The sequence below is a fragment of the Xanthomonas sp. BRIP62409 genome (assembly GCF_003992965.1).
Taxonomy (GTDB): domain Bacteria; phylum Pseudomonadota; class Gammaproteobacteria; order Xanthomonadales; family Xanthomonadaceae; genus Xanthomonas; species Xanthomonas euroxanthea.
Map to the genome: position 1 here is coordinate 57672 of NZ_QEZJ01000027.1, position 57671 is coordinate 115342.

43 protein-coding genes and 3 pseudogenes (2 of these 46 cut by a window edge) are annotated in these 57671 nt (G+C 64.8%); 23 read left to right on the top strand and 23 right to left on the bottom strand.

Annotated elements, in window-relative coordinates; translation table 11 throughout:
* Window positions 1-186: the beginning of a DASS family sodium-coupled anion symporter gene (locus tag EO170_RS16755; protein WP_104583662.1), read on the bottom strand. It extends 1320 nt beyond the left edge of the window; only the first 186 of its 1506 coding nucleotides appear in the window; its start codon is at window positions 184-186; the stop codon falls past the left edge of the window.
* A 69-nt stretch (window positions 187-255) separates the two neighbouring features.
* Window positions 256-798 carry an ATP synthase F1 subunit epsilon gene (gene atpC, locus EO170_RS16760; RefSeq protein WP_241239461.1) on the bottom strand — a complete coding sequence of 181 codons (543 nt, stop codon included), beginning with the start codon at window positions 796-798 and terminating at the stop codon, window positions 256-258.
* 435 nt (window positions 799-1233) lie between these two features.
* On the opposite strand from atpC, the pseudogene EO170_RS16765 reads away from it, so the two are divergent.
* Window positions 1234-1659 (top strand): annotated as a pseudogene (locus EO170_RS16765) (zinc-binding dehydrogenase); the annotation flags it as partial.
* A 266-nt stretch (window positions 1660-1925) separates the two neighbouring features.
* Here EO170_RS16765 and EO170_RS16770 read toward each other — a convergent pair.
* Window positions 1926-2345 carry a hypothetical protein gene (locus EO170_RS16770; protein ID WP_126946691.1) on the bottom strand — a complete coding sequence of 140 codons (420 nt, stop codon included), beginning with the start codon at window positions 2343-2345 and terminating at the stop codon, window positions 1926-1928.
* 200 nt (window positions 2346-2545) lie between these two features.
* Between EO170_RS16770 and EO170_RS16775 the strand changes: the two genes are divergently transcribed.
* Entirely contained in the window at window positions 2546-4333 is a 1788-nt protein-coding gene (locus EO170_RS16775; RefSeq protein WP_126946694.1) for a YbhB/YbcL family Raf kinase inhibitor-like protein, read from the top strand.
* A gap of 770 nt (window positions 4334-5103) precedes the next feature.
* Here the strand turns inward: EO170_RS16775 and EO170_RS16785 are convergent.
* Window positions 5104-7371, bottom strand: coding sequence for a methyl-accepting chemotaxis protein (locus EO170_RS16785; protein ID WP_126946697.1), 2268 nt, complete (start codon window positions 7369-7371; stop codon window positions 5104-5106).
* Between the two features lie 343 nt (window positions 7372-7714).
* Here EO170_RS16785 and EO170_RS16790 point away from each other — a divergent pair, with 343 nt between their 5' ends.
* Together EO170_RS16790 and EO170_RS16795 are read left to right on the top strand one after the other, a co-directional pair.
* A complete protein-coding gene (locus EO170_RS16790; protein ID WP_104648915.1) occupies window positions 7715-8110 on the top strand; it encodes a hypothetical protein in 396 nt (131 codons plus the stop codon).
* Window positions 8111-8198: 88 nt separating this feature from the next.
* Entirely contained in the window at window positions 8199-8591 is a 393-nt protein-coding gene (locus EO170_RS16795) for an H-NS family nucleoid-associated regulatory protein (RefSeq protein WP_104583655.1), read from the top strand.
* Between the two features lie 459 nt (window positions 8592-9050).
* Here EO170_RS16795 and glgX read toward each other — a convergent pair whose 3' ends face one another.
* Window positions 9051-11183, bottom strand: coding sequence for a glycogen debranching protein GlgX (glgX, locus tag EO170_RS16800; protein WP_119127578.1), 2133 nt, complete (start codon window positions 11181-11183; stop codon window positions 9051-9053).
* Between the two features lie 487 nt (window positions 11184-11670).
* Between glgX and rimK the strand changes: the two genes are divergently transcribed.
* The 4 genes from rimK (at window position 11671) to EO170_RS16820 (ending at window position 15275) form a co-directional block, all read left to right on the top strand.
* A complete protein-coding gene (rimK, locus tag EO170_RS16805; RefSeq protein ID WP_166763129.1) occupies window positions 11671-12576 on the top strand; it encodes a 30S ribosomal protein S6--L-glutamate ligase in 906 nt (301 codons plus the stop codon).
* A 226-nt stretch (window positions 12577-12802) separates the two neighbouring features.
* Window positions 12803-13180, top strand: a complete 378-nt coding sequence (locus tag EO170_RS16810; protein ID WP_232087858.1) for a hypothetical protein — start codon at window positions 12803-12805, stop codon at window positions 13178-13180.
* A 90-nt stretch (window positions 13181-13270) separates the two neighbouring features.
* The gene (locus tag EO170_RS16815; RefSeq protein WP_006448355.1) at window positions 13271-13948 is read left to right on the top strand and encodes a response regulator transcription factor; all 678 of its coding nucleotides are present in this window, start codon (window positions 13271-13273) and stop codon (window positions 13946-13948) included.
* A complete protein-coding gene (locus EO170_RS16820) occupies window positions 13941-15275 on the top strand; it encodes a HAMP domain-containing sensor histidine kinase (RefSeq protein ID WP_164739182.1) in 1335 nt (444 codons plus the stop codon). The genes EO170_RS16815 and EO170_RS16820 overlap by 8 nt, the downstream gene beginning before the upstream one ends.
* A 101-nt stretch (window positions 15276-15376) precedes the next feature.
* Here EO170_RS16820 and EO170_RS16825 read toward each other — a convergent pair.
* From EO170_RS16825 to EO170_RS16840, 4 genes and pseudogenes are all read right to left on the bottom strand, one after another.
* Window positions 15377-15705: pseudogene (locus tag EO170_RS16825) on the bottom strand (SymE family type I addiction module toxin).
* A gap of 209 nt (window positions 15706-15914) precedes the next feature.
* Window positions 15915-16538 (bottom strand): dephospho-CoA kinase, encoded by a 624-nt coding sequence (gene coaE, locus EO170_RS16830; RefSeq protein WP_126946700.1) that lies wholly within the window; start codon window positions 16536-16538, stop codon window positions 15915-15917.
* Window positions 16539-16551: 13 nt separating this feature from the next.
* The gene (locus EO170_RS16835) at window positions 16552-17415 is read right to left on the bottom strand and encodes an A24 family peptidase (protein WP_104533847.1); all 864 of its coding nucleotides are present in this window, start codon (window positions 17413-17415) and stop codon (window positions 16552-16554) included.
* Window positions 17416-17421: 6 nt separating this feature from the next.
* Complete coding sequence (locus EO170_RS16840; RefSeq protein WP_104650204.1) at window positions 17422-18681, bottom strand: type II secretion system F family protein; 1260 nt, start codon at window positions 18679-18681, stop codon at window positions 17422-17424.
* Between the two features lie 379 nt (window positions 18682-19060).
* Between EO170_RS16840 and EO170_RS16845 the strand changes: the two genes are divergently transcribed.
* Window positions 19061-19510: a pilin gene (locus EO170_RS16845; protein WP_104650205.1), complete on the top strand. Its 450-nt coding sequence runs from the start codon at window positions 19061-19063 to the stop codon at window positions 19508-19510.
* Window positions 19511-19799: 289 nt separating this feature from the next.
* Window positions 19800-21509 carry a type IV-A pilus assembly ATPase PilB gene (gene pilB, locus EO170_RS16850; RefSeq protein WP_206514028.1) on the top strand — a complete coding sequence of 570 codons (1710 nt, stop codon included), beginning with the start codon at window positions 19800-19802 and terminating at the stop codon, window positions 21507-21509.
* Window positions 21510-21797: 288 nt separating this feature from the next.
* On the opposite strand, the gene EO170_RS16855 is transcribed toward pilB, so the two are convergent.
* Together EO170_RS16855 and EO170_RS16860 are read right to left on the bottom strand one after the other, a co-directional pair.
* Window positions 21798-23192, bottom strand: coding sequence for a sigma-54 dependent transcriptional regulator (locus EO170_RS16855; RefSeq protein ID WP_164739181.1), 1395 nt, complete (start codon window positions 23190-23192; stop codon window positions 21798-21800).
* A 192-nt stretch (window positions 23193-23384) separates the two neighbouring features.
* The gene (locus EO170_RS16860; RefSeq protein ID WP_126946706.1) at window positions 23385-24998 is read right to left on the bottom strand and encodes a HAMP domain-containing sensor histidine kinase; all 1614 of its coding nucleotides are present in this window, start codon (window positions 24996-24998) and stop codon (window positions 23385-23387) included.
* A gap of 231 nt (window positions 24999-25229) precedes the next feature.
* Here EO170_RS16860 and sucC point away from each other — a divergent pair, with 231 nt between their 5' ends.
* Both sucC and sucD read left to right on the top strand, forming a co-directional pair.
* Window positions 25230-26399, top strand: a complete 1170-nt coding sequence (gene sucC / locus EO170_RS16865; RefSeq protein WP_016901264.1) for an ADP-forming succinate--CoA ligase subunit beta — start codon at window positions 25230-25232, stop codon at window positions 26397-26399.
* 24 nt (window positions 26400-26423) lie between these two features.
* Window positions 26424-27299: a succinate--CoA ligase subunit alpha gene (gene sucD / locus EO170_RS16870; protein ID WP_047124757.1), complete on the top strand. Its 876-nt coding sequence runs from the start codon at window positions 26424-26426 to the stop codon at window positions 27297-27299.
* 81 nt (window positions 27300-27380) lie between these two features.
* On the opposite strand, the gene EO170_RS21540 is transcribed toward sucD, so the two are convergent.
* Window positions 27381-27971 carry a hypothetical protein gene (locus EO170_RS21540; protein WP_164741079.1) on the bottom strand — a complete coding sequence of 197 codons (591 nt, stop codon included), beginning with the start codon at window positions 27969-27971 and terminating at the stop codon, window positions 27381-27383.
* Between EO170_RS21540 and EO170_RS21645 the strand changes: the two are divergent.
* Window positions 27940-28299, top strand: a pseudogene (locus tag EO170_RS21645) (DUF559 domain-containing protein); the annotation flags it as partial. The gene EO170_RS21540 and the pseudogene EO170_RS21645 overlap by 32 nt on opposite strands.
* A 33-nt stretch (window positions 28300-28332) precedes the next feature.
* Window positions 28333-29973, top strand: coding sequence for an NAD+ synthase (locus EO170_RS16880; RefSeq protein WP_206514029.1), 1641 nt, complete (start codon window positions 28333-28335; stop codon window positions 29971-29973).
* A 9-nt stretch (window positions 29974-29982) separates the two neighbouring features.
* On the opposite strand, the gene EO170_RS16885 is transcribed toward EO170_RS16880, so the two are convergent.
* Window positions 29983-30969 (bottom strand): hypothetical protein, encoded by a 987-nt coding sequence (locus EO170_RS16885; protein ID WP_126946713.1) that lies wholly within the window; start codon window positions 30967-30969, stop codon window positions 29983-29985.
* Window positions 30970-31305: 336 nt separating this feature from the next.
* Window positions 31306-32187 (bottom strand): outer membrane protein assembly factor BamD, encoded by an 882-nt coding sequence (locus EO170_RS16890; protein WP_104583641.1) that lies wholly within the window; start codon window positions 32185-32187, stop codon window positions 31306-31308.
* A 120-nt stretch (window positions 32188-32307) separates the two neighbouring features.
* Between EO170_RS16890 and rluD the strand changes: the two genes are divergently transcribed.
* Complete coding sequence (gene rluD, locus EO170_RS16895) at window positions 32308-33303, top strand: 23S rRNA pseudouridine(1911/1915/1917) synthase RluD (protein ID WP_126946716.1); 996 nt, start codon at window positions 32308-32310, stop codon at window positions 33301-33303.
* 1 nt (window position 33304) lies between these two features.
* On the top strand, window positions 33305-34120 hold the full coding sequence (pgeF, locus tag EO170_RS16900) for a peptidoglycan editing factor PgeF (protein WP_126946833.1): 816 nt from the start codon (window positions 33305-33307) through the stop codon (window positions 34118-34120).
* Window positions 34121-34447: 327 nt separating this feature from the next.
* Here pgeF and EO170_RS16910 read toward each other — a convergent pair whose 3' ends face one another.
* From EO170_RS16910 to EO170_RS16935, 7 genes are all read right to left on the bottom strand, one after another.
* Window positions 34448-36316, bottom strand: coding sequence for a methyl-accepting chemotaxis protein (locus EO170_RS16910; RefSeq protein WP_126946719.1), 1869 nt, complete (start codon window positions 36314-36316; stop codon window positions 34448-34450).
* 170 nt (window positions 36317-36486) lie between these two features.
* Complete coding sequence (locus EO170_RS21545) at window positions 36487-36651, bottom strand: hypothetical protein (RefSeq protein ID WP_164741081.1); 165 nt, start codon at window positions 36649-36651, stop codon at window positions 36487-36489.
* A gap of 210 nt (window positions 36652-36861) precedes the next feature.
* On the bottom strand, window positions 36862-39300 hold the full coding sequence (locus tag EO170_RS16915; protein ID WP_206514030.1) for a glucose/quinate/shikimate family membrane-bound PQQ-dependent dehydrogenase: 2439 nt from the start codon (window positions 39298-39300) through the stop codon (window positions 36862-36864).
* Between the two features lie 629 nt (window positions 39301-39929).
* A complete protein-coding gene (gene otsA, locus EO170_RS16920; RefSeq protein WP_024939412.1) occupies window positions 39930-41297 on the bottom strand; it encodes an alpha,alpha-trehalose-phosphate synthase (UDP-forming) in 1368 nt (455 codons plus the stop codon).
* Window positions 41294-43072, bottom strand: coding sequence for a glycoside hydrolase family 15 protein (locus EO170_RS16925; RefSeq protein WP_126946725.1), 1779 nt, complete (start codon window positions 43070-43072; stop codon window positions 41294-41296). Before EO170_RS16925 ends, otsA begins: the two co-directional genes overlap by 4 nt.
* Before the next feature lie 48 nt (window positions 43073-43120).
* Entirely contained in the window at window positions 43121-43879 is a 759-nt protein-coding gene (gene otsB / locus EO170_RS16930) for a trehalose-phosphatase (protein WP_126946728.1), read from the bottom strand.
* Between the two features lie 128 nt (window positions 43880-44007).
* Window positions 44008-46443 (bottom strand): TonB-dependent receptor, encoded by a 2436-nt coding sequence (locus tag EO170_RS16935; protein ID WP_104583704.1) that lies wholly within the window; start codon window positions 46441-46443, stop codon window positions 44008-44010.
* A gap of 227 nt (window positions 46444-46670) precedes the next feature.
* On the opposite strand from EO170_RS16935, the gene EO170_RS16940 reads away from it, so the two are divergent.
* From EO170_RS16940 to EO170_RS16965, 5 genes are all read left to right on the top strand, one after another.
* The gene (locus EO170_RS16940) at window positions 46671-47144 is read left to right on the top strand and encodes a DUF3574 domain-containing protein (protein WP_119131083.1); all 474 of its coding nucleotides are present in this window, start codon (window positions 46671-46673) and stop codon (window positions 47142-47144) included.
* A 154-nt stretch (window positions 47145-47298) separates the two neighbouring features.
* The gene (locus EO170_RS16945) at window positions 47299-48237 is read left to right on the top strand and encodes a hypothetical protein (RefSeq protein WP_241239462.1); all 939 of its coding nucleotides are present in this window, start codon (window positions 47299-47301) and stop codon (window positions 48235-48237) included.
* A gap of 70 nt (window positions 48238-48307) precedes the next feature.
* The gene (locus tag EO170_RS16950) at window positions 48308-49909 is read left to right on the top strand and encodes a hypothetical protein (RefSeq protein WP_126946731.1); all 1602 of its coding nucleotides are present in this window, start codon (window positions 48308-48310) and stop codon (window positions 49907-49909) included.
* Window positions 49906-51075 carry a lysozyme inhibitor LprI family protein gene (locus EO170_RS16955; protein WP_126946734.1) on the top strand — a complete coding sequence of 390 codons (1170 nt, stop codon included), beginning with the start codon at window positions 49906-49908 and terminating at the stop codon, window positions 51073-51075. Before EO170_RS16950 ends, EO170_RS16955 begins: the two co-directional genes overlap by 4 nt.
* Window positions 51076-52065: 990 nt before the next feature.
* A complete protein-coding gene (locus EO170_RS16965; protein WP_126946737.1) occupies window positions 52066-52881 on the top strand; it encodes a DUF3014 domain-containing protein in 816 nt (271 codons plus the stop codon).
* 131 nt (window positions 52882-53012) lie between these two features.
* Here EO170_RS16965 and EO170_RS16970 read toward each other — a convergent pair whose 3' ends face one another.
* On the bottom strand, window positions 53013-53720 hold the full coding sequence (locus EO170_RS16970) for a glutathione S-transferase (RefSeq protein ID WP_126946740.1): 708 nt from the start codon (window positions 53718-53720) through the stop codon (window positions 53013-53015).
* A gap of 45 nt (window positions 53721-53765) precedes the next feature.
* Window positions 53766-54074, bottom strand: coding sequence for a GIY-YIG nuclease family protein (locus EO170_RS16975; protein ID WP_104650220.1), 309 nt, complete (start codon window positions 54072-54074; stop codon window positions 53766-53768).
* 264 nt (window positions 54075-54338) lie between these two features.
* Between EO170_RS16975 and EO170_RS16980 the strand changes: the two genes are divergently transcribed.
* Window positions 54339-56594: a TonB-dependent receptor gene (locus EO170_RS16980; RefSeq protein ID WP_241239463.1), complete on the top strand. Its 2256-nt coding sequence runs from the start codon at window positions 54339-54341 to the stop codon at window positions 56592-56594.
* A gap of 64 nt (window positions 56595-56658) precedes the next feature.
* Window positions 56659-57671: the 5' portion of an LLM class flavin-dependent oxidoreductase gene (locus EO170_RS16985; protein ID WP_126946743.1), read on the top strand. Its footprint extends 316 nt past the window's final position; the window shows 1013 of its 1329 coding nt (coding positions 1-1013); its start codon is at window positions 56659-56661; its stop codon lies off the right edge, out of view.

The window sequence follows — 57671 nt, forward strand, 5'->3', positions numbered from 1 at the left end:
GAGGATGATCGCGATGATGGTGGTCAGGAAGATGGCGACCAGCCCCCAGGCCTTGGGCGTCAGGCCTTCAGGACACGGGAGCAAGAGCAATGCAATAAGCACGGCCGTTGTCACCAGAGCCTGAGGCAGTTTGAACGGCACGGCTTGATTGAAATACTTGAATGCTGCTTTGACGCGACCTGACATGCGGGGCCCTCTTTTATGACTGTTCAACAAGCGGAGAACGCTTGAGGCGATTTGCCGCGGTTCCAGTCATCAAGGCTTGGCGCGTGGGCTTTCCCCAAAGTGATGCATAAGCTCGGCGTGCGTTTGCGCATAGGCAGCGTCCGTGAGAGACGTTGCCATGGGCGAATTCGCGGCAGTTTTCGCAACTTCGGCCTTCGCCCTGTCCTGGTCTTCGCTTCGCAGCGCCAGGTCAGCCAAAACGGCGACGTGAGTTGGCTGGACCTCGACGAAGCCGCCCGACACATACAGCTGGAAAGGCGGCTCGCCCGTTTCCGGATAAATGAGGATCATGCCTTCGCGCAGCGTGCTCAGCATTGGTGTATGTCGTGCCATCACGCCAAATCGGCCGCGTTCTCCAGGAAGACTGACCTCCCGGGCGCGTCCCTCCCATTGGGCTCCCGTAAGGCTCACGACAGTCAGCCCGAAGGTCTGCTGGGCATTGGCGATGAAGTCGGGTCCGGGATGGGCAGACGTTTGTGCGTGCATGTCGTATCCGCCTGAAGCCTTGCTCGAAGAAGCCTCACTGCGTTGCGCAGCACCGGTAACGACTGCTGATTTTTCACCAGGCCTCATGTCCACACTCCTTGAAAAAATATGACGCTGTTGCCCCCCATAACAGCTTTTCTTTCTCGCCATCACCGCGCGACTTCGACACCGAAAAGCAACGCCAGCCGGTGCCACCTCGGGTCTCATGATGCATTGCACCATACACGCCTGCCTTGATTTCGATCAACTCGGATCGAACGGCCTCTGGGGCAAGCTGGGATGATGGTATGTGCCGGAGCAAACCGAAATGATTCGGGCATCGTCACGCAAAAAATGTCAGTCAAGGATGCGGAGAGCTGATGCTTATTTACCGGTCGTTTCTGGTGTTGGGTCCTGGGCATCCAGGTGCATGGCGTGCAGCCTGCTGGAAAGCGCTCGCGCCACGGAAAAATTGATTGAACTCAAAAGGGGCTTTGAGGTGAGGCGTTTGGCTTCACTCCAACGCTTGCCTTCTAAGAAGTCGTTCAGATCGCTCCCCTTCTTTGCGCAGGTGTGACGGTCTACAAGGGGCTCAAATGACCGACACCAAGCCTGGAGACTGGGTGTCATCTCCGGCATCGGCGGACTGGGTCATATGGCCGTGCAATACGCCAAGGCGATGGAACTCACTGTGGCAGCGGTCGATGTGGACGACGTCAAGCTGGATCTCGCCCGGCGACCGGGCGCCACTGTGGCAGTCAATGCGAAGAAGGAGGGCTCAACGGCGTGACCGTGCGGGGATCGATCGTCGGCAGCCGTTTGAATCTGCAAGAGTCGCTGAACTTCGCAGAGCAGGGCAAGGTGGCCGCGATGGTCCAGACCGACCGGCTCGAAAACATCAACGAGGTATTTACCCGCATGCACCAAGGCGCCATCGAAGGTCGCGTGGTGTTGAGTTTCGCGGATTGAGCAAGCTGTGGGGGCGTCGCCCTAGGATGAGGGCACGCACAGCTGGGCCGTTTTTGGGGATGCAACGCGTTGCATAGCAGCAGCGCGGTTCGTTTTACTCGCATTCGCCCCCTGCGCCAGACCGTGGTGCCCACGACGAGTTGACCGGGCGCTTCGCGGTTCGACCGCTGCCGACGCCGAACCTGCCGCTGAGCCCGCTGTGGTCAGCCGGCGCAGCGACGCAGCGGCATTGCGGTGGTCTGAGCCTTGCACGTCGGGCGGGTGCGTTAGCGCGATGGGTTGTGGGTGTCGTTGCTGCTGCCTGGAGAAATCAATGCACGCGCACGATCCGAAAGAGGGCAGCCACGCTGGTGGAGCAAGTGGATGGCCTCCCTGGTCCGTCGCAGCAGCCCTGTGTTCGCAATGAAGGTGGTCTTCGATCCGTGGAACGCAAGCACGATGTTCTCGGTTCCGTGGGTCTTCCGGTAGTCGACCAAGGCAACATCCGCGTAAGGCCGAGTACGGGTCCGCAAGACGCGGTACTCCACACGCTCTGCATGAAGAATCAACGTGGGGTTGAGGCTGTTGTGTGCCCACGCAATCCAGGGCAGGAATGTGAACCCGGCGAACGCGGCCTCCAATGTGACGACGACAGATGTCTCCACCGAAATCTCCTTGCGCAGGACCTGTCTGACCCCGACCGTCATCATTGTGACCTGTACCGACTGTGCTTGCGTCAACCGGCCCGGTGTCTAATTCACTCGGGCCATCGCCATGGGCCGTGAGCAAGGTGACGCAGGCGTTTCCTTGCTGTTCCCATCACGCATCCCGTGCAAAAAGATCGTGTCGGCTGCCGATCCATCGGGCAGTCCTTGAGAGCGATTTATCCACGCATCGGGAGAGCCATATGCGCCGTATCCTGTCCGCAGCACTGCTCGGATTGTTGGTAGGTCACGCACACGCGCAGCAAGGGGACGGCACCGACGTGCCGGCGCAGGTGCACACATTCAAGCCGGACAAGGTAGACGCCAGTCCTGGTCAGATGGCTGGGTTGAAAGTTCCGGCAGGCTTTCAGATCAAGCCGCTCGCAACCGGGCTGAAGAATGCCCGCATCATCGCCGTGGCGCCGGGCGGCAACATCTACGTGTCCCGGCGTGATCAGGGCGACGTCCTGCTGCTGAAGGACGCCAACGACGATGGCAAGCTCGACGCACCTGCCAAGGTGGTGGCCAACCGATCCGGAGCGCATGGGCTGGCGGTTCGCGATGGCCAGCTCTACCTGGTCACGGTCAAGGAGCTGTTCGTCGCCCCGATTCTGAAAGACGGAACCCTGGGACCACTCAGGTTGCTGGTGGGCGATCTACCGGACGGTGGGCAGCACCCGAACCGTACGATGGCATTCGGCCCGGACGGCATGCTGTATCTGAGCATCGGCTCCACCTGCAATGCGTGCAACGAGAGCAACCCCGAGCACGCGACGATGCTGCGCGTGTCGCCGGATGGGAAGTCACGCACCATCTTTGCCAGTGGCCTGCGCAACACCATCGGCTTCGATTGGGACCCTGCGACCGGCGAGTTCTGGGGCATGGACCAGGGCATGGATTTCTTGGGCGATGAGGTCCAGCCGGAGGAGCTCAACCACATCGTCAAGGGCAAGCAATATGGCTGGCCCCACATCTGGGGCAAGGACGGGGTCAACCCGCAGAGCACGCCGCAGGGCGAGATGACCAAGCAGCAGTGGGCCGCGATCAGCGAACCGATGGTCCTTGGCTACACGGCTCACGCCGCAGCCATGCAGTTCCACTTCTACCGGGGCGCATCCTTCCCGGCCGATTACAAGGGCGATGCCTTCATCACCTTCCGTGGGTCGTGGAATCGCAAGCCAGCGTCCGGCTACGAGGTGGTGCGGCTGAAGTTCGAAAACGGCAAGCCGGTCGCTTTCGAGCCATTCGTGACCGGCTTCCTGACCGAGGGCGGCACGAAACACTTTGCGCGGCCCGTGGGCCTGGCGGAGACGGCCAACGGCGCGCTTTTGGTCTCGGACGATGCCAATGGCGTCATCTACCGCATCTCCGCCACGGGCGCACCGGCCCGTGCTGCGGCAGCAGGGCAACCCAGCGCAGCACCAGCGGCGTCGCTCGAGAAACAGGTCAACCAGGGCAATGGGGTGCCGCTCGCCCTGGCTCGTCCCGAGACCAACAGCAAGGGAACGCTCACCGTGACTGCGCCCGCGTTTGCCAGCGGCGCTGCGATGGACAAGCGCTTCAGCGATTACGCCGATGGCGTCTCGCCGGCGCTGTCATGGAAAGCGGTTGCCAAGGCCACCTCCTACGTCGTGATCATGGAAGACCCCGATGCCAGGCCCATCACGCCGTTCGTCCATTGGGTGGCCTGGAACATTCCCGCCAAGGTCACCCAGCTGCCCGAGGGCCTGCAGGAGCAGATGCGTCTGACTGAGCCCGACGGCGTGCTGCAGGGGGCAACGAGCCGTGGTTCGGTTGGCTACTACGGACCGCACCCGCCGGTGGGCGATCCGCCGCACCACTATCACTTCCAGGTCCTGGCGCTGGACACCATGCTGGACGTCAAGCCGGGTGCGACCCGGGACGAGGTGCTTGCCGCTGCGTCGGGCCATGTTCTGGCGAAAGGCGAAACGTTGGGTACCTACGCCCAAACCGTCGCCCCACCGAAGTAATCGCGCCGGAAACCGCGACTTGATTGCATTGCCATCCCTGTCGTAGATGGTGCTTTCCATTCTTCGATTCGCGGACGTAGCGGGCGCTGAAGGCGCCCGCACGGCTGGAGATCGTGATCTTTCAACAGAGACCAGTGTTTGCCACTTGCGTTTGCTTTGCAGCGACACTGCCTGGGGTGTCGGCATTTGTTGTATCCAATACACCGACCTGGCTGCGGGATCGCCTGACCTTTGTCGCGCCAAGCCATGTCCGCCTATGGGCCCGCAGCTGGTGCTGGACGTGGCCCGTTGAGTGCGCAGGCTTCCGCATCCTCCTTGGCGGCTGGACTAGTGGCCAAGCGCTTGGGTTACCCCTGATCCGTCAGGGAGGGGTAGTGACCTTCGTGGCATGTGCGCCGAAAGCGCCAACATGCGGTGCCAAGACCAGGCTCAAGCGCCGCCGACATTCTCGAAAGGCAAGTGCGGATGCAGGCATGTCGCATGAATCAAAAATTTTTGCTTGCGCATCCCAAGCTGCCAGCAGCACTTCCAGGTCATTTATCAGTGTTTGCATTTATGCCCTTTGATGCACAGACGGTAGCCCCGCCCCTCATCTGACCTTGAGGAGCGAGCCTACCTGGCCACTATGTCGGTGCTGTTAAGCCCGCTTAGGGGCAACTTATAGCGGACTCGGAAATGCAGGACAAGCGTTTGCCGCCGCCTGCTGCTGTGCAATGCCGGGGCAAATCAGAACCCCGGTGGGCCCAGAATCCGGGCCCACCTAGATTTGCTCAGAACTCCTGCCAGCCTGCGCCGTCAGTGGAGCTGATGGCTTCCAGTTTGCGCGGTGCACGGTGCGGGACAATTTTTGCGGGTGTCTTCACAGGCGTTGGCGTCCTGTTGCTGTTTGAGCCAGCAATGGCTGACGAGGCAGGAGCCGCGCGGACCGCAACGTTGTCCTTGTCGATCTTGAACACCGCCACGGCGTCGGTCAGCTGCGTGGCTTGCTCTTCCATGGCGCGGGCTGCAGCGGTCGCCTCCTCGACCAGTGTGGCGTTCTGCTGGGTCGCTTCATCCATCTGCGTCACGGTGGTGTTGACCTGTTCGATGCCGGCCGACTGTTCCTGCGAGGCTGCGGAGATTTCGCCCATGATGTCGGTCACGCGCTGCACGCTGGCGACCACTTCGGTCATCGTGGTTCCGGCGCTGCGCACCAGGGCCGAGCCTTCCACAACGCGCTGCACCGAGTCGTCGATCAGGTCCTTGATCTCCTTGGCCGCGCCGGACGAACGCTGTGCCAGCGTACGTACTTCCGAGGCGACCACGGCAAAGCCGCGGCCTTGCTCGCCGGCCCGCGCCGCTTCCACGGCGGCATTCAATGCCAGGATGTTGGTCTGGAACGCGATACCGTCGATGACCGAGATGATGTCGGCGATCTTCTTGGACGACGCCTCGATACCGCTCATGGTTGCGACCACCTGGCCGACGACTTCGCCGCCCTGGGATGCCACGCCTGCGGCGCCAATCGCCAGCTGGTTGGCCTGGCGCGCATGTTCGGCGTTCTGGCGCACGGTGGAGGTGAGTTCTTCCATCGAGGCAGCGGTTTCTTCCAGGTTGGCCGCCTGCTGTTCGGTGCGCTGGGACAGGTCCTGGTTGCCTGCCGCAATCTCGCTGGCTGCCGAATTGATGGACACCGCCGACTGCTGGATGCGTCCGACAATCTCTGCAAGCTGTGCAGCAGTGGTATTGGCATCGTCGCGCATCTGCGCGAAGACGCCCTTGAACTCGCCGGTCATGCGGGCCGTGAGGTCGCCTGCGGCGATGGACTGCAGCAGCGAGGACAGGGATTGCAGGTTGCTGTCCGCGGTGGCCATGAGCAGGTTGAGGCTCTCGACCATGATGCGGAAGTCGTACTGGAACCGTTCCGCATCGCCGCGTGCGGTGAAGTCACCATTGGCAGCAGCTTGTGCCAACTGCTTGATTTCCAGGTTCATGGCAGACAGGTTGGTCTTGACCTCATTCATGGTCTGCGTCAGCACGGCTTTTTCGCCAGGCAACTGCTCCATGTCTTCACTCAGGTCGCCAATGGCATAGCGGCCCATGATGCGTGCGAGGTTGGACTGCACGCTGAGGTGGGAGGCAACCAGGGCGTTGGTGTCCTCGGCCATGCGGCCGTAGTCGCCGGGCAGTGCGCTGGCATCCATCAGAAAGCTGATCTGGCCTTCGTCATGGCGCCTGGCCATGTCTGACTGGGCCGCCATCAGGCTGCGGATCTGCGTTTGCATGACCTGCATTGCCTGAAGCAAACGCCCTGGTTCGTCCCGAGCCTTGGTTTGCGCGTTGCTGGTCAGATCCCCTTGCGCAATGGCATTGGCGACCTGTGTTGCACGGGCCAGGGGCGTGGTGAGGCTGCGGGTAATGATCCAGCCCAGCAAAGCGCTTGCGATCAGGACAACGGCGCCGCCGGTAATGAGCATGGCCCGTCCGCCTGCAATGGCGGCCAGTGCTTCCGCGTACGCATCCTTGGTGTTGTTGTTCTGGCGTGACACCAACTCCCGCAGTGTTTTCTGCCAAAGCAGGACGGCGGGTCTTCCCTTCTCGCTCAGCAGGGTTTGTGCTCCCATGCGGTCCCCTTCGGCGCACAGGGCCATCACCTGATCAGTGAAGCTGCGAGCGATGGTGCGGCGTTCGTCCAGGGCGACTCTGACGCGGCGGCCGCCTTCAGACAAGGAAAGGCTGTCCAGGGTTCTGAGCTTTTCGCGTAGCCCGTTGTAGCGGGCCCGTTCGTCACTGATGGTCTTGACAGCCTCTTTGTTGAGCGCATCGCTGGTGACCATTGCATAGGTCCCGAGCGCTACCAGGATCGATGAGTTGGCGTCCAGCATTTCATTGGCGACCTGGATCTTCGCCATCCGGTCTTGAACGATCGAGTCCAACTGGTGTTTGGAAACCGACATCGTCCACAGGCCTGCTGCAACAAGCATGGCAGAAAGAAGAATCAGGACGCCGAATGCGGCGCCCAGGCGCTTACCAACGCCGTGCCTTTGAAGAAATTCCATCTCGTAAACCTTCGGAGCTGTGCAAAAGCGCACACACACTTAGCGGCCTCTACCGCAAGGAATGAAGAAAAGGCATACATGTATATTCAAGCTCTATACAAATGCTGTGCTTTTTGCGGCACTTGTCACCTTATGCCGTCGGAGCTTGCCGCAATCCCCGTGGGGTCATTTCGGGGCAGATGTGGGTGAGTTACTTACACAGCGTAGGGGGGGGCGCCGAGTATGGGAACGACAGGCCGGGGTTTGGTAGCTGCTTGGCCATTTCCTTCCCCATGGTCAGGAAGCTCCTGATTGAGCGGGTGCGCGGCGATGGGCATAGTGCCGGGCACGTCGAGCGAGCACCATGACCACCACGCACCCTCAACTTATCGGCGCACTTCTCAAGGGCATCCGACGCGCCGAATCCGCGCGCGCAGCCTCTATTGCGTATTGCGCCGGATTGGCCGGGCAGATGCGCTTTGACTACGGCACGCCGGACGATGCGGGCAAGGTGCTGGAGATGTTCGCGCTGGATGCCGAGCAGATCCGCGAGCTGGGGCTGGTGGGCGTGGAAGAACTGGGCGAGGCGGTCTGCCATGCCTGGTCCATCAACGCCGGCGAGCTGGATCGGGTGGTTCAGTGGTTTTCGGCGCCCAGGGTCGAGTTCGTCGGCAAGCACTGCCGCGAGCTGATCCGGGCCGGGCGCATCGGGCCGGTGCTGACCATGGCCCGCGAGCACGCCTTGCTGCGCCATCGCTGAGCGCCGCCAGACTCGGGCGCGCCCGGCCGCTTTACGCTAGCCGGCGCAACAGCAATACTCGCTGACCCTTCCAACCTCAGTTTTGCCAATGCGCCAGGTTCCGCCCGCTTCATCCGCCGCCGCCGCCAAAGCCCAATTGCTGGAAGAGCTGCGCAAGCTCGAGCAGGAAGAAGCCCAGCTGAAGTACGCCCAGACGCTGGAAGCCTTCGACCAGGTGGTCGAGGTGCTGACCCAGTTCGGCAGCCGCTTCAATGCCAAGCAGAAGTCCCAGATCGCGTCGTTGGCAATGACCGGCAAGTCCAAGGGACCGCTGTCGTCCACGGGCGAGGTCGTCGCCAAGTACTGGATTCCGCATTCCGGCGAGACCTGGTCCGGGCGTGGCCGCACACCGCGCGCGTTCAAGGCATGGGAAGGCACCAGCTCCTACAAGGAATGGAAGGCCAACCATCCGGACAAGCGATTCCCGCTGTATCCGGGCTGAGTTCTTGAAGAGCCACGGTCTGGCTGCGCGCACGCCTGTGGCCTGGCGATTACGGCCTTCCTGCACCTTGGTTTTATCGCTGTAAGTGCCGCGCTGCATTGCAGGCGTTGCCGGATCGTACAATTCACGCTGGCAGTGATCACGCTTGCCGATGTCGTCGTGATCCAGGCCATAGGTGTCATCGATACCGCCTTAAAAAGCGCTTTCGCCAGCTAAGCAATCGGAGCTTGATCTGCGATCGCGCCGTCGTCAGGCGCGCTGCGGTTTGCCCCGCGCTTGACGCGCAGCTGGGTGTCAGCGGCAGAGTGGTAACCGCACACGAAAACAGCAGCGGTATTTACCGACCGGCAGTGCAGATCCGGTTCAAACCGGAGCATCCATTGGCTCTGTCGACGCAATAAAAAACGCGCGGCCTGCCGGAGTTCCGGCAGACCGCGCGTTTGGTTTATCGCATCAGGGTTACTGGTCGTTCTTGCACTCGAATACCGACACGCTGCGCGGCGGGGCCAGGAATTCGCTGGCGCCTGCCGGCATCATGTCCACTTCCAGGGCTTCGTCGGTCGAGAGCACCAGCTTCCAATGCACCGGTTCGTCGGTCGAGGGCAGGGTGAAGGTCACGCCTTCGTGGTAGGCATTGATGACGATCAGCAAGGTGGCGTCGTTGGCCAGCTCCTTGACGCCGGAGGTCTGTGCCTTGCCTTCCAGCAGCAGTCCCACCGAGCGCGCGCCGGCGTCGGTCCAGTGCGCGTCGTCCATCTCGGTCCCGCCCGGATTGAGCCAGGTGAGATCGCGCAGGCCCGCTTCTTCGTTGTACTGGCCGTTGAGGAAGCGGCCGCGCGACAGGATCGGATAGCGCTTGCGCAACTGCGTCAGCGCCTTGACGAAGTCGGTCAGGCGGCCATCGGTCGGGTCGTTTTCCCAGTCCAGCCAGGTGATCTCGTTGTCCTGGCAATAGGTATTGTTGTTGCCGCCCTGCGACTGCGCACGCTCGTCGCCGGCGAGCATCATCGGCGTGCCTTGCGAAAGCAGCAGCGTGGCGAGCAGGTTCTTCATCTGCCGCTCGCGGATCTGCAGCACGTCCGCATTCTCGGTGTCGCCTTCCTCGCCGTAGTTGCAGGAGCCATCGTTGGACGAGCCGTCGCGGTTGTCCTCGCCGTTGGCCATGTTGTGCTTTTCGTTGTAGCTCACCAGGTCACGCAGGGTGAATCCATCGTGCGCGGTGATGAAGTTGACCGACGCCCACGGGCGGCGACCGCGACGATCGAACAGGTCTGCCGAGCCGGTGAAGCGGGTGGCGAACTCGGCCAGCTTGCCGTCCTCGCCCTTCCAGAATTCGCGCGCATTGTCGCGGAACTTGTCGTTCCATTCCGACCAGCCCGGCGGGAAGTGACCGACCTGGTAGCCACCGGGGCCGCAATCCCAGGGCTCGGCGATCAACTTGACCTCCGACAGCAGCGGGTCCTGGTTGCATGCATCCAGGAAGCCGCCGCGCTGGTCGAAGCCGCTGGGCTCGCGTCCCAGGATCGTGGCCAGATCGAAGCGGAAGCCGTCCACGTGCATCTCGCTGGCCCAGTAGCGCAGCGAATCGTTGACGAACTGGATCACCCGCGAGTTGCTCAGATTGAGCGTATTACCGGTGCCGGTGTCGTTGATGTAGTAACGCTTGTCTTCGGCAAGGCGATAGTAGCTGGCGTTGTCGATGCCCTTGAACGACAGCGTCGGGCCAAGCTCGCTGCCTTCTGCGGTGTGGTTGTAGACCACGTCCAGGATCACTTCCAGGCCCTGCTTGTGCATGGCCTTGACCATGTCGCGAAATTCATCGCGATGCCCGCTGGACAGGTAACGCGACTTCAGCGCGAAGAAGCCGATGGTGTTGTAGCCCCAGTAATTGCGCAGGTCCTTGTCCAGCAGATGCTGGTCGTCCAGATACGCATGCACCGGCAACAGTTCGACCGCGGTGATGCCCAGGTCCTTGATGTATTGCAGGACCTGCGGCTGTGCCAGGCCGGCAAAGGTGCCACGCACGGCTTCCGGTACCTGCGGGTTGCGCATGGTGTAGCCACGCACATGGGTCTCGTAGATCACCGTCTCGTTCCACGGCGTCAGCAGGCGCGCGTCGTCTTCCCAGTCGTAGGTGTCTTCGACCACCACGCACTTGGGCATGAACGGCGCACTATCGCGCTCGTCGAAGCTCAGGTCGCCGTCCGGGTGGCCCACGGTATAACCGTAGAGTTCGTCCGCCCAGATCAGGTCGCCATCCATCTCGCGTGCGTACGGGTCCATCAACAGCTTGTTGTGGTTGAAGCGGTGGCCTTCGGTCGGTTCATACGGGCCATGCACGCGGTAGCCGTAGCGCTGTCCGGGTTTGACGTCGGGCAGGTAGCCGTGCCAGATCTCGTTGGTGTATTCCGGAAGGTCCACCCGCACTTCGGTGCCCTGTTCGTCGAACAGGCACAATTCCACGCGGGTGGCATGCGCGGAAAACAATGCAAAATTGGTGCCCTTGCCATCGAAGACGGCGCCGCGCGGAAACGGGCGTCCTTGGCGGATGCGGGAGGGGTTGGCGTAAGCCGCGCTTGCTGGACGTCGCATTGAGAGTCTCGGGTGCGCCGGCATGCCGGCATTGAGGGGACTCAAGCATTGCGTGGGCAGCTGTGCAAACTGCGTCACGACGGCAGGGGGGCGGCGTGAGGGCGGTTGTCGCGGGGCGTGGCCGCCGATTATTTTCTGACCGCAGTGACGGAAAAACAGGGCGCACGGCCGCGGGGATCTGACATGTACGCATCGCGCGGGTCGGCTGCGTTGTCTATGCGGCTGTCGCCAGATAAACCCCCTCTGTGCATCACCGGTGTCATGCGCGCGCGCTTGAGCGCCGCGCAGGCGCCCTGCTAGCATCCAGGCCGTCGGAGTCATGCAACGCATGCAGTGTGACAGCTGCCTTGCTGCGTCGCTTCCGCCTCCCATTCTCGGGGCCGTCGCACACCCGTCGAACGCAGCATGCAGGGCAGGGACGCTGCCCGCCCGTGCAATCGACCGGCAGACCTGCGGACTTGGGTCACTCCGTCATCAGACTCCGACCATGTCCAGGCCGCGCCGTACCCCTGCTGCGATGAAAATCGCCATCCTTTCCCGCAACAGCAAGCTGTACTCGACCCGGCGGCTCATCGAGGCCGGGCGCAAGCGTGGCCACACCGTGCGCATCCTCGACCCGCTGCGCTGCTACATGCGCATCGCCGCCGACGGCTTCAGCCTGCACTACAAGGGCAAGCCGATCACCGGGTTCGACGCGGTGATCCCGCGCATCGGCGCATCGGTCACCCGCTATGCCACCGCGGTGTTGCGCCAGCTCGAATTCATGGGCACCTATACGCCCAACCCTTCCGATGCCATCCTGCGCTCGCGCGACAAGCTGCGCGCGCATCAGTTGCTGGCCGCGCAGGGCATCGACATGCCGGTGACCGTGTTCGGCGACAACCCCGACGACACCCAGGACCTGCTGTCGATGCTCGGCCCGCCGCCGCATGTGGTGAAGTTGAACGAGGGCGCGCAGGGCGCCGGGGTGATCCTCACCGAGAAGGCCAGCGCCTCGCGCGGCGTGGTCGAGGCGCTGCGCGGGCTCTACGCCAATTTCATCGTGCAGGAGTTCATCGGCGAGGCCGAGGGCGCGGACCTGCGCTGCTTCGTGGTCGGTGACCGGGTCGTTGCCGCCATGCGCCGGCAGGCGGCCGAGGGCGACTTCCGTTCCAACCTGCATCTGGGCGGCAGCGCCGCGGTGGCCCAGGCCACCGAGCAGGAACAGGAAGTCGCGGTGCGCTCGGCGCGCGCGCTGGGCCTGGCCGTGGCGGGCGTGGACCTGATCCGTTCCACGCGCGGGCCGCTGGTGCTCGAGGTCAATTCGACCCCCGGACTGGAGGGCGTGGAAGGGGTCTGCGAGGTGGACGTGGCGGCGGCGATCATCCAGCACCTGGAGCAGTCGATCCGCTGATCGGGCCACCCGCGCCGTTATCGAAAATTTAACGAAAATCTAATCCTTTCCTCGCTAGCCTCACCCGACCGTAGCTCCGCTCTCGGCAGTGACGGTGATCGGGATGAACTTTTGGCCCAAGTGCGTTGTCGCACTTGGGCCTTTTTATGTGGCGGCTTGCTGCCCCCAGGCTTCGCGTCTACATTCGCTGATGTTAAATCGCTCAGGCACACAAGGAGGCGTCGGCATGGCAAGGCAACGCGGCATTGGAAGGCTGCTCATCGTGATCGGTCTGCTGACCGGCCCTGCCTGCGCAGTGGCGGCCGATATCGACATGCCGTCCAGGCCGCCGGTGCAGCAGGTGCCTAGCGATCTGCACAAGGGCCAGACGCACTCCGGGATCAGTCAGGATGAGCACGTTAAGGTGACAGCGGCACCCGAGCGCATCGCGGCCGCGTCTGAGGCACAGCCGGGTGTCATCGCGCTGCTGCCCGAGCAGCGCGCAGGCTCGCATAACGACCAGGAGCTCATCACCCAGATTTTGACCATGGCAGGCGAAGATGGTCGGCCAACCGCCGGCGCGCGCGTGCACCTGGTTCGCAGATCAGTACCGGGCAGTGTCTGACCGCCGCCGCGTGCGGCCATCAAACGACTATAAGCCAACACGAAATTTCTCGGCGCCAGCGCTAAAAACAGTTTAACGAATGAGGTTCCAGTGCGAATTCTAGTAATCGAAGACAACAGCGATATCGCCGCCAATCTGGGCGACTATCTCGAAGACCGCGGCCACACGGTGGATTTTGCTGCCGATGGCGTGACCGGGCTGCATCTGGCCGTGGTGCATGAGTTCGACGCCATCGTGCTCGATCTCAACCTGCCCGGCATGGATGGCATCGAAGTGTGCCGCAAGCTGCGCAACGAAGCGCGCAAGCAGACCCCGGTGCTGATGCTCACCGCGCGCGATTCGCTGGACAACAAGTTGGCTGGTTTCGACTCCGGTGCAGACGACTACCTGATCAAGCCGTTTGCATTGCAGGAAGTGGAAGTGCGGCTCAATGCGCTGTCGCGTCGCGGCAAGGGCGTGCACACCCGCGTGCTGGAAACCGGCGACCTGGAATACAACCTGGATACGCTGGAAGTGCGTCGCCGCGGCAAGCTGCTGCAGCTCAACCCCACCGCGTTGAAGATCCTGCAGTCGCTGATGGAGGCCTCGCCGGCCGTGGTCACCCGCCAGGAGCTGGAAACCCGCGTCTGGGGCGAGGAGCTGCCGGATTCGGATTCGCTGCGCGTGCATATCCACGGCCTGCGCGCGGTGGTCGACAAGCCGTTCGACGTACCGATGATCCAGACCCGTCACGGCATCGGCTACCGCATCGCCTCGCCCGATGCCTGAAAGCAATAACGGCGCGCGGCCGGCGCGCAAGCGCGGCCGTTACCGGCGGCGTCTGCGCAGCCGCATCATCCTGTCGTTCGTGTTGTTGGGCTTCTGCCTGACCACGCTGTTCGCTTTCGCCACCAACTGGGCACGTTCGCGCGTGGAAAACCAGTTGGTCGAAGACGTGATGAACCGCAATATCGACGCCTTCGCGCAGCGCTTCTACTCCGACCCGCTGCGCAACCCCGATCTGCCGGTGCAGCAGATGCGCGGGCGCGTGGTCAAGAGCGACAAGTTCGATGCGCTGCGGCTGGAACAGCCGGAGTGGTATCAGCTGCCCGACGGCATCCACACCATCTCCGGCGTGGACGACAGCGGCAACGCGTATTCGTACAAGCTGGCGGTGCGCAAGACGCCGAGCGAGTGGTTCTTCCTCGCCTACGACATGACCCAGACGCTCAAGGGCGAGATCCAGCTCAAGCGCACGCTGATGCTCTCGGTGCTGGTGTTCAGCGGCTTTTCGCTGCTGATCGGCTGGTGGTCTGCGTCCAAGGTGATGCGCCCGGTGTCGGACCTGGCCGCGCGCCTGCGTGCTTACCGCGGCGGCACCAGCGAGCCCAAACCGCTGGCCGCGCACTTCCCGGACGACGAAGTGGGCCAGCTGGCCGAAGCGCTGGACGATTACTCGGCCCGCCTCACCGAAGTGGTGCAGCGCGACCGCGAATTCAACGCCGACGTCAGCCACGAACTGCGCACCCCGCTGGCGGTGATTCGCGGCGCCACGGAACTGCTGCTCACCAAGCCCAATCTCGACGAAAAGATGCTGCAGCGCCTGCAACGCATCCAGCGCGCCGAACTGCAGTGCAGCGATTTGATCGGCTCGTTGCTGCTGCTCTCGCGCAACGAGCGCGGGCAGGGCAGCAGCAATGTCGCCAAGGTGGCCGAACAGCTGATCGACGCGCACCGCGCCCAGCTCGGCGGCAAACCGCTGGAGCTGCTGCTGGAAGGCGAGCGTGACCTGGTCATCGACGCGCCCGAATCCGCTCTGTCGGTGGCGCTGGGCAACCTGATCGGCAATGCGGTCAAGTACACCCAGGACGGCCAGGTGCGCGTACGCGTGCTTGCCGATGCAGTGGAAGTGATCGACTCCGGCCCCGGCCTGAGCGAGGAAGACGCCGCCAAGCTGTTCCAGCGCGGCTACCGCGGCACCCACGCCGGCCACTCGCAAGGCGGCGGCATCGGCCTATCGATCGTCAGCCGGCTGTGCGACCTCTACGGCTGGCGCGTCAGCGTGCGCCCAGGCCAGCAGCGCGGCGTCATCGCAACCCTAGCCTTCCACCGCTAACCACCGACGCACTTCCGTAGGAGCGCACCCGGGCGCGACAGCCTTATCCATAGTGCCTCCCCCGGCAGCGCCTCCAACAACAACCGCACCCAAAACACCCCTCAGCGCTCCACCACCGTCACCACCAACTCGCCCGCACGCGCAGTGATCTGCAGCTTGCACCCAACCGCAAACCCCAACTGCTCCAGCCAAATCCCACGCAAGCGCACGCTGGGAATGCGCTGGCTATGCGGCCGGCCCGGTTCTGCATCGTAGAACGCATAGCCCACCGTGCAGCGTGTGGGCGTGCGCGCCTTGCGCGGCGGCAGATCGTCCACGCGACGCTTGGGGCGACGGTCGAAGTCGAGGTTGTCTACGTCGAACGTGGGCGAGGGCACCAGCCGCATGGGCTGCGCGTCCTTACCGGCGTGACCGCCCGCTCGGCGGAAATCGAATGTCAATGCAGCAAGTAGATGCGGTCGGTGTTGGTGCGCTGATTCGACGTCGAGCTACGTTACGCTGCCCGGGGAAACATGCCACGCATGCCGGAGGATCTGTGTGCGGAAGGAACGAACGCCATGCAGCGTGTGCCAATGAACTCGCCGTCGATCATGGCAGCCGGCTGACCGTGGGAGCATCGTGGGTGCCCGGCCGTGGACGTCAGCGCCCGATTCGATGCGTTTGTAAAATTGCCCTGTAGCTCGCATCCAGGCGTCGCGCTTGTTGCGCCAACTGGTCCGTGTTGCCTTCGTTGCTGACGATGTCATCGGCAATCGCCAAGCGTTGTGCGCGGGATGCCTGCGCGGCAATCATCTGATCGGCAAGTGTTGCGGTAATCCCGTCGCGTTGCATCAGGCGAGCATGCTGAAGCGACACCGGCACATCGACCACAACAATGCGGTCCAGCCAGGCATAGGTCGTTCGGCCGCCCGCTTCGGTCAGCAGGGGAATGGCGACGACCGTATAAGGGCCCAAGGCTGCCAGCGCGGCGCGCTGCAGTTCTGCGCGAATGGCCGGATGGGTGATCGCTTCCAGCGCCTTCCGTTGGGCCGGATCGGCGAAGACGATCTGGCGCAGGGCCGGGCGGTCCAGCGTGCCATCCGGTAGCAGGATAGCCGTGCCAAATCGTCCCACGATCGCATCGAGAATGGGGCCGGGCGCCACGACCTGCCGCGCAACGATATCCGCATCAATGACCGGCACGCCCAGCTTCTCGAACTCGGCGGCCAGGGCACTCTTGCCGGAGGCGATGCCACCGGTGAGGCCGACGATGAAGTCGCTCATCGCCGTGCCCGGGTCAACGCAAGCCTGCGAAGTGCAGGTAACCGTCGACTATATCGTTGCCCCAGAAGAACACCACCCAGCCGGCGATGGCCAGGTAGGGGCCGAACGGAATCGGGGTGGCGCGGTCGCGGCCCTTGGCCACCAGCCAGATCGAGCCGAGGATGGCGCCAACCAGCGAGGAAATCAGGATGATCGGCAGGATGCCTTTCAGCCCGCACCAGGCGCCGAGCGCGGCCAGCAACTTGAAGTCGCCGTGGCCCATGCCTTCCTTGCCGGTGAGCTGCTTGAACAGCCACCACACCGTCCACAGCGAGACATAGCCCACCGCCGCGCCCAGCAGGGCGGGCTTGGCCGGCATGTAGAGGTTGTCCATCGAGCCGACCAGGCCTAGCCACATCAATGGCAGGGTCAGCTGATCCGGCAACAGCTTGTGACGCAGGTCGATGCCGGACATCGCCACCAGAAAGCAGCTCAGCACGATCGCGCCGAAGCCCTGCCAGCCAAAGCCGAAGCGCCAGACGCTGGCCACGCACAGGATCGAGGTCAGCAACTCCACCAGAGGGTATTGAAGCGAGATCGGCTTGCCGCTATAGCGCGACTTGCCGCGCAGCATCAGCCAGCTGAAGAGCGGGATGTTCTCCCACCACTTGAGCTTGTCGCCTGTAACCGGGTCGTGCGAGGGCTCCACCACGATCCCGGGAGGCGGTGGCTCGTAGATGTCCGGCAGCTCCAGGATCTCGCGCGCATCGCGCCGCCACTGCCACTCCATGCGCTTTGGCAAGCGCAGGATCACCACGTTCAGGAAGCTGCCGATCAGCAGTCCCAGTCCGGCCGCGGCGGGAAAGCCGAGACCGGGATGCTGGTCGAGAAATGCCATTACGTCTTAACCCACCACTGCGCCAAGTTTGAAGATCGGAAGATACATGCCGATGACCATGCCGCCGACGATGGTGCCAATGAACACCATGATCATTGGTTCCAGCAAGCTGCTGAGCGCATCCACAGCATTATTGACCTCCTGTTCGAAGTACTCGGCGACCTTGAACAGCATGGCATCCAGTGCACCAGCTTCTTCGCCGATCGCTGTCATCTGGATCACCATATGAGGAAATAAATTGACTTGTTTCATAGCAGCATTGACTGGATAGCCAACGGACACGTCGTCGCGCATGCGTAGCACTGCAGCTTCATATACAGAATTTCCAGTGGCTCCCGCAACAATGCCAAGCGCTTCTACAAGCGGTACGCCGGCTTTAAAAGTGACTGCGGTAGTGCGCGCAAATCTGGCAATTGCACTGTTATGCATAATTTGCCCAATTACAGGGACTTTGAGGATCAGTCTGTCCATTCCATGCTGCATGGCTGGCGAACGTTTGTAAGCGAAGAAAAATCCAGCGGCCGTGCCTAAGGCGATAAATAAAATAAGCCACCACCAGGCAACCATGAAGCGAGATGCGTTTACGATTAACTGAGTGAAAGCTGGAAGTTCAGCGCCAAAGCCCTTAAAGACGTCCTCAAATTGTGGGACTACCCATATAAGCAAGATTGAACTAACAATCAGCGCAACTGCCATCACCATTGCTGGATAAAAGAGAGCCTTTTTAATTTTCCCTTTAAGGGCCTCAATATTTTCCTTATAAGATGCAATTGTATCTAGGACCGTTTCAAGCACGCCGGCGCCTTCGCCGGCTCTCACTAAATTGCGGTACAGTTCATCGAACTGCACGGGATGCCTGCTGATTGCTTCGTGCAGAGACGAGCCGCCTTCAATATCTGTGCGAATTTTACCAACCATATCGCGCATGCGTGGGTTTTTTTGGCCACTACCAATAATCTCAAGCGCACTTACAATAGGTACGCCAGACTTCATCATAGTCGCCATCTGACGGCTGAAGAACGAGATATCTTTGGCGGTAACCTTCTTGCCCGCTGCACCAAATAACGGCTTCGGTTTCGATTTTACGACATTGGGTGTAATCCCTTGTCGGCGTAATTCAGCGCGAAGCATGTTGGCATTTCTGGCAACCTGCTCGCCCTTCATTTTGATGCCTCGCTTGTCCGTCCCCTCCCAGACAAACAAAGACAATGGGCTTGCGTCACGTGATGCTGACGATTTCGCAATGGCTGTACGGCTTGCGGACATTTTTCGTTCTCCGTCCAGCCATCCCCAGGCCAGATCTGTACGGCAGATAGTACAAGCTTCTGCGGAGACTGGCACCTAGCTTGAGTGCCGGGCGCTACCATACGCGGCGTGCAAAGTTGAACATGTAGTTCGCTCAAAAGTGACGTTGAGGGTCACATTGCAGCCAGCGTAGCAAAAATAGGCATTAGCTCTATCTCATCGCTAGGGACAGTGCGATCATGACATCGAAGCGGATGGGGATGTGAGTTGCAGTTGGCACGCTTCCTGCTAGAAGCTTCCTTGCGGCGACACCTGAGCTTATTTGTGATGTGCTGTCAGGATCTCGCAGAGGTGTTCAGGAGTGTCCTTTTTTAAATTTTTAAAAATCTAGGGGTTATAAATGAAGAAGCAGCAGGGCTTTACCTTAATCGAGCTGATGATTGTCATTGCTATCATCGCAATCCTTGCGGCCATTGCTATTCCTGCGTATCAGGACTACATTGCTCGTGCGCAGATGTCCGAGGCGATGACGTTGGCTAGTGGTCAGAAGGTGGGTGTTTCTGAAGTATTTGCAAACAACGGTACTTGCCCGACTAATGGCAATAACGGCTTTGCCGCTGCTGCCGATATCAATGGTAAGTACGTCGCTCAGGTGGCTGTCGGCGGAACTGCAGCAGCAACTGGCGGATGCACCATCGTTGCAACCATGAAGAGTACTGGCGCTGCGGCCGGCATCCAGGGCAAGAAGCTGACGCTGACTCTGTCTAATGCTGACAAGGGCTCCAACGTGTGGGCGTGTACTTCCGATGCCGCCCAGAAGTACCTGCCCACTGCGTGCACTGGAACCTGATTGGTTAGTTGAGTTGGTTGAATTTCCAAAAGCCCCGGTCGTCACCGGGGCTTTTCAATTGTGTTTTGATAGAAATATTTAGCAGGGCCACTTGGGTTCTTGGTGTCGGCATCTGGTCGGTGTGGATATTAAGTTTGGCCTTGCGATGCCCTGACGAGACTCATCTTGGTCTCATGCTGTTAAGTAGGATGGAGTTGACTGAATTATTGCTTATCTTTTGTAGTGCGATATATTGACTTCGCTTAATCAAGGGTTTCTCAACATGAGCACAGCGACTTCTATCAATTTGGTGGGTATAACCGGGATAGCCCGGCGCTTAGTGCAAGATGGCGCGATAGATGAAGTGGTAGCTCGCGCTGCTATGGACCAAGCATCTACAGCTAAGGTGCCGTTGCCGCAATGGTTTTCCGAGAAAAAGCTCGTAACGGCTTCACAATTGGCTGCTGCCAACGCGGTTGAATTCGGCATGCCGCTTATGGACGTATCAGTATTTGATGCTAGCCAAAACGCAGCCAAGCTGGTCAGTGAGGAGTTGCTCCAGAAGTACCAGGTTCTGCCGCTGTTCAAGCGCGGCAACCGGTTGTTCGTGGGGGTGAGCAACCCGACTCAGACCAGGGCACTGGACGATATCAAGTTCCATACGAACCTGGTGGTCGAGCCTATCTTGGTCGACGAGGACCAGATTCGTCGCACGCTGGAGCAGTGGCAGGCCAGCAATGCGTCGCTTGGCTCATCGCTCGGGGACGATGACGAGGGGATGGGCGACCTGGACGTGTCGGCCGGGGACGAGGACATGGGCGCCGGCGGGGATGCCGGGGTCGATGCCAAGGGCGACGACACGCCGGTGGTGAAATTCGTCAACAAGGTGCTGGTGGATGCGATCCGGCGGGGAGCCTCCGACATCCATTTCGAGCCCTATGAAGACGACTATCGGGTGCGCTTGCGGATCGACGGGCTGCTGAAAAACGTGGCCAAGGCACCGGTAAAGCTGAACCAGCGCATCGCGGCGCGCCTGAAGGTGATGTCGCAGCTGGATATCGCCGAGAAGCGGGTGCCGCAGGACGGGCGCATCAAGCTCAACTTGTCCAAGACCAAGCAGATCGACTTCCGCGTGAGCACCTTGCCGACCTTGTTCGGGGAGAAGGTGGTGCTGCGTATCCTGGACGGCAGCGCGGCCAAGCTGGGTATCGAGAAGCTGGGCTACGAGGCGGACCAGCAGAAGCTGTTCCTGGAGGCGATCCACAAACCCTACGGCATGGTGCTGGTGACCGGGCCGACCGGTTCGGGCAAGACGGTGTCCCTGTACACGGCGCTGGGCATCCTCAACGACGAGACGCGCAACATCTCCACTGCCGAGGATCCGGTCGAAATCCGTTTGCCTGGCGTCAACCAGGTGCAGCAGAACAACAAGCGCGGCATGACGTTTGCGGCGGCGCTGCGTTCGTTTCTGCGCCAGGATCCGGACATCATCATGGTCGGCGAAATCCGCGACCTGGAAACGGCCGAGATTGCGATCAAGGCCGCGCAGACCGGTCACATGGTGCTGTCCACGCTGCATACCAACGATGCGCCGCAGACCATCGCGCGTTTGATGAACATGGGTATTGCGCCGTACAACATCACCTCGTCGGTGACTTTGGTGATTGCGCAGCGTCTGGCGCGGCGGTTGTGCAACAACTGCAAGCGCAGATCGAGCCTGCCCGAGCATGCGTTGCTGGCGGAGGGGTTCACTGCGGAGCAGCTCGCTGCCGGTATCGAGCTGTATGAGGCAGTCGGTTGCGACGAGTGCACCGAAGGCTACAAGGGACGTACCGGTATCTACCAGGTGATGCCGATGACCGACGAGATTGGCGCGATCGTGCTGGAAGGCGGCAACGCGATGCAGATCGCCGAGGCGGCTCAGAAGATCGGCATCCGCGACCTGCGCCAGTCGGCGCTGGTCAAGGCTGCGCACGGGGTGACCAGCCTGGCCGAGATCAATCGCGTAACCAAGGACTGAGCGCCCTCATCCGCCCTTCGGGCACCTTCTCCCGCAGGCGGGAGAAGGGCATGTAGCGTGCTTTGCATTGCGGGTTGGTGGTGCTTTGAGCCACTTCGTGCAGTTTCTTGCGCCGACGTGGAAGGGCTGAGCGGCGGGGCGTCGGAGTGGGGATTAGGGAATCGAAGGCGAGCCATGCGTGTGCTGATATCGACTTCGCTTGGGCCCCGCAAGAGCAACCGAACGGCAACGTTTCCCGATTCCTGATTCCCCCTAATCCCTAATCCCTAATCCCCAATCCCGGCTTCTCTACTCCATCCCCAACTTCTTCAACTTGTAGCGCAACGCCCGAAACGTGATGCCCAGCTGCGCGGCGGTCTTGGTCTTGTTCCAGCGGTTTTCTTCCAGTGCTTTCTGGATCGCGGCGCGTTCCAGTTGCTCGATGTAGGAGGGCAGGGCGGCCGAGGCGGGGTCGATGTCGACCACGGCTTCGCGCGGTTCTACGGCGGCGCTGCCGGGGGTGGCGGCCAGGCGATGGCCGCCGTGGGCTGGCAGGCGCAGGTCGGTGGCGCTGATCTGGTCGTCTTCGGCCAGGGCCAGGGCACGTTCGAGGATGTTTTCCAGCTCGCGCACGTTGCCCGGGAAGCCGTACTGGTCCAGCGCATCGAGCGCGGACTGGGTCAGTAGCGGTATCGGGCGGCCATGGCTGTGCGCCAGGCGGGCGATGATCGCCGCGGCCAGCTGCGGCAGGTCGCCGCCGCGTTCGCGCAGCGGCGGCACGCGCAGTTCGATGACGTTGATGCGGTAGTACAGGTCGTGGCGGAAACGGCCGTCGGAGACCAGGTCGCCCAGGTTCTTGTGGGTTGCCGAGAGGATGCGCACGTCCACCAGCGACTCGCTGGAAGCGCCGACCGGGCGCACTGATTTTTCCTGGATCGCGCGCAGCAGCTTGACCTGCATCTGCAGCGGCAGTTCGGCCACTTCGTCCAAGAACAGCGTGCCGCCATGCGCGGCCTGGAACAGGCCGGGCTTGTCGGCATGCGCGCCGGTGAAGCTGCCCTTCTTGTGGCCGAAGAACTCGCTTTCCATCAGTTCGGCGGGGATGGCGCCGCAGTTGACCGGCACGAACGGGCCGGCCGCACGGGCGCCCTGTTCGTGGATGGTGCGGGCGACCAGCTCCTTGCCCACGCCCGATTCGCCGACGATGTAGACCGGCGCCTGGCTGCGCGCGACCTTGCCGATGGTGGCGCGCAGGCTTTCCATCGCGCTGGAATCGCCAAGCAGGCGGCTGGCCTGTTCCGGCGGCGGCGCCGGCGGCGCGGGGCGGTCGCGGTTGTTCAATTCCAGTGCGTGCTTGACCAGGCCGCGCAGCACGCTGATGTCCACCGGCTTGCTGACGAAGTCAAAGGCGCCGGCCTTCAAGGCCTCCACCGCCAGGTCCATGCTTCCGAACGCGGTGATCATCGCCACCGGGGTCTGCGGATAGTGCTTGGCGATTTCGGTGACCAGTTCGATGCCGTTGCCGTCGGGCAAGCGCATGTCGGTCAGGCACAGGTCGTAGGGATTGTTGGCCAGCAGCTCGCGCGCTTCGGCCAGGTTGGCGGCGGTGCTGATGCGCAGGCCCATCCGGCCCAGGGTGAGAACAAGCAGTTCGCGAATGTCACGCTCGTCATCGACAACCAGGGCACTTTTCGGTTCGTTCATGTGGCGCACGATAGCCCAGGGCGATGACAGTCGACAATTGCCGGCCGAGTGCGGGCCCAACGATTCACATGATCAAACAACGGGCGCGGCGGGACGCACGAAGCGTAGCGGCTGGCCGCAGATACACGAACGCAGCGCCGTTGCAGGCAGATGCGCCATGGGCATGCTGTAGGCGTGACGCAACGATCCCGCTCATTTCCCGAGCAGGCTGTTGGGCCCCTGCAACAGGATCCGGAAACAGGCGCCGCCACCCGGCACCGACACATAGTCCAGTTGCGCCTGGTTGGCGCGGCACAGCTCCTGGGCGATGTACAGGCCGAGCCCGGTACCGTGCTCGGAGGTGGTGTAGAACGGCCGGAACAGCTGTGCGGCCACTGTCTCGGGGATGCCGGGGCCGCGGTCGATGACATCGATCACCGCCATGCGCTCCAGGCGTTCGACGCGCAGCTTCACCCGCGCCGGCTCGTCCATCACCCGGCCGTACTTGAGCGCGTTGTGGACCAGCGCGGTCAGGATCTGGTGCAGGTGCTTGGGGTCGACCAGGGCATGCACGGACGCGCCTTGAATGCTCGCTTCCAGGATGTCGGTTTCCATCGACAGGGTCTGCCGGTACTCGATCACGAAGCGGCGCACGAACGCGGCCAGGTCCAGGTTGTCGGGGTTGGCGCGTTCGCGCCGGGCCAGCGCAAGCACGCTTTCGACGATGCCGTTGGTGCGCTGGCATTGCTGGTGGATGATCTGCAGCAGGCGGCGGTCGGCATCACCGATGTGCGGGGATTCTTCCAGCAATTGCGAGGCGTAGCTGATCGCCGCCAGCGGGTTGCGGATCTCATGCGCCAGGCTGGCCGAAAAGCGCCCCATCGCCGACAGGGTGAGCGATTCGGCGCGCCGCGACACTACGCTGGCATCGTCCAGGAACACCAGCACCAGGTCGCTGTCGGCGAGCAGGCGCACGAAGCGCGGCTGGACTTCCGGGCGGTCGGCGCCCAGTTGCAGCGGGGCCTCTTCCTGGCGCCAGCCGCTGCGCCAGCGCTGCAGGCGGCGCGCCAGCTCCGGGGTAAGCGCGGCCAGCGACAGGTCGACCGGGGCGTTGCGCTGGTCGCCATCGCCGAGCAGCGCCAGCGCCGCCTCGTTGGCCAGGGTGATGCGGTTGTGCGTATCGACCACCAGCACGCCGGTGCGCATGCGGCGGATGATCAGCTCGTTGATCTCGTAGAGATTGGCGACCTGCGCACCGCGCTCCTCGGCCAGCACCTGATTGCGGCGCGCCCGCGAGGCGATCTGTTCGCAGATGAAGGCCACTGCGACATAGCTGGTGGCGAACATCGCCAGTTCGGCGATCGGGCGAGTGGCGCCGCCGCCTTCCAGCACGGTCCACAGGTACTCCAGCACGGTGGCGGCGCTGGCGAGCACGGCAATGCTCATGCCATAGCGCAGGCGCAGCAGGATCGAGGCGGCGGCGACATTGAACAGCAGCATCATCGCGATGCCGGCGCTGGCGCCGGGCAGCGCATGCGTGGCAAGGGTCGCGGCGAGGATGTCGGCGATCACCGCGCACAGCACGGTGGCGGTCAGGCGGCGCTCGTTGCGGCCGCGGAACAGCAGCGGGATGGCCATCGCCAGGTAGCCGATCGCCACACCGGCCGCCAGGCGCGGGTAGCGGGGCTCGGGGATCGCGTCGGACAGGGGGCTGAACACCAGTGCGGCGATCAGCCCGGCCACCAGCACCCGGTACAGCGAAAAGAAGTACAGCTCGCGCTGTGGCGCGGACTGGATCCGGTCGATAAGCGATGGGCTGGATGGCAAACCGATTCCCCGCGGGCGCAAGCGGCGAGTATAGGCAGGTGCGCGGCCCACGCAGCACTTGCGCACAGTGCCGGGCTGGACGCAAGCGCCGCCAGCGGCGGGGCACTCGGGCCGACTTTTGCGCCGCACGGCGTGGTCGGCCACAATAGGCGGCCCGTTCGCGTCTCTTGACGTGCCGCCCTGGCGGTCTGCGTTGCACGCAGCGGTCGTTTCCTTTTCCCACGGTGACGCATGAATTTCCACGAATACCAGTCAAAACAGCTGCTTGCCGAGTACGGCATCCCCGTTCCGGCCGGCAAGGTCGCGGCGACCCCGGACGAAGCGGTTGAAGTCGCCAATTCCCTGGGCAAGGGCCCCTGGATGGTGAAGGCGCAGATCCACGCGGGCGGTCGCGGTAAGGCTGGCGGCGTCAAGTTCTGCAAGACCACCGACGACGTGAAGGCCGCAGCGGCCAAGATGCTCGGCACCAAGATGTCCACCTACCAGACCGCCGGCGTCGAGCTGCCGATCAACCTGGTGCTGGTGACCACCGCCGGCGAGATCGTCAAGGAGCTGTACCTGTCGATCCTGGTCGACCGCGGCACCAAGACCATCACCTACATCGCCTCCAGCGAGGGTGGCGTGGAGATCGAGCAGGTCGCCGCCGAGACGCCGGAGCTGATCCACTCGCTCAACGTCGATTTCGTCGAAGGCGTGCAGGGCTACCACGGCCGCGATTTCGGCTTCAAGCTCGGCCTGACCGCCAAGCAGGCCGGCCAGTTCGCCAGCATCATGGTGAACCTGTATCGCCTGTTCAACGAAAAGGACCTGGCGCTGGTTGAAATCAACCCGCTGGCCATCCTGGACGACGGCAACCTGTACGCGCTGGACGGCAAGTTCGACAGCGACGACAACGCCGCGTTCCGTCAGAAGCAGCTGGTCGCCATGCGCGACAAGACGCAGGAAGACGAGACCGAAGTGACTGCGTCGGAGCTGGACATCAACTACGTCACCATGGACGGCAACATCGGTTGCATGGTCAACGGCGCCGGCCTGGCCATGGCCACCATGGACGTGATCAAGCTCAACGGCGGCGAGCCGGCGAACTTCCTGGACGTGGGCGGCGGCGCCAACAAGCAGCGCGTCATCGAGGCATTCAAGCTGATCCTGTCCTCGGACAAGGTCGAAGGCATCTTCGTCAACATCTTCGGCGGCATTGTCCGCTGCGACATGATTGCCGAGGGCATCATCGCGGCGGTCAAGGAAGTGGGCGTCAAGGTTCCGGTCGTGGTGCGCCTGGAAGGCACCAACGTGGAAGAAGGCAAGCAGCTGCTGCGCGACAGCGGCATGGCCATCATCCCGGCCGACAACATCAACGACGGTGCCAAGAAGGTCGTCGAAGCTGTCAAGAACGCCGCCTGATTCACGACACCGAAGGAACTATCCATGTCCGTTTTGATTAACAAGAACACCAAGGTGATCGTGCAGGGCTTCACCGGCCAGCAGGGCACCTTCCACGCTACTCAGATGATCGAGTACGGCACCCAGGTCGTCGGCGGCGTGACGCCGGGCAAGGGCGGCACCACGCATATTGACCTGCCGGTGTTCAACACCGTGGCCGATGCCGTCAAGGCCACCGGCGCAGACGCGTCGGTGATCTACGTGCCGCCGCCGTACGCGGCCGATGCGATCCTGGAAGCGGCTGCGGCCGGCATCAAGGTCATCGTCTGCATCACCGAAGGCATCCCGGTGCTGGACATGCTGCGCGTCAAGAACGTGCTGACCCGCTCGCATCCGGACACCGTGCTGATCGGGCCGAACTGCCCCGGCGTGATCACCCCGGGCGAGTGCAAGATCGGCATCATGCCGGGCCACATCCACAAGCCGGGCAAGATCGGCATCGTGTCGCGTTCGGGCACCCTGACCTATGAAGCGGTCAAGCAGACCACCGAAGTGGGCCTGGGCCAGAGCACCTGCATCGGTATCGGTGGCGATCCGATCAACGGCCTGAACTTCGTCGACTGCCTCAAGCTGTTCAACGAAGATCCGCAGACCGAAGGCATCATCATGGTCGGCGAAATCGGTGGCGACGCCGAGGAAGCTGGCGCCGAGTACATCAAGCAGTTCGTGAAGAAGCCGGTCGTCGGCTTCATCGCCGGTGCCTCGGCTCCGGCCGGCAAGCGCATGGGCCACGCCGGTGCGATCGCATCGGGCGGCAAGGGCACTGCCGAAGGCAAGTTCGCGGCGATGGAAGCCGCTGGCGTCAAGACCGTCCGTTCGCCGGGCGATCTGGGTGCGGCGATTGCTGCGCTGGTGAAGTAAGCACGCCGCGCGCGCAAGCGTGTGAGCGTCAGAGAGGCCGCCTTCGGGCGGCCTTTTTTGTGGGTGTTTGGAAGCATGCCCTCATCCGCCCTTCGGGCACCTTCTCCCGCAGGCGGGAGAAGGGAGCAACAGCAACAGCAAGAACGACAGCAAGAGCAAGAGCAACAACAGCAAGAGCAAGAGCAAGAGCAGGAGCAGGAGCAAGAGCAGGAGCAAGAGCAAGAGCAAGAGCAAGAGCAGGAGCAAGAGCAAGAGCAGGAGCAAGAGCAGGAGCAAGAGCAGGAGCAAGAGCAGGAGCAAGAGCAGGAGCAAGAGCAGGAGCAAGAGCAGGAGCAAGAGCAAGAGCAGGAGCAAGAGCAGGAGCAAGAGCAGGAGCAAGAGCAGGAGCAAAAGCCCGGTCATGTTCTCAAGCACGCCAGGTTTGTCGTTCCCCGGCAGATCGACGGAGCACATCGCGGTCAGGCAACTGCCGCTGCCCAAGCCCCCGCCGGCAGCGACATCCCCTCTCCCGCCTGCGGGAGAGGGGTAGGGGTGAGGGCGCTTCCCGCGCGGCGATCTCCGACGCCAAAGCGCCATCGACACCGATGGCGCCACCCGGGCGGCACCAGTCACCGTGGCCATCCTCCTGCCGAGAATGTCGATGCGCCACGCCGCCAAGACCGGATTCGCCAAGCGCCTGCGTCGTGAGATGACCGCCGCCGAGCGCGCGCTTTGGTATCGGTTGCGAGATCGGCGTCTGATCGGCTTCAAATTCCGGCGTCAGGTCCCCATCGGGCCCTACATCGTCGATTTCGTCTGCCTCGCCCGGGCGTTGATCGTCGAAATCGACGGTAGCCAGCACCTGCTGCCGGGTGCGGATGCCACGCGCGATGCTTTCCTGCGCCGCGAGGGCTTCCAGGTGCTGCGCTTCTGGAATAATGCGGTGCTGGCGAGTGGCGACGACGTCTGCGAGATGATCGCGCGAGGTCTGCTTGCGGCTCGTCCTCCCTTTCCGCTTCCGTGCTTCGGAAAACACACGCACAAGGCCGTTGACATGTCCCAGACGCTCCGCATTGCCATGGCGCAGTTCGACTTTCCGGTCGGTGCCGTGGCGCGCAATACCGATCGCATCATCGACTTCATCGCGGCAGCGCGCGATGAGTTTGATGCGGACATCGTGCTGTTTCCCGAGCTGGCGATCAGCGGTTACCCGCCGGAAGATCTGCTGCTGCGGCCCGGTTTTCTGGCCCATTGCGAGGAAGCGCTGGCGCGCATCGCCGCCGGCACGCGCGGGGTCGTGGCGGTGGTCGGCTGGCCGCAGAGTGCCGGCAGCGTGGTCTACAACGCCGCCAGCGTGTTGCGCGACGGGCGCATCGAAGCGACGTACCGCAAGCGCGAGCTGCCCAATTACGCGGTATTCGACGAGCGCCGCTATTTCGACGTGGACCCGGATGGCGACAACTGCGTGGTCACGGTCAAGGGCGTGCAGGTGGGCGTGGTGATCTGCGAGGACCTGTGGTTTGTCGAGCCGTTGGCCAGGACCGTGCAGGCCGGCGCCGAGCTGGTGCTGGTGCCCAACGCCTCGCCCTACGAGCGCGGCAAGCATGCGCAGCGCGATGCCTTGCTGGCCGAGCGCACCCGCGAGAGCGGGGCGGCGATCGCCTATCTCAACGTGGTCGGCGGGCAGGATGCGCTGGTGTTCGACGGCGCCTCGGTGGTGGCCGATGGCGACGGCACCGTACATCCGGCCGCCGCCGCGTTCGTCGATCAGTGGCTGGTGGTGGACTACGCCGCCGGCGAGCGCAGCTTCACCCCGGTGGTGTGGGTGGACGACGGCGACGAAAGCATGGATGCGCTGGCCTGGCGCGCCGTGGTGCGCGGGCTGCAGGACTATTGCCGCAAGAACGGCTTCAGCAAGGTCTGGCTGGGCCTGTCCGGCGGCATCGATTCGGCGCTGGTGCTGGCGATGGCGGTCGACGCGCTGGGCGGCGACAACGTTACCGCGGTGCGGCTGCCGTCGCGCTACACGGCCAATCTATCCAACGACCTGGCCGACGAGCAATGCCGCGTGCTGGGCGTCAAGCTGGAAACCATCGCGATCGAGCCGGCGTTCGAAGGGCTGCTCGCCGCGCTGGGGCCGATGTTCGAAGGCACCCAGCCGGACATCACCGAAGAGAACCTGCAGTCGCGCAGCCGCGGGGTGATCCTGATGGCGCTGTCCAACAAGTTCGGCGGGCTGTTGCTGACCACCGGCAACAAGAGCGAATACGCGGTGGGGTACGCCACCATCTACGGCGACATGTGCGGCGGCTACGCCCCGCTCAAGGACCTGTACAAGACCGAAGTGTTCGGCCTGGCCAAGTGGCGCAATACCGTAGGCGGGGCGCCGGTGATTCCGCCGGCGGTGATTTCGCGCCCGCCCTCGGCCGAGTTGCGCGACAACCAGACCGACCAGGATTCGCTGCCGCCCTACGATGTGCTGGACGGGATCCTGTATCGCTACGTCGACCAGGAGCAGTCGCGCGACGACATCGTCGCGGCCGGCTACGCCGCCGATACGGTGGAACACGTGCTGCGGCTGGTACGGCTCAACGAATGGAAGCGCCACCAGGCCGCGCCCGGGCCGAAGGTGTCGCGCCGCGCGTTCGGTCGCGAGCGGCGTTACCCGATCACCAATGGGTATTCAGGGCAATAGCCCGAACGGCTATTCCGGCCGGTAGCCCGGTGCGCCAGCCACCGCTGCGGCGGCCGGCGCCTGGGCGAAGCGGGTGAGCAGGTCCAGGGTCGGCTTGGGCCGCGTCAGGTCGTACATCAGGCCGAAATGGCCTTCGGCGCCCTCGATGCTGGTCTGGTCCAGCAATTCGTAGACGTTCACCTCGGACACCACGTCGGCGTAGTTGTCGCGCACGTTGCGCAGCAGCTGCGCCAGGCTGTCGTAGCAGCCGCGGTCGCCTTCCGCGCCGCCGGTGGTGTTGCCGGTGTAGATCTCCGCACAGTTCAGCTCGTTGAAGAACACCGGCGTCTTGTAGGTCTGCGCCGCCGTGCGTAGCTGGCCCAGGTACAACGCGCTCCAGTAGCCGGCGTCCTGGTGGAAGGCGTAGTAGTGGAAGCTGATGTGGTCGAAGTTGAAGCCGGCCGCCTTGGCCTTGGCCAGGAACCACAGCGAGCCATTGCGGTCACCCGGGCAGCGTGCGTTGGCGCTGCGGTCGTCGCTGTTGCAGGCGGTGATGTTGATGGTGAAGCGCAGGCCGGCGCCCAGTTCGTTGGAAGCCTGGCGCATGCCCAGGTACATCGTGGTCATCGCCGCGATGCGGGCATCGGCCTCGGCGCGCACCAGATCCTGTTCGTTGCCGATCTCCCAGACCTTGATGTCGGCCGCATAGCGACGCGCCAGCTGGTAACCGATCTCGCGCGACATCGGGTACACCATCGGGCGCAGCGTGATGCCGTACTTGCGCGCCAGCGGGACCAGCGCATCCAGCGTGGCGTAATCGCGCGGGTCCACATCGAAGCGGTAGCTGCGCAGATTGCGCGCGGCCAGCAGCTTGAAGCGGGCCTCGGCCTGGGCGATCGGGTAGGCGGAGCGGCTGTCGTGGGCGTTGACGCCGTAGACGATGGGAGCCGCGCTGGCGGTGGTGGTCATTGCCGCCAGCAGCAGGCCAAGCATGAACGGGACGATGCAGCGGGACATGCGGCCTCCTGGCGGGCGTCAGCGGGAATGATCTTGCCGAGGCCGAGTATAGGCAGCGCGCAGGCGCGGTTCGGTGACCTGGTGCCAGGTCCGGCGAGGTGAACGCAACTGCGGCAGGCAAGCGCGCTCGGCGGTGCGAGGACGCGTGGCGTGCAGGCGTGCACGTCCGTAGTGCGGGACGATCGATCTGTCGCTTGATCGGGCCTGGCTGTCGTCAGGCACGGCAGGCGCCTGCAACACTCAGTCGCGCCGCTGCCACCGGCATTGCGGCAGCGGCATTGCCGCAATAAAAAAGGGGCCTTGCGGCCCCTTCTCATCACACCGGCGGCTGATCGCTCAGTCGCGGCTCATCTGTGCATTGCGCTGACCGGTGGCGGCGGACTTCTCGCCGGCGAACGGGTTGAGCTTGCGGATGGCCCACGGGTACTTCGGCCAATTGCCGGTCAGCCACGGATGCTGCGGGCTGTTGAGCTCCAGCACGCGGCGGGCATCGGCGGCCAGGGTCTTGTTGCCCAGGTGGGTGTAGGCCTCGGCCAGCACCGCCACCGCGTCGTATTGGTAGGCGCTCTGCGGATAGGTTTCCAGCAGGTAGTTAGCGCGACCGGCCGCCGACACCCAGGCATTGCGACGCAGGTAGTACAGCGCGTTGTCCAGTTCGTGCTGGGCGAACACGTCGCGCAGCTCGATCATGCGCTTGCGCGCATCCGGCGCGTAGCGGCTGTTCGGGTAGCGGTCGGTCACGGTGTTGAAGTCGTTGTAGGCCTGCTGCGGCGAGGACAGGTCGCGGCGGCTCGGGTCCAGCGACCAGACGCGGCGCAGGAACACCGTGTCGCGGTTGCTGTTGGCCAGCCCGCGCAGGTAATACAGGTACGAGATGTTGCGATGGGTCGGGTAGGTCCGGATGAAGCGGTCGACGCTGGAGACGGTGTCGTCGTGCTTGCCGGCCTTGTACTGGGCGTAGGCGGTTTCGATCATCGCCTGCTCGGTGTACGGGCCATACGGGTACTGGGCGATCAGGCGCTTGTAGCTGGCTTCGGCGCCGGCCCAGTTGCCTTTCTCCATCAGGTCGTGGCCCTTGCCGTAGAGCTGCTCGACCGGCATGCCCTCGTCGGGATTCTTGTCCTTGGCGCCGCGGTGGCAGCCGGTGACGACGAACGCCATGACCAGCATGAGGGCAATCAGGCGCGCAGGCGCGGAAAACGTGGACCGTCGGATCATGGGTCTGGGCAGGACGCATCAGGAAAACGAGAGCGCGATGATAGCCTAGTGGCCTGTCCGGCGACTGACTCCCGCCGCCCGGACCCCCAAATTCCCGCTTTTGCCCGAGTGCCTGTGTCCATGTCCGACCCATCTGCCGACCCCCTCGACCCGTCCATCCGCCAGGCCATCGTGCCCGACAACGCCGCAGGACGCCGTTTCGACGCGGTGCTGGCCGAGCTGTTTCCCGAATTCTCGCGTTCGCGCCTGTCGGAGTGGATCAAGTCCGGCGATGCGCTGCTGAACGGGGAAATGGCGCGCCCGCGCGACACCTTGCGCGGCGGCGAGAGCGTGCAGGTGCAGGTGGTGCTGGAAACCCAGACCCATGCCGCGCCGCAGGACATCCCGCTGAGCGTGCTGTACGAAGACGACCAGGTGCTGGTGATCGACAAGCCGGCCGGGCTGGTGGTCCACCCTGGTGCCGGCAACCCGGACGGCACCCTGGTCAACGCCTTGCTGTTCCGCGACCCGGCGCTGGCGGCGGTGCCGCGCGCCGGCGTGGTGCACCGGCTGGACAAGGACACCAGCGGGGTGATGGTGGTGGCGCGCACCGTGCAGGCGCAGACCGCGCTGGTGGAGCAGCTGTCCGCACGCGATGTGCATCGCCAGTACCTGGCGGTGGTGGTGGGCGCGCTGGTCTCCGGCGGCACCGCCAATGCGCCGATCGACCGCCATCCGCGCGATCGGCTGAAGATGGCGGTACGCGACGACGGCCGCGATGCGGTCACCCATTACCGCCTGCGCGAGCGCTTCCGCGCGCATACCGCGCTGGAATGCCGGCTGGAAACCGGGCGCACCCACCAGATCCGCGTGCACATGGCGCACCTGAAATCGCCGATCGTCGGCGACCCGCTGTACGGCGGCGCGCTGAAGCTGCCCAAGGGCGCCAGCGACGAACTGGTGCACGAGCTGCGTACCTTCAAGCGCCAGGCATTGCATGCCGAAACCCTGGAGTTCCTGCACCCGGTCAGCGGCGAGCCGGTGCGCGCCAGCGCGCCGGTGCCGGCCGACCTGCAGCGGCTGATGAGCGCGCTGCGTGAAGACAGTGCACGCGCCGCCGAGCTGGCACGCCGCTGACATGGCCGCCGCCGCGCCCTTCGTGCTGCCGGCCGACTGGCCGGCGCCGCCACGCATCCATGCGCTGACCACGCTGCGCTACGGCCTGGGCGGCTCGCTGGCGCCGTTCGACACGCTCAACCTCGGCAACCGCCACAGTGCCGAGGGCGACGTGCCGGAGCAGGTGGAACGCAACCGGGCGCTGTTGGTCGAGGCGCTGGCACTGCCCGGCACCCCGCAGTGGCTGCGTCAGGTGCATGGGGTGGAGGTGCTGCGCGTCGATGCGCCCGCGCCTGCGTCCGGCGAGCAGGTGGGCGCGGCCGGAACTGCCGCCCCAGCTGCGCAGGAACCGGTTGCCGACGCAGCGGTGACCGCGGTGCCCGGCGTGGTGCTGGCGATCCTCACCGCCGACTGCCTGCCGGTCGTGCTCGCGGCCAGTGATGGCAGCGAAGTGGCCGCCGCGCATGCCGGCTGGCGCGGCCTGGCCGACGGCATGCTGGAGCGCAGCGTGGCGGCGATGCGCACGCCGCCACAGCAGGTGAGGGCCTGGCTGGGGCCGGCAGCGGGGCCGCAGGTGTATGAAATCGGCGAAGACGTGTTCAACGCCTTCGTCGCGCACGATGCGCAGGCGCACGCCGCGTTCGTCGCGACCCGCCCGGGGCATTGGCGGGTGGATCTGTATGCATTGGCGCGTCAGCGCCTGCAGCGTGCCGGTATGCCGGCCAGCGCCATCCACGGCGGCGGGCTGTGCACCATTTCCGAGCCGCAACGCTTCTTCTCGCATCGTCGCGACCGCCGTAGCGGACGCATGGCCACGCTGGCCTGGATCGCGCCCTGAGCATGCCGTTGTTCGTGCTGGGGCTGGACGCGTTCGCGCAGTTGCCTGCGCCGGAGCAGCACGCGCGGTTTCTGGACTAGCGCCGCAGCCCGATGTGGGGCGCACATGGGCGCGATGGGCTTACTGGTAATGCTTCGTCGCGCCCGGGTGCGCTCCTACGTAGCGTGGCGATTTTCACGACGGCTCGCTGATTCGCAGCGTTGGTCGGTCGCGCGTGCTGGATGGGATGGCAGACAGGTGTAGGAGCGCACCTGGGCGCGATGGGGCGTTACCGGGAAAGCCTTATCGCGCCCAGGTGCGCTCCTACGGTGATTCCGTGCCGGCGGCTTACGCTGCGGCGTTTCCGAAACTTGCGCGCACTACCTTCGGGGTGCCGCCGTGCGCAGGCTGCAGGCGGAAGATCGACACCGCATCGGCCAACTCCACGGCCTGTTCTTCCAGACTGCGCGCGGCGGCGGTGGCTTCTTCCACCAATGCGGCGTTGCGTTGGGTGACTTCGTCCAGTTGCGCGACGGTGCGGTTGACCTGTTCGATGCCGCTGGATTGCTCGGCGCTGGCGGCGGTGATCTCGCTCATGATGTCGGTGACGTGTTTGACCGAGCCGACGATCTCGCGCATGGTCGCGCCGGCGCGGTGCACCAGGCCCGAGCCCAGTTCGACCTTGTCGGTGGAGTCGGCGATCAGCGTCTTGATCTCCTTGGCCGCATCGGCCGAGCGTCGCGCCAGCGCGCGCACTTCCGAGGCGACCACCGCGAAGCCGCGGCCCTGTTCGCCGGCGCGTGCGGCTTCCACCGCGGCGTTGAGCGCCAGGATATTGGTCTGGAAGGCGATGCCGTCGATGACGCCGATGATCTCGCCGATCTTGCGCGAGGCAGTGCTGATCTGGCCCATGGTGGACACCACATCGTCCATCACCTGGCCGCCGTTCTGCGCGACTTCGCCGGTGCCCACCACCAGCCGATTGGCCTGCAGCGCGCTGTCGGCGTTCTGCTTCACGGTGGAGGTGAGTTCCTCCATGGAGCTGGCGGTTTCTTCCAGATTGGCGGCCTGCTGCTCGGTGCGCTCGGACAGGTCGGTGTTGCCGGCGGCGATTTCCACCGCCGCGCGGCGGATGGTGTCCGATGCGATCTGGATGCCGCCGATGATCTCGGTCAGCCGGGTCACGGTCTGGTTGGTGTCGTCGCGCAGACGCGCGAAGATGCCGTGCGCATCGCCATCCACGCGCTGGGTGAGGTCGCCTTCGGCCAGTGCGCCGATCACCCGCGCCAAGGCGGCCAGGTGGGTTTCCACCGAGTCGTAGATGCGGTTGATGCCCTGCGCCAGCGACAGCAGCACGCCGTCCATGCCGTCAATCTGCATGCGCCGGCTGAAATCGCCGGCCGCGGCGGCATCGATGATCTGGATCAGCGCCTGCTCGGCGTTGACCTGCGCGGTGACGTCCATCCACTGCGCGATGGTGCCCAGCTTGGTGCCGTCGGCGGCGATGATCGGGCTGTAGACGAAGTCGATCTGGCGGCCGAAGAACGGCGCGCGCACCGCCTTGGAGGCGGTCAGCGCACGCATGCGGTCGATCGCGGCCTGGCTGTCGGGATAGATGTCGCCGATGCTGCCGCCGACGAAGCCTTCGGCATGGAAGCTGGGACGGAAGCTCTGCACATCCGGCTCGATCAGCTTGAGCATCGCCAGCAGTTTGCGGTTGGCGAACAGTACCTGGCCGTCGTCGTCGGCGATGCGGATCATGGTGTCCAGATCGTCCAGCGCCTTGATCACGAACTGGCCGTGGCGCAGGCCCTGTTCCATCACATCGATGCGGATGGCCAGCTTGTCCTGGGTCGCCTGCAGGGCGTGCAGCAATGGCGCGAGTTCGCCGGAGGCGGTGCGCAGATCCAGGCGCTGAAAGCGCCCTTCACCGATGGCGGTCACCGTGCCGATCGCCTGTTGCAGTTGCGGCAGACCGCGACGGCGTGCCCACCACCACAGCCCAGCACTTGCCGCGCCCAGTACCAGCAGCGCCGGCAGCAAGCGGCCCAAGCCGGTCCAGACACCGCCGGGCAGCAGCGTGGCGGCGTAGAGCGTCAGCAAGCCCAGCAGCCCGATCTGTGCAGCGGCAGGCAGCCATGCGGCCGTGCTGGCACGCGCAAGGTTCCGGCCGGAAGGCGGGCGGGAGACGGCGGTGGCATCGGGTGAGGGCGACATAGGCTGAGTCCAACTGAGTGATTCGGAGTGGGGAGCGGCGTCCTGCGCTGCATGGGCTGCTATGGGGTATCGGCGGCCGAGCCCGAATCATGACGGCGTGAAATCACCGTTCGTCGGAATCTGCCGACCAGGCCCCCAAAAATACCGATGTAGTTGATTTGGAAGCGGTTTCAGCGCTGCCCGGTGTGCTGCGGAACCGTGATTTGCAGCCGAATACCGGTCTTGCAATTGTAAATTTCACGTGAAATATCGGCGGGCTCCGTAAACACTTCGTAGACCGCGACGCCACGCAGTCCGATCGCATGCACGCCACCAAGACTGGCCAGCGGCGCCATCGGTGCAACGCGACGAACACGAAACGAAGCGCGGGGAATCGGGAGTGGGGATTGGGGAATCGGGCGCGCCATCAATCCAGCCCAGCCCTGAAAGACGACGGAAAAGCGCTTTTCCCATTCCCGAATCCCGATTCCCGATTCCCCAAAAAAAAACCGGCCATCTCACGATGACCGGTCTATCGATGCCCAACTAGCTGACGTTACACCGGCTTACTTCGCCGGCTTGGCGCCCGCGTCATCCGGCAGCGCCCAGGCGATCACGCTGTCGCCCGACTTGGTTTCCATTCGGTCGTGCCCACCCACGGCGGCCACGATGTACTGCTTGCCGTCGATGGTGTAGCTCAGCGGGGCGGCCTGCGGGCCGGCCGGCACGCGGGTCTCCCAGACCTGCTTGCCGGTGCGGGTGTCGAAGCCGCGCATGAAGTCGTCCAGGGTCGCGCCGATGAAGGTCACGCCGCCGGCGGTGGCCAGCGAGCCGCTGTTGTTGGGCGTGCCGATCTCGAACTTGGTCTTGGACGGGATGCCCATCGGACCCTGGTCGTAACCGGTGCCCAGCGGACGCCGCCAGAGCACCTGCTGGGTGCGCAGGTCCACGCCGGAGATGTAGCCCCACGGCGGTGCCACGCACGGCGTGTTGAGCGGCGACATCCACGGCTCCTTGCGGGCGCCGTAGGCCAGGCCCTTCTGCGCCATGTAGCCCGGCGTCTTGCTCTTGCCGTCGAACACCGACACCACGCCCAGCTCCTTCATCTTTTCGCGGGTGTAGACCTGCAGGGTGTAGGGCAGGCGATTGCTGTTCATCACCATGATGCCGCGCTGCAGATCGACCGAGACGCCGCCCCAGTTGATGCCGCCGTGGTTGCCGGTAAAGGCCAGCGAGCCCTGCAGGGTCGGCGGGGTGAACATGCCTTCGTAGCGCAGCTGCTTGAACTGGATGCGGCAGGCCAGCTGGTCGAACGGGGTCATGCCCCAGGCGTCGGATTCGACGATGGTTTCGTACTCGCGGCTCGGTGCGCCCACGGTATTGGGCATGCCCGGCGAGATCGGCTGGGTGGCCGCGGTCCAGTCGCCATGATCGGTGCCCTGCGGCACGGCGATCTGCTTGACCGGCATGAGCGGGGCACCGGTGGCGCGGTCCAGCACGAACACCTGGCCGGACTTGGTGGCCTGGATCACCGCAGGGCGGGTAGCGCCGCCGGCGACCGGCCAGTCGACCAGGTTCGGCTGCGGGCCGATGTCGTAATCCCACAGGTCGTGGTTGACAGTGCGGAAGTGCCAACGCTCCTTGCCGGTGGCCGCATCCACGGCAACCAGGGAGGCGGTGTATTCCTCATCCTGCGGGGTGCGGCCCTTGCCGAAGAAATCGCCCGAGGCATTGCCGGTCGGCAGATACACCAGGCCCAGTTCGTCGTCGGCGGCCATCAGCGACCACACGTTCGGGGTGGAACGGGTATAGGTCTGCCCGGCCGGCGGCTCGGCGGTGATCGCCGGGTTGCCCAGGTCCCAGGCCCAACGCAGCTGGCCGGTGAGCGCATCGAAGCCGCGCACCACGCCCGACGGCGCATCGCCTTCCTGGCCGTCGCGCACCTGGCCGGTGGGCTGGATCACCACGCCGCGCATCACCACCGGCGGCGAGGTGGGGCCGACGAAGCCCGGCTTGGTGTTGCCGGTGCCGGCATTGAGATCGACAAAGCCGTTGTTGCCGAAGCTGGTGCACAGCTTGCCGGTCTGCGCGTCCAGCGCGCCGAGGCGGCCATCGACCATCGGCCAGAAGATCCGCGTCGGGCACTCGGCGGTGCCTTGCGGCGCCTGGTAGTACGACACGCCGCGGCAGGTGGTGGCGGCAACGCCGGCCATCGCCTTCGGATTGGTCTGCGGGTCGAAGCGCCAGCGCTCCTTGCCGTTGGCTGCTTCCACCGCGATCACCTTCTGGGTCGGGGTGCAGATGTAGAGCAGCTCGCCGACCTTGAGCGGGGTGTTCTGGAAGGCGTAGCCCAGCTTGGAGCCGGCCGGCTTCAGATCGCCGGTATGGAACTCCCAGGCCACCTTCAGGTTCTTGGCGTTCTCCGGGGTGATCTGCGCGCCGGGGGTGTAGTGGTTGGACAGGTTGGAGCCGGCGTACGAGGTCCAGTTGCTGGCATCGTGATTGGCCGCGACGTTACCGTCCGGGCTGGGCACGTTGGCGCGGCTGAACGGCGTCGCATTCTCGGCCGGCAGCTTGGAGGCATCGGCCAGTTCGACATTACGCGGCACCAGCAGCGGCCACAGGATCAGCGTCGCGCCCAGGATCGGCAGCACGCCGGTCACCAGCACATAGCCCAGTCCCGACAGCGGCTGCATACGGCGGCGGGCCACGCCCCAGAACGGCAGCAACACCAGCCCCAGCACCGACATCCAGGCCAGACGCGGGACCAGGCCCCAGCCATCCAGGCCCACTTCCCACAGCGCCCAGGCGATGGTGGCCGCCAGCGTGGCGCCAAACAGCCACAGGCCGGCACGCTTGCCCAGCGCCAGCAACACGCCGGCCAGGAACAGGCCGATGCCAGCCAGCAGGTAATACCAGGAGCCACCGACGGCGACCAGGCGGCCGCCCTCGTAGGCAAGCACCGCACCGAGCACGGCGATCACCACGGCATAGACCACCAGCAACCAGGTGCCTAGTCCACGTTTTGAGGATTGATCAGTCATTTTGAGATGTCAGGAAGGACCCAGGCACCGGCAGGCGGTGGCGAGTCGTGGAGGGAGCAAGATCACAGGCTGGCAAAGGGCGGCCTTGGATCCAACAAAAACGTCCTAAAGCAGAACGTCCGGATATGAACGCGCAGCCCCTCCCAGGGTCCTCAGCGCTACTCATGCATATATTTTAGACCGCAATGACGCTTGTGTCCGTGACGGAATGAGAACCAACGTTCCAGGCCATGCGGTTGGGGCGCTGGAATTGCTCAAATCCGATATGGCTGGAGATTGCTGCAGGCGTCAGTCGGTGTTTGGTGCATTCGTGCGCCGCGACAAATGCAGGATCCTGCAGTAGTTCTATTGAGTTATTGACTCAAACGGTGAGGCGGGGATTTGGCATTCGGGAGCCGGGATTCGTAGAAGCTGGACTTTGCGCTTCGGACATTTCCCCTTGTACGTGCACGTCCATTTGTACGTGCACGCGTACCCTCATCCGCCTTTCGGGCCCCTTCTCCCGAGGGGAGAAGAGGGGGGCGCTGCCGGTGCGCAGCGCGTCTGTGCTGATAGCGTGGTGCTGGCAGCCTGCGTTGCGGACAACGGAGTCAGATATCTGCAAGTGCCTGCAAGTAGCGCTGGCGCCAGTGATTGATGTTGTTCTTGCGCAGATGATCCATCATCGCGCTCCAGCGTTCGATGCGGGTTGCCAGCGGCATGCTTGCCGCAGTGGCGATCGCGTCGGCCACGCCGTCCAGATCGTGCGGATTGACCAGCAGTGCCTCTTTCATTTCATCCGCTGCACCGGCCAGCAACGACAGCACCAAGACGCCCGGATTCTGCGGATCCTGCGCCGCGACGAATTCCTTGGCGACCAGGTTCATGCCATCGCGCAGTGGCGTGACCAGGCCAACCGAGGCCGCGCGATAGAAACCGGTCAACGTCGCATGGCTGAAGTTCTGATTGACGTAGCGCAGCGGCGTCCAATCCGGCTCTGCATGTCCACCGTTGATGTGGCCGGCGATCTGTTCCAGCTGCCCGCGCAACTGGCGATACTCGTTGACGTCGCCGCGCGATACCGGCGCGATCTGCAGATAGGTCAGGCTGCCGGATTGGTCCGGATAACGCTCCAGATAGCGCTCGAAGCCCTGGAAGCGTTCCGGCAGGCCCTTGGAATAATCCAGCCGGTCCACGCCGATCGCCAGTTGCCGGCCGCGCAGGCTTTCGCGCAGGTCGCGCACCGCCTGCTTGCCGACCGAGGCCTTGGCCTGGTTGGCGATCAGGTCGGTATCGATCCCGATCGGGAACGCCGCAGCACTGAAGCGACGCCCGCCGGGGCCTTCGACGATGTCGCCGTCGAGAATGCGGCCGCCGCCGAACAGGCGCACATAGGCCTTGAAGCGCTCGGCATCGCGCTGGGTCTGGAAGCCGACCAGGTCGTACGCGTAGAACGTACTGAACAAGCGCGCGTGATCCGGCATCGCCTGCATCAGGTCGGCCGAGGGCATCGGCACGTGCAGGAAGAAGCCCATCTTGCAGCCTACACCCAGCTCGCGCAGCATCGCGCCCAGCGGAATCATGTGGTAATCGTGGATCCACAGCGTGTCGCTGTCCTTCAGCAACGGCGCCAGCTTTTCGGCGAATAGCCGGTTGACGCGCATATAGCCTTCGCGGGTGGCGCGGTCGTAATCGACCAGGTCCAGGCGGAAGTGCAGCAGCGGCCACAGCGTGCGATTGGCGAACCCGTTGTAGTACGAATCGATGTCGCGCTTGTTGAGGTCCATGGTGACGAACTTGATGTCGCCCTCGGTCTGTTCGTGCATGCCGCCGCTGTCGCCGCGGACGGTCTTGCCGCTCCAGCCGAACCACACACCGCCGCGCTCCTTGAGCGCAGCCAACAAACCAACCGCCAGCCCGCCGGCGCGGTTTTCGCCGGGCACTGCAACGCGGTTGGATACCACCACCAAACGACTCATGACGCCTCCTGCCAGCTCCGCGACAAGCGCATCGCTGCGATGATCAAGCCCACATGCGAATAGGTCTGGGGGAAATTCCCCCAGGCTTCGCCGTCTTCAAACGATAGATCCTCCGACAGCAAGCCGAGGTGATTGCGGCGCGAGAGGATGCGTTCGAACAATTCACGCGCCTCCTCCTTGCGACCGATCGCGGCCAGCGCGTCGATGTACCAGAACGTGCAGATGGTGAAGCTGGTTTCCGGCTCACCGAAGTCATCCGGTGCGATGTAGCGATACAGCGCATCGCCATGCTTGAGCACGCGGCCAACCGCTTCGACCGTGCGCACGAAGCGGCTGTCGTCGTTGGCGACGATGCCGATATCGGCCAGCAGCAACAGCGATGCATCCAGGCGATGACCGCCCAGCGTATCGGTGAAATGGCCGCGCTCTTCGCTCCATGCCTCGCTCAGCACGCGTTCGCGGATGGTGTTGGCGCGTTCGCGCCAGTAAACGCTGCGCTCGGGCAGCACCAGCCGGTCGGCGATCTTGGAGAGGCGGTCGCAGGCAGCCCAGCACATCGCGGCGGTATAGGTATGCACTTCAGCGCGGCCGCGGAATTCCCACAAGCCGGCATCGGGCACGTTGTGCAGCGCGAACGCGCGTTCGCCCAGCGGCTCCAGGCGGCGGAAGGTGTCCGCATCGCCCTGATCCTTCAGGCGCAGATCGAAGAACAGTTGGGTGGACGCCAGCACCACGCTGCCGTAGACATCGTGCTGCTGCTGGATCCAGGCCAGGTTGCCGCGGCGTACCGGGCCCATGCCGCGGTAGCCGTCCATCGTTTCGATTTCGTGCTCTTCCAGCTGCGATTCGAAACCGATGCCGTACAGCGGCTGCATGGTGCCGTCGGCGGTGGCGATGTTGAAGATGTAGCCGATGAACTGCTCCATCGTGCGGGTGGCGCCCAGGCGATTCAGCGCACGCACCACGAATGCGGCGTCGCGCAGCCAGCAATAGCGGTAATCCCAGTTGCGCGGGGTGTTGGGGGCTTCCGGGATCGAGGTGGTCATCGCCGCGATGATGGCGCCGCTGTCTTCGTACTGGCACAGCTTGAGCGTGATTGCGCTGCGGATCACCGCTTCCTGCCAGTCGAGCGGAATCGACAGGTAGCGCACCCATTCGCGCCAGTATTCTTCGGTGCGTTCCTGCGCTTCCTGCACATAGCCGGTGAGCGAGCGGGTCAGCGATTCGTCCACGCCCAGCACCAGGTTGACCGGGTGGCTGAGCACGAACGGCAGGCCGTCGCGTACGAAGCGTACCGGCACGTCGGTGGTCAGGCGCAGGGTGAATTCGGGCAGCACCCAGCGGATGTGATTGCTGCCCCAGGTGGTTTCCGGGCTGCGTCCGCCCCAGTCGGCCAGCGGGCGGGCGCGCACGATGATGCGCGGGTTGCCTGCGAGCGGGCGGATCTGCCGGATGATGCTGACGGGCCGATAGAAACGCCCGTTGTTGCGCCAGCGCGGTGCAAAGTCGATGACTTCCACTTCGCCGCCGTGGTGGTCGCGCAACACGGTGCGCAGCACTGCGGTATTGGGCAGATAGTGTTGCTCGCTGCTGGCGAAGTCCTCCAGCTCCACGGCAAAGTCACCGCCTTCGCGCTTGGGCGAGAGCAGCGAACAGAACGCTGGGTCGCCGTCGAAGGCCGGCAGGCAACTCCACACCACGCGTGCCTGCCGATCGACCAATGCCCCAAAGCTGCAGTTGCCGATGACGCCCAGATCCAGGTTTGGCTCGGTCATGGAGTGCGAACGATCCTTTTGAAGAGAAGAGGGGAAGGCGCGCTGCACTCAGACCCGGCGCGCATTGCGTTGCAGCCACGCATGCACGTCGGCAGTGCCGTCAACGCGGAAGCGCGCGCTGGTTTCGGCGCGACCGCCGACCAGCACGCTCCAGCCGCCGAGACGATTGGCCGCTTCGAAACCGAATTCGTCGGTGAGGTCGTCGCCGACGAACACCGGCGTGCGGCCGGCGAATGCGCCCTGCTGCATCAGTTGTTCGACCGCCAGGCCCTTGTTGCTGCCTTCGGGGACGAATTCGACCACGTGATCGCCCGGTTGCAGGCGGTACCCGGAAAGCTGGGCGATTTCCTGCTGCGCGAAGGCGAGCACCTCGGGGCCGGCGAGCGGTTGCGCGCGCCAGTGCAGCGCGACGCTGACGCCCTTGTCTTCGACCAGCACACCAGGGTGCCGGTGCGTGAGTGCGGCGGCGCGTTGGTGCAGGCCATGCAGCCACTCGGAGGTGTCCTGCGGCATCGCCGCGCGCGCAGCGATGTCGCTGCGAAGTTCGTGCCCGTGCAGGCCGGCGGCCGGGAGCAGCAACGGCGCAAACAAGGCGTCGAGCTGCGACAGCGGTCGTCCGCTGACCAGTGCCACTGCGCCATGCAGGCGCTCGCTCAGCTGGCCGATGGCCGCGCGGACCTCGGGCAGGAGCCGCACAGCCTCGGGGCTGTCGGCAAAGTCGATGAGGGTACCGTCCACGTCCAGAAACAATGCACAGGCATCGTCCAGCAATGGCGGCGACGGAAGGGGGGAGTGCACGTCTGCCATCGCGCTAGTGTGCGCAAAGCGATGTGATATTCAGGTTATGCAACAGCGGGGATTGGGGATTCGGGAGTGGGGATTGGCGACGAGCCGCCCTTGCCAATCCCCCAATCCCCAATCCGCCAATCCCGGCGTCAGAAGGTGTAGCGCACCCGCCCATACCAGTACGCGCCATTGCTGCCGATCGGCGAGAGCACGTCGTAGGGCAGGTTGCCGAAGTAGGCGATGTCGTCGATGGAACGGTCCGAATAGTTGTCGAGGATGTTCTGGCCACCGATCGCCAGCGTCCATTGCGTGCCCAGGTGGTACTCGGCTTCCAGGTCCAGCTGCCATTCCGCGCCGTAGGTCTGGCGTGGCACGAAGCCGCCGCCGAAGTCGAACACGCGCGTCGCACTGCCGTAGCGGTTGACGCGGGTCTGCAGGTTCCAGTGCTCGTTGTTCCAGTTGGCGGCCAGCGCGGCGCGTGTGCGCGGCGCCGCATCGGTGAGCGTGTTGCTCTCTTCGATGCCGAACAGCACGTAGTCCGGGTCCAGCGCCAGCAGCTGCGCCGGGGTGCCGATGACGTTCTTCAACTCGGTCTTGGCGTAGCTGTAGGTACCGGTCAGCAGCAGGTCGCCGCCGAAGGCGTACTGGCGCCAGTTGCCGACCAGCTCGGCGCCGCGGGTGCGGGTGTCGGCGGCGTTGAGGAAGTAGCTGGCGCTCTGCACACCGCTGACGCCGAAGTTCTGCTGCACGAAGTCCGTCAGCGCAGTGCCGGTGATGTCTTCGGACAGCGCGATGCGGTCGTCGATGTCGATCTGGAAGAAGTCCAGCGACAGGTCGAAATGATCGCCCAGCTGGCTGGTGAAGCCCAGGCTGTAGTTGAGCGATTTTTCCGGCTTCAGGTCGGTGGCGCCGAGCGCGCGGGCGATCGGGTTGTAGACCGACAGCAGGCGGCCCTGGGTCAGGCGACCGGCCGCGTCATAACCAGTGGACGTGGCTTCGTAGCCGATCTGGCTGAGCGAGGGTGCACGCACGTTGTTGGAGACCGCCCCGCGCAGCGCGAATGCCGGGGCGAACGCATAGCGCGCGGCCAGCTTGCCGGTCCACTGGCTGCCGAAATCCTGGTAATGCTCGTAGCGGCCGGCCAGGTCGGTGGAGAACTTGTCGCCGAACTGGCTGGACACGTTGGCATAGGCGCTGGCCACGTTGCGCGACAGGTCGGCCTCGTCCTGCGGGCTCAGGCCGCCGCCGGCCTGCGAGCCGGTGGGGCGATCGGTGAACGGGCCGGCCGCATAGCTGGCCGGGTCGCCGGCATGGGTGCGGTATTGCTCGCGGCGGAACTCGGCGCCGGTGCCGAAGGTATGGGTGGCGCCGGCCGCATCGAACACGCGGGTCAGATCCAGGTTGGCCACGGTCTGCGCAAAGGCGAAGTCGCCTGTCTTGAAGCGCGTGGTGCTGCCGGGGCCGAGCGAGGCGTTGAGCGAATTGCGCAGCCGGTAGGTGAAGTCGTTGCGGCCGTAGTTGACGCTGGCGTCGTAGTCCCAGTCGCCGAGCTGCCCACGGGCGCCGGCGACGATCTGCAGATCGCGATTCTCGCCTTCGGAAATCGGACGGTAGCCGTTGGGGTAGATCTCGCGCCAGTTGGCGCTGCCATCCGGGTAACGGAAGTAGTTGGCGCCTTCGGTGTCGCGCTGGTTGTAGGTGCCGAAGGCGTAGAACTCGCCGTTGGCGCTGAAGGGGACCTTGGTGTTGAGCCAGGCGTTCAGGCCCTTGGTGGCGCCATCGCCGAGCACGTAGTTGCGGCGGCCGGCCAGGGCCAGGTTGGCCGGGGTCTGTTCTTCGAACGATGGAATCTGGTCGAAGCCGGCGCGATTGGTCGCTTCGCGATTCTTCAGCTCCAGGCCGATCTTGAAGAAGCCGCCGTCATCGCCGAGCAGCGTGCCGACCTTGGCGCTGGCGTAGCTGGTCTGGCCATCGGTGACACGGCGGTTGATCGGCTCCACATCGGTGTTGTAGGCACCGAAGCTGGCTTCCAGCTCGCCGCGCTCGGGGTTGTCGTCCAGGATCACGTTGATGACGCCGGCGATCGCGTCCGAGCCGTATTGCGCGCCGGCACCGTCGCGCAGCACTTCGATGCGCTTGATCGCATTGATCGGGATGGAATTGAAATCCACCGGCGTGGTGCCCTTGCCGATCTTGCTGTCGGTATTGACCAGCGCCGAGGTATGCCGGCGCTTGCCGTTGACCAGCACCAGCACCTGGTCGGGCGAGAGGCCGCGCAGCTGCGCGGCGCGGATATGGTCGGCGCCGCCGGAGTTGGACTGGCGCGGGAAGTTGAACGAGGGCAGCAATGCCTGCAGCGCGCTACCGAGCTCGCCATTGACCACGCCGGCCTTGCGGATGTCCTCGGCTGTGAGCACGTCCACCGGGACGGTCGATTCCAGCACGGTGCGGTCGCTGGCGCGGGTGCCGGTGACGATCACGGTGTCCAGCGTGGTGGCGCCGGGGGCGGCCTGCTGGGCCTGTGCATTGGCGCTCAACGCGGCCGCGACGGCCAGGCCGATGGCCGAAAGGGTGGGGCGGGTCATGTCTCTCTCCTGCAACAGCAACTGCGAACGCGCCGCGCGGTCGGCATCCGGCCGGGCAGGGCGCAAAGGGGTTCGGATCGTCCACATTCATCCGGATAGAGAGATATTATCGCGTTGTTCAGGCGCGTGCGAGATGGCACAGTGCGCGCACGCCGGCATCAGCTGATGCCGGCCCTGCATGAGCCTGCCCCCGATCCGTCGTAACCGTACCCGTTGTGGAGAAGTCGATGAAGTTGCTGCCGTCCTGCCTACTTGCCGCCACGCTGGCGCTGTCCGCCTGCGCCACCACCCCCGGCGGCGCGCCGGGGTCGACCACTGCCAGCCTGCAAGGCGATGCGGCGCGGCCGGCGACGGCGCACGGTTGGGTGCGCAGCGAGCTGTACTTCGGTGTGGGCCAGGAGACCGGTCCGGCCGATCGCCCGCAGACCCGCACCATCGACGACACGCAATGGCGCGCGTTCCTGGACAAGGAAGTGACCCCGCGCTTCCCGGACGGGCTGACCGTGTTCGATGCCTACGGCCAGTGGCTGTTTCGCGGTGCCAAGGAGCCGAACCGGCTGGGCACCAAGGTGCTGGTGATCCTGCACGAGGACACTCCGCAGCGGCGCAACGACATCGAGGCGATCCGCCTGGCCTGGAAGCAGGCCACCGGGCACCAGTCGGTGCTGTGGTCGCGGCAGGCGGTGGAGGTGTCGTTCTGAGTGGTGCCGCTTGGCGCGGCCGCCGTACCTGCGGTGCGACCGCGGCGTGGGCAGCGGCACCGGCGAGTGCTGCGCGTGCGGTGCAATGATGCGCCACATCCGTGCCTTTACAGCGGGCAGCTTCGTACTGGGTGAGCTGCCAGACCGGGTGGCCATGCGCCTTGAGGATCTGCGCCGGCTGCGTGTGCGCGCGGCCGGCGTGTGGTTGTCGGCAGCGCTCGCCGGCCTGTCGTTCGCGGCCGCGGCACGCGATACCAGCGTGCAGGTGACGATCGATGCGCACACGCATGCCACTGCCACGCTGGTCGGCGAACGCCTGCATGTGGTGTTCGCCCCGGGCGGCAAGGAGCAATGGCTCGACGCGAATGTGGACGACGGCGAAGGCGGCGCCGGCGTGGACAGCGACGACTACAACTTCGACGGACACCCGGACCTGGCGGTGTCGGCGATGCTCGGCCAGGTCAACGAGGCGGTGCTGGTATTTGTGTTCGATCCGGCGCAACGGCGCTTTCGTGCGCTGACCCCGCCCACGCGCCCGGCAGTGCAGTGCGAAGGCTTCTTCAACCTGACGCCCGACAAGTCGGACCGCAGCGTGACCAGTTCCTGCCGCAGCGGGCCGATGTGGTACGCCGACGTGTATCGCTACGCGGCCGATGGGCGGCTGTATGTGGCCACGACCCAGCAGCCGATCGCTTCGCCGCAGATCCAGACCTTGCTCGATCCGGGCAGCGACGATGGCATGCCGCTGTCGGTATGGCCGCGCTACGACGCGCGTGGGGTGCGGGTGTCCAGCGCGATCGGCACCACGCTGGACGCGCCGATGCCGGTGCAGTTGCACGTGCAGGTGGCGCGTCTGCCGCTGTACGCCACACCTTCGGCGACCAGCACCAAGCGCTACCTGGTGCAGGGCGATCAGGCCGATGCGCTGGATGTCAGCGCCGACGCCACGCGCGTGCAGGTGCGCTATCGCAGCGCCAACCGTGGCGACATCGTCGGCTGGATCGAGGTCGAGGCGGCAATGAAGAGCGTGTGTCGCTACCTCAGGGCCGCCGCGTGCAGGACTGGCGGGCGCAATCGCGGCGACACGCTCTGATTCACCGCAGCGCTGTCGCGCGTGATGAGCAGCGGCTACCATCGGCCGATCCCCACGCTTCCTGGCTCCCATGTCGGCCCCTTCCTCGCGTACTGCGGCATCGCCGCGCTGGTTCGTCGCCGGCGACCTCAATGGCTTCTTCGGCCTGGTCGTCGACAATCTCTCCATCCTCGGTTTCATTGCGATGGCACTGGTCGGGATGTTCCAGTTCCCGGCCGAAGTGGTGTTCGGGCGCATGTTTCCCGGCACCGCGTTCGGCGTGCTGGTGGGCAACCTGCTCTACACCTTGATGGCGCGGCGGCTGGCTGCACGCACCGGGCGCGACGACGTCACCGCGATGCCGCTGGGCCTGGATGCGCCGACCAGCATCGGCATGGCGCTGTTGGTGCTGGGCCCGGCGTTCGTCGGCTTCAAGGCACAGGGACTGGACCCGCAGGCGGCTGCCATCGCCACTTGGAAACTCGGCATGGCCGCGCTGGTGGTGATGGGCCTGCTCAAGCTGGTGCTGTCGTTCGTCGGCGAGGCGGTCACGCGCGCGCTGCCGCGCGCGGCCTTGCTGGGTTCCATTGCCGGCATCGCGCTGGTGTTGATGGGCTTGCTGCCACTGCTGGAAACCCTGCGTTCGCCGGTGGCCGGCTTCGTCACCCTGGGCCTGCTGCTGTACGTGCTGCTGGCCAAGGGCCGGCTGCCGACCAGGTTGCCCGGCGTGCTGGTGGCGTTCGTGATCGGCACTGCGCTGTACTACGGCCTAGGACTGGCCGGCCTGGGCGCACCGGGCTTCGCGGTGCCGGAATGGACGCCGCCGCAGATCGTGTTGCCGCTGCCGAACCTGGGCTTCATCGACGGCCTGCCCGCCACGCTGGCGTACCTGCCGCTGCTGCTGCCGTTCGGCCTGTTGATGGTGGTAGGCGGCATCAATGTCAGCGAGAGCGCACGCGCCGCGGGCGATGACTACCGCACCCGCGACATCCTGCTGGTGGAAGCCTTGGCGACGCTGGTCGCAGGCGTCTGCGGCGGGGTGGCGCAGACCACGCCCTACATCGGCCAGCCGGCCTACAAGCACATGGGCGCGCGCTCCGGTTACACGCTGCTGACCGGCTTGTTCGTCGGCATCGGCGGCATGCTCGGTGTGATCTCCGGCTTGGTGCAATGGCTGCCGCTGGCGGTGCTGGCGCCGATCATCGTGTACGTGTCGATCGACATCACCACGCAGGCGTTCCAGGCCACGCCCAGGCAGCACGCCGGTGCGATGGTGCTGGGCTTTCTGCCGTCGGTGGCGTACCTGCTGACCATCAAGGCACCGGGCTGGATTGCGCCCGATCAACTGGTCGCACTCACCACCAAACTCGATGGGCATGGCCTGCCGGAGCTGGCGGTGATCTTCGCGCTGGGCAATGGCTTCATCATCACCGCGATGCTGTGGATCGCCGCCGTGGCGGCGATGATCGATGGCCGCCTGCGACGCGGCGCGGTGTTCCTGCTGGTGGCCGCCGGGCTGACGCTGTTCGGCCTGATCCATTCGGTGGACCCGCGCGGCGGCATCTATCTGCCATGGTCGCTGCACGGCCTGGCGCGCGTGATCAGCTGGCAGTTCGTGGGTGCCTATGTCGCGCTGGCGGTGACTCTGCTGCTGCTCTCGCTGCTGCCCGCACGCAAGGAGGCAGTGCAATGACAGCCTGCTCCAGCGTGTTGCGGGTGGTCATCGGTGGCGCGCTGTTGCTTGGCGCCGGCGGTACCTGGGCGGCGTCGTTCGATTGCAAGCAGGCAGCCACGGCGGTCGAAAAACGGCTGTGCGCGGTGCCGGCGCTGGGCCATCTGGACGATCAGCTGGACGAGTCCTATCGGGCGCTGCTGGACACCACGCCGCGTAGCGCGGTCGCGGGCGCGCGTGATCAGCAACGCGCCTGGCTGCGGCAGCGCAATGCCTGCGCGCAGGACGCCAAACTGGACGACTGCCTGCAACGCACAGTGAAGGCCAGGGCCGATGTGCTGGCCAAGGCGCTGACTGTGCAGCAACAGGCGCTGGATCGCATCATCGCCTTGATTCCCACTGCGCCTGCCGACGCCGCGCGCCAGTTGCAGAGCTACGACACGCCGCTGGCTTCGGCGTGGCTGGCGTATCTGCATCAGTTTGTCCCCGCCGCGGGCGTGGATGCGAAGCTGGCGAGTGCGCGGTTTGAAAGTGCACGCAAGGCGCTGCGCAAGGTCGACGACTTCGCCGCATCCTTGCTCGACGATGTGGATGGCATGCCCGCCATGCAGGCGCAGGAACGCGTGCTGACATTGCTGCGGATGTGGATCGAACGCGACAACAGCGATCATCGTCCTTACGTGCATTGCTTCATCTTTGCTGCAGTGGGCGAGCCGGCGTATGAGGCGTTCGGGTCGCTGTATGGCTCGACACGCGACGGGTTCGCGCCGATCTGCGAGTCGCCGGGCGGTCTGTTTGCATTGGCCAGCTGGAAGCAGCTGGATGCCGGCTTCGACGGGTTGATCGAGGCCCTGAGCAAGGATGCCGGCACCATTCGCTACGCCAGTTACGCCGAGTGGAAAATCATCGCGTTACGCGCGTCGGTATCGCCATTGCTGTACCTGACCCCGGCATTGCGCAAGCGCTACGGCGAGGATCCGGACAAGGCGATTGCCGCCTGGACCGGGGAAGACAGCGACTGGCCGGCGGCACAGCGCAAGGCCGTGCGCGCGTTACTGCCGAAGGTGCGCGCCGACACGGCCGCATGGCTGGTGCGCGAGAAGCGCCTGCCTGCGAAGCAGGCCGAGCAGGCGGCCGCCGCGATCGTGGCGGCCTGGGTGAATGCGCGGCTGGATTTCGCAGGCTGAGAGCGGTGCGCACGCCTGCTCGCGGATTTCAGGCGAGCGGTGGCGTCGCTTGATGCGGCAACGCCGGTCGTCCTGGTCCGAGACCAGGCGATGTGGATGAGCCAGAGCCAAAGCTAACGCCAAAGCCAAGGCCAAGGCCAAGGCCAAAGCATGCGATCTGCGGCTTTGCTGCGGGCCCTTGCCCGCCCACCATCGCGGGACACGCCGCAAGTACGTCCCTGTAGGCTCCGGCGCGGCATCCATGCCGCTCAGGGTCCCGAGACGGTGAGCGGGCAAGGACCAGTCGAGAGGGTCGGTGTGCATGGAAGAGCAGTGCTGGATGCGTCTTGTTCAATCGTGAAGCATCGGCTCCACGTCCGACGCGCGCCGCACGACAGACAGCTTTTCAAACAAGCGCCGACCAACTGTCTGGTGCGGTGTCCTTGCCGGTTGCGGGACCGTGTGGCGGCATGGATGCCGCCACCGAGCCTCCAGGGACGGGTTCACGGCGTGTCTCGCAAGCGGTGAGGGCGCCGCGCCCTCGACGCTGCGAGTTGGCTGCAGGGTCCTTGCCCGCCCACCATCGCGGGACACGCCGCAAGTACGTCCTTGTAGGCTCCGGCGCGGCATCCATGCCGCTCAGGGTCCCGCGACGGTGAGCGGGCAAGGACCAGTAGAGAGGGTCGGTGTGCATGGCAAGAGCAGTGCTGGATGCGTCTTGTTCGATCATGAAGCGTCGGCTCCACGTCCGATGCGCGCCGCACGACAGACGGCTTTTCAGATGAGTACCGACCAACTGTCTGGTGCGGTGTCCTTGCCGGTTGCGGGACCGTGTGGCGGCATGGATGCCGCCACCGAGCCCCCAGGGATGGGTTCACGGCGTGTCCCGCAAGCGGTGAGGGCGCCGCGCCCTCGATTCAGTGCTTGATCGCAGCATCGCTGCACATCGATGGAACCACCGCGATCTGGCATGGTCACACCCTGGATGGTGTCGATGTAAGGAGTTCCATGATGCAATCCAAGTCTTCGCGTTGGCCGTGGCTGCTGGCGGTGCCGGTGGTGGCCGGCGCTGCCTGGTGGCTGTTCAGCGGGTCACCCACTGCGCCGGGCGCCTTGCCAGCGCCGATCAGCCAGACCGCCAGCGCCGTGGCAGCGGCGGTGACCCCGTCGCCGCCGGCGCCGGCGGGGCCGCGCCATCCGGTGCAGCAGCCCTCGGCCGATGCCGCCGACGCGGCGATCCCCGCGCTGGGTCAGAGCGATGCGGCAGCGTGGGAGGCCTTGCTGGCGTTGGTGCAGGACGACGGTGCAGTGTCGATCGTTTTGCGCAAGCACTTGATCGAACGGGTTGTGGTGATGATCGACAATCTCACCCAGCCCAGCATCAGCCGTCGCGCCTCGGTGCTGCAGCCGGTGGCAGGTGAATTTTTGGTGTCCGATGCCACTGGAAGTGTAGTGGTCGACCAGGCCAATGCGGCGCGTTATGCGCCGTACGTGGCGGCGTTCACCCAGGTGGATGCGCAGGCGCTGGTGCGCAACTATGTGCGTTTCTATCCGTTGTTGCAGCAGGCGTATGCCGACCTGGGCGCGCCGGACCGTTACTTCAACGATCGCGTGATCGACGTGATCGATCATTTGCTGCGCACGCCCGACCTGGCACAGCCGGTCAGGGTGCAACGCGACGAGCGTGGCCGTTATCGGTTTGTCGATCCGGCGTTGGAGTCGCTGTCGGTCGGTCAAAAGGCGCTGCTGCGGCTGGGGCCGGCGCAGGCGGCTGCCGTGAAGGCGCAGTTGCAGCGGATCCGCACGGCGTTGCTGCAGGGACGTTGAAGCGGCGTGTGGTAGCGCGAGGATAAGGCCGCCCGGTGCGGCCTTGCATGCATGGTTGCAGCTTCGCGCCACATTCCGGCATGAAGCAACGCAGGTTGGGCGGCACGCGCTACGCCACGTGCCGCCATTGCTTACGCCGCATCCAGCTCCGGATAGTGGCGGAAGATGCCGTTGGTATTGAACGCAACGCGTCGTTCGGATGCGAGATAGGCCGCGATGCGCGGGCGCGCGGCCACGCGTTGCTGCAAGGCCTTCAGGCCGGGAAGATCGGCCGATAGTGTCTTCATGCGCTTGGGGAACATGTACTCCAATCCGCTGACCAATTGGAACAGCGACAGGTCCACGTACGAGTGCGTGCCCAGCACATGGGTGCCGCCGGCCTGTTGCAGCACCTGTTCGAAGTAGCCCAGGAACTTGGGCAGGCGGTTGTCGCGCAGGTCCTTGGCGCGCTTGGCCGCCTCGGCTTTCTGATCTTCGTAATACAGGCCGGTGGCGATCGGATGATGGCTGTCGTGCACCTCGGCCACCAGGTCGGCGATGGTCAGCTGCAACTGCAATGCCTGGATGCGCTGCGCGTCCGAGTCGGGTACCAGCTGCAGTTGTGGCCCGATGACATGCAGGATGGCCCCAACCTGCGCAACCACCGTATCGCCAGCCTTGAGGAAGGGCGGCGCAAACGGCTGCGCGCCGGGCTGGTTGCCTTCCAGAAAGGCATTCATCACCTCATCGCCTTCCACGCGCGCCACGTCGGTGTAGTCGGCACCGGCATCTTCCAGTGCGAGGCGGACGAATTCGCCGCGGCCTTGCAGGCCGGTCCAGTAGTAGAGCTGGTAGTGCATGTGCTGCTCCGCGATTGACAGCGCTACACCATAGAAACCGCGCGGCTAGGCGGGCGTGATCGAGGCGTCAGCGGGCTGTGACTCGGTACCGCCGTGCGGTTGTGCCAGCAGCCAGGCCAGCTTGCGCGCGCGCGGTTGTTGCTTGAGCTGCCACTCCGCGCGCGAGGCGGCGGCGCGGTCCGCATATGGATGGCTGGCAAGCAGTTCCAGCGGCGGATGTGCACGTGTATAGCGCGCGCCGGTGCCACGCAGGTGTGCCTGAAAGCGCCGCTCCAGATCATTGGTGATGCCGGCGTAATAACTGCCGTTGCGGCACAGCAGCAGGTAGAGGTGCCAGGGCTTGGGTGCATCCATGTGCCCATTATCGCCATTGGCCGGGTGCCGTGCAGCGAGGGTCTTGGCGCGTGCCAGGCATGCATGACCGGCACGCGGCGACGCGTGAGTGAATAACCATCTGAACATTGGTTATTTGACGCTTGAGCCAGCTGCAAACAGCATGCGCTACTGCATTGCAGCGCCGTTTTGGCTTGCGCTGCGCAAGGGTCGCCGTGCACAGCGCTCGCCGACTCGCAGTTCCCCACGCTGCTGCAAGACAGCCGACGCCACGAAAGGACGTACATGCCTGCGCGACACCGGACCCATGCAAGGATCCTCGCCGCTTCGAGATGGTTGGCCAGGCCGCAGGTGTTGGCGTGGAGTCTGGTGTGGGCGGTTACGCCGGTGCTGGCCGATGAAGTGGGCGAGGCTGCTGCGGCGCCGGAGCGCGCCGCGCAGACCCTGGGTGCGGTCACCGTGACCGCCACGCGCCGCGAAACCACCCTGCAGCAGGTGCCGGTGGCGGTATCGGTGGTCCAGGGCGAGACGCTTGAGCGCGAAAACCGCAACAGCGTGGCCGACCTGCCGGCCCTGGTGCCCAGCCTGACCTTCCGCACTGGTGCTTCCAACAAGGACACCTCGTTATTCCTGCGTGGCGTGGGCACCATTTCCACCTCGCCGGGCGTCGAGCCCAGCGTGGCCACGGTGGTCGACGGGGTGGTACTGGGGCGCCCAGGCCAGGCCACGCTGGACCTGCTCGATGTCGAGCGCATCGAAGTCCTGCGCGGGCCGCAGGGCACCTTGTTCGGCAAGAACGCCTCGGCCGGCGTGCTCAATATCGTCAGCAAGCCGGCGCCGGAACTGTTCGGCGGCTATGTGGATTATTCGCACTTCGGCGGCGGCGACGAAGACCGCGTGCGTGCCAGTGTCGGCGGCACGCTGGTGCCGGAGCTGCTCAAGGCCAGCGTGTCGGCGTTGTGGGCCGAGTACGGCGGCAATGTGCGCAATGTGGCCGACGGCCAGACCGTCAACGGCTACCGCCGCGCCGGCGCGCGGTTGCGGCTGGACCTGACCCCGAACCCAAGCTTGAACGCGACGCTGCTCGCCGACTACCTGCAATCGCACAGCGATGCGCCCAGCGGGGTGGTGGTTGCCAGTACGCGTGCGGACTTCGCCGCAGCGCTGGCACCGGTCATCGCCAGCGCCGACAACCGGCAGATCAACAGCGATTACCGCACGTCTCTGGACGACATCAACAAGGGCGCCTCGCTGCAGCTGGACCAGCAACTCGGCGATGCGCTGCTGACCTCGATCAGCGCGTGGCGGCAATGGGACAACACCCAGTTCCAGGATGGCGACCGCACCGCGCAACGCAGCGCGGCGTTTCCGTCCTCGCACGACCGTGGTGACCTGGGCTACACGCAGTATTCGCAGGAAGTGCGCATCCAGACCCCGCGCGATCGTGCGGTGGAGGCGGTCGCCGGGCTGTATTACCTGCATGCGCGCAATGACGAAACCTACCGCCGCACGGTGACGACGCCCACCGCCAGCAACGTGGGCGTGGCCGATTACGCCACCCGCGCGGAAACCTATGCCGCCTTCGGCGAGGCCACCTGGCATTGGCGCCCGGATCTGCGTGCGCTATTGGGCGCGCGCTTCACCCGCGACACGCTCGACTACCGGCATCAGCGCGTGTCCAGCTCGGCAACCGCAGTCACCGGCATCCAGCCGTCCACCGCAAGCAGCGGCAGCACCGCGGAAAACGGGGTGTCGGGCCGTACCGGCCTGCAATACGACGTCGATGCGCGGACCACCGGCTACCTCACCTATTCGCGCGGCTACAAGGGCCCGGCCTACGACGTGTTCTTCAACATGCAGCCGCGCGATACGCCGGCGCTCAAGCCGGAGACCTCCAACGCCTGGGAACTCGGCCTGAAGGCGCGTGCACTGGACGATCGCCTCAGTGCGAACGTCGCGCTGTTCCATACCGAATACGCCAACTACCAGGCCAACTTCTTCGATACCGTGGCCGGGCAGGTGGTGACGCGCCTGATCAACGCCGGGCAGGTGCGCACGCGGGGCCTGGAGCTGGACCTGGAGTATCGGCCCACCGAGCGGCTCAGCCTGGCCGGCTCGCTGGCCTACACGCAGGCGCGCATCCAGCGCTTCGCCTGTCCCGCCGCCGCCGCGGCCAACTGCAATGTCGACGGCCGGCCGTTGCCGTTTTCGCCTGACTGGAAGGGCAATCTGCGCGCCGGCTACCGGGTGCCGCTGCGCGGCAGCCTGGCGCTGGAAGTCAACGGCGACGTGAGCTGGCAGGACAGCGTGCAGTACGACCTCAGCCAGACCCCGCAGACCGTCCAGGGCCCGTATGCGATCTGGAACGCCAGCATCGCGCTGGCCGACGATGCGCATGGCTGGCGGGTGGCGGTGCTCGGCCGCAATCTCGGCGACCGCACGTACGCGCCATTGTTGGCCAATGCCACCGGCAACGTGTACCGGCTGGTGCCGCGTGACGACCAGCGTTATGTCGGGCTGCAATTGCACAAGGATTTTTGACGATGTTTGTGATGTGTTTCGAGAGTGATCCGAGCCATGCAGGCGCGACGCACGGTGGACTGCGATGAGCGCCGCACGACAGCTCTCGCTCGGGGCGTTCCTGATGGCCACCGGCCATCACGTGGCCGCGTGGCGGCACCCGCAAGCCAGTGCCGATCCGCTGGTGTTCGATCACTATCGTGAGATGGTGCGCATCGCCGAGGCCGCCCGGTTCGATGCGGTGTTCGTCGCCGACAGCCTGGCTGCGGCCGGTGGGCCGGTGGCATCGCGGATGGCGCGCTCCAGCCTGTTCGAGCCGCTCACGCTGCTCAGTGCGCTGGCGGTGGTGAGCGAGCGCATCGGCCTGATTGCCACCATGACCACCAGCTACAACGAGCCGTACCACGTGGCGCGCAAGTTCGCCTCGCTGGACCATCTGTCCGGCGGGCGTGCCGGCTGGAATCTGGTCACTTCCGATGCCGCCGACGAAGCATTGAACTTCAACCGCGATGCCCATTACGTGCATGCCGAGCGCTATGCGCGGGCGCGCGAATTCCAGCAGGTGGTCGCGGGGCTGTGGGACAGCTGGGACGACGATGCCTTCATCGCCGATACCGCCGCCGGCGTGCACTACGATCCGACGCGGCTGCATGTGCTGGATCATCGCGGCACGCACTTCCAGGTCCGCGGCCCGCTCAACATCGCGCGTGCGCCGCAGGGGCATCCGGTGCTGGTGCAGGCCGGCTCGTCCGAGCCCGGGCGCGCGCTGGCGGCGGAAACGGCCGAGGTGGTGTTCACCGCGCAATCGTCGCTGGCCAAGGCGCAGGCGTTCTATGCCGACATCAAGGGGCGGCTGGAACAGTTCGGGCGTTCGCGCGATGCGTTGAAGGTGATGCCGGGTGTGTTCATCGTGGTCGGGCAGAGCCAGGCCGAGGCGCAGGAAAAATTCGAGCAGTTCCAGGCGCTGGTGGAGCCGGAGGTCGGCATCGCGCTGCTGTCGCGCATGCTGGGCAATTTCGACCTGTCCGGCTATCCGCCCGATGGCCCGTTGCCGGAGTTGCCGCTCACCGAAACCGGGCAACGCAGTCGCCAGCAGTT

Excerpts from the sequence above, each read along its gene's own strand:
- EO170_RS16810 (WP_232087858.1), top strand. The coding sequence starts at position 12,803 with ATGGCAAGGCAACGCGGCATTGGAAGGCTGCTCATCGTGATCGGTCTG.
- EO170_RS16840 (WP_104650204.1), bottom strand. The coding sequence starts at position 18,681 with ATGTCCGCAAGCCGTACAGCCATTGCGAAATCGTCAGCATCACGTGAC.
- EO170_RS16770 (WP_126946691.1), bottom strand. The coding sequence starts at position 2,345 with ATGACGGTCGGGGTCAGACAGGTCCTGCGCAAGGAGATTTCGGTGGAG.
- EO170_RS16835 (WP_104533847.1), bottom strand. The coding sequence starts at position 17,415 with ATGGCATTTCTCGACCAGCATCCCGGTCTCGGCTTTCCCGCCGCGGCC.
- EO170_RS16945 (WP_241239462.1), top strand. The coding sequence starts at position 47,299 with ATGCGCCTTGAGGATCTGCGCCGGCTGCGTGTGCGCGCGGCCGGCGTG.
- rluD (WP_126946716.1), top strand. The coding sequence starts at position 32,308 with ATGTCCGACCCATCTGCCGACCCCCTCGACCCGTCCATCCGCCAGGCC.
- rimK (WP_166763129.1), top strand. The coding sequence starts at position 11,671 with ATGTCCAGGCCGCGCCGTACCCCTGCTGCGATGAAAATCGCCATCCTT.
- EO170_RS16785 (WP_126946697.1), bottom strand. The coding sequence starts at position 7,371 with ATGGAATTTCTTCAAAGGCACGGCGTTGGTAAGCGCCTGGGCGCCGCA.
- pgeF (WP_126946833.1), top strand. The coding sequence starts at position 33,305 with ATGGCCGCCGCCGCGCCCTTCGTGCTGCCGGCCGACTGGCCGGCGCCG.
- EO170_RS16820 (WP_164739182.1), top strand. The coding sequence starts at position 13,941 with ATGCCTGAAAGCAATAACGGCGCGCGGCCGGCGCGCAAGCGCGGCCGT.
- EO170_RS16925 (WP_126946725.1), bottom strand. The coding sequence starts at position 43,072 with ATGACCGAGCCAAACCTGGATCTGGGCGTCATCGGCAACTGCAGCTTT.
- EO170_RS21545 (WP_164741081.1), bottom strand. The coding sequence starts at position 36,651 with ATGGCGCCGCTGGCCAGTCTTGGTGGCGTGCATGCGATCGGACTGCGT.
- EO170_RS16980 (WP_241239463.1), top strand. The coding sequence starts at position 54,339 with ATGCCTGCGCGACACCGGACCCATGCAAGGATCCTCGCCGCTTCGAGA.
- EO170_RS16910 (WP_126946719.1), bottom strand. The coding sequence starts at position 36,316 with ATGTCGCCCTCACCCGATGCCACCGCCGTCTCCCGCCCGCCTTCCGGC.
- EO170_RS16890 (WP_104583641.1), bottom strand. The coding sequence starts at position 32,187 with ATGATCCGACGGTCCACGTTTTCCGCGCCTGCGCGCCTGATTGCCCTC.
- sucC (WP_016901264.1), top strand. The coding sequence starts at position 25,230 with ATGAATTTCCACGAATACCAGTCAAAACAGCTGCTTGCCGAGTACGGC.
- EO170_RS16885 (WP_126946713.1), bottom strand. The coding sequence starts at position 30,969 with ATGTCCCGCTGCATCGTCCCGTTCATGCTTGGCCTGCTGCTGGCGGCA.
- coaE (WP_126946700.1), bottom strand. The coding sequence starts at position 16,538 with ATGAGCGACTTCATCGTCGGCCTCACCGGTGGCATCGCCTCCGGCAAG.
- EO170_RS16790 (WP_104648915.1), top strand. The coding sequence starts at position 7,715 with ATGACCACCACGCACCCTCAACTTATCGGCGCACTTCTCAAGGGCATC.
- EO170_RS16940 (WP_119131083.1), top strand. The coding sequence starts at position 46,671 with ATGAAGTTGCTGCCGTCCTGCCTACTTGCCGCCACGCTGGCGCTGTCC.
- EO170_RS16970 (WP_126946740.1), bottom strand. The coding sequence starts at position 53,720 with ATGCACTACCAGCTCTACTACTGGACCGGCCTGCAAGGCCGCGGCGAA.
- sucD (WP_047124757.1), top strand. The coding sequence starts at position 26,424 with ATGTCCGTTTTGATTAACAAGAACACCAAGGTGATCGTGCAGGGCTTC.
- otsA (WP_024939412.1), bottom strand. The coding sequence starts at position 41,297 with ATGAGTCGTTTGGTGGTGGTATCCAACCGCGTTGCAGTGCCCGGCGAA.
- EO170_RS16795 (WP_104583655.1), top strand. The coding sequence starts at position 8,199 with ATGCGCCAGGTTCCGCCCGCTTCATCCGCCGCCGCCGCCAAAGCCCAA.
- EO170_RS16950 (WP_126946731.1), top strand. The coding sequence starts at position 48,308 with ATGTCGGCCCCTTCCTCGCGTACTGCGGCATCGCCGCGCTGGTTCGTC.
- otsB (WP_126946728.1), bottom strand. The coding sequence starts at position 43,879 with ATGGCAGACGTGCACTCCCCCCTTCCGTCGCCGCCATTGCTGGACGAT.
- glgX (WP_119127578.1), bottom strand. The coding sequence starts at position 11,183 with ATGCGACGTCCAGCAAGCGCGGCTTACGCCAACCCCTCCCGCATCCGC.
- EO170_RS16965 (WP_126946737.1), top strand. The coding sequence starts at position 52,066 with ATGCAATCCAAGTCTTCGCGTTGGCCGTGGCTGCTGGCGGTGCCGGTG.
- EO170_RS16775 (WP_126946694.1), top strand. The coding sequence starts at position 2,546 with ATGCGCCGTATCCTGTCCGCAGCACTGCTCGGATTGTTGGTAGGTCAC.
- atpC (WP_241239461.1), bottom strand. The coding sequence starts at position 798 with ATGAGGCCTGGTGAAAAATCAGCAGTCGTTACCGGTGCTGCGCAACGC.
- EO170_RS16855 (WP_164739181.1), bottom strand. The coding sequence starts at position 23,192 with ATGAACGAACCGAAAAGTGCCCTGGTTGTCGATGACGAGCGTGACATT.
- EO170_RS16975 (WP_104650220.1), bottom strand. The coding sequence starts at position 54,074 with ATGGATGCACCCAAGCCCTGGCACCTCTACCTGCTGCTGTGCCGCAAC.
- EO170_RS16955 (WP_126946734.1), top strand. The coding sequence starts at position 49,906 with ATGACAGCCTGCTCCAGCGTGTTGCGGGTGGTCATCGGTGGCGCGCTG.
- EO170_RS16935 (WP_104583704.1), bottom strand. The coding sequence starts at position 46,443 with ATGACCCGCCCCACCCTTTCGGCCATCGGCCTGGCCGTCGCGGCCGCG.
- EO170_RS16880 (WP_206514029.1), top strand. The coding sequence starts at position 28,333 with ATGTCCCAGACGCTCCGCATTGCCATGGCGCAGTTCGACTTTCCGGTC.
- EO170_RS16845 (WP_104650205.1), top strand. The coding sequence starts at position 19,061 with ATGAAGAAGCAGCAGGGCTTTACCTTAATCGAGCTGATGATTGTCATT.